The organism is Azospirillum melinis (genome assembly GCF_013340935.1).
In the GTDB taxonomy this organism is placed as follows: Bacteria; Pseudomonadota; Alphaproteobacteria; order Azospirillales; family Azospirillaceae; genus Azospirillum; species Azospirillum melinis.
Genome location: NZ_WHOS01000023.1, coordinates 1 through 57480, shown reverse-complemented (window position 1 = coordinate 57480; position 57480 = coordinate 1). Strand labels below are relative to the sequence as shown.

General features: G+C 65.2%; 50 protein-coding genes (1 of these 50 only partly in view). 24 read left to right on the top strand and 26 right to left on the bottom strand.

Annotation, left to right across the window (positions count from 1 at the left end):
* From recD2 to GBZ48_RS18310, 3 genes are all read right to left on the bottom strand, one after another.
* Positions 1–1421, bottom strand: partial view of an SF1B family DNA helicase RecD2 gene (gene recD2, locus GBZ48_RS18320; protein WP_174472307.1) — the 5' portion only. It extends 763 nt beyond the left edge of the window; the window shows 1421 of its 2184 coding nt (coding positions 1–1421); its start codon is at positions 1419–1421; its stop codon lies beyond the left edge, outside the window.
* Positions 1422–1717: 296 nt separating this feature from the next.
* Positions 1718–3331 (bottom strand): hypothetical protein, encoded by a 1614-nt coding sequence (locus tag GBZ48_RS18315; RefSeq protein ID WP_174472306.1) that lies wholly within the window; start codon positions 3329–3331, stop codon positions 1718–1720.
* 1 nt (position 3332) lies between these two features.
* Positions 3333–3683, bottom strand: coding sequence for a hypothetical protein (locus GBZ48_RS18310; RefSeq protein WP_174472305.1), 351 nt, complete (start codon positions 3681–3683; stop codon positions 3333–3335).
* Positions 3684–3876: 193 nt separating this feature from the next.
* On the opposite strand from GBZ48_RS18310, the gene GBZ48_RS18305 reads away from it, so the two are divergent.
* Both GBZ48_RS18305 and GBZ48_RS18295 read left to right on the top strand, forming a co-directional pair.
* On the top strand, positions 3877–4833 hold the full coding sequence (locus tag GBZ48_RS18305) for a toll/interleukin-1 receptor domain-containing protein (protein WP_174472304.1): 957 nt from the start codon (positions 3877–3879) through the stop codon (positions 4831–4833).
* A 132-nt stretch (positions 4834–4965) separates the two neighbouring features.
* Complete coding sequence (locus GBZ48_RS18295; protein WP_343049587.1) at positions 4966–5364, top strand: calcium-binding protein; 399 nt, start codon at positions 4966–4968, stop codon at positions 5362–5364.
* A gap of 196 nt (positions 5365–5560) precedes the next feature.
* Here the strand turns inward: GBZ48_RS18295 and GBZ48_RS36755 are convergent, their stop codons facing one another.
* The 5 genes from GBZ48_RS36755 to GBZ48_RS18270 form a co-directional block, all read right to left on the bottom strand.
* Positions 5561–7435 (bottom strand): replication initiation protein, encoded by a 1875-nt coding sequence (locus tag GBZ48_RS36755; protein ID WP_174472302.1) that lies wholly within the window; start codon positions 7433–7435, stop codon positions 5561–5563.
* Positions 7436–7845: 410 nt separating this feature from the next.
* Positions 7846–8763 carry an SRPBCC family protein gene (locus GBZ48_RS18285; RefSeq protein ID WP_174472301.1) on the bottom strand — a complete coding sequence of 306 codons (918 nt, stop codon included), beginning with the start codon at positions 8761–8763 and terminating at the stop codon, positions 7846–7848.
* On the bottom strand, positions 8760–9101 hold the full coding sequence (locus GBZ48_RS18280) for an ArsR/SmtB family transcription factor (protein WP_174472300.1): 342 nt from the start codon (positions 9099–9101) through the stop codon (positions 8760–8762). Before GBZ48_RS18280 ends, GBZ48_RS18285 begins: the two co-directional genes overlap by 4 nt.
* A gap of 337 nt (positions 9102–9438) precedes the next feature.
* Positions 9439–9837, bottom strand: a complete 399-nt coding sequence (locus GBZ48_RS18275; RefSeq protein ID WP_109049153.1) for a YidH family protein — start codon at positions 9835–9837, stop codon at positions 9439–9441.
* A gap of 173 nt (positions 9838–10010) precedes the next feature.
* Positions 10011–10451 carry a response regulator gene (locus GBZ48_RS18270; RefSeq protein WP_174472299.1) on the bottom strand — a complete coding sequence of 147 codons (441 nt, stop codon included), beginning with the start codon at positions 10449–10451 and terminating at the stop codon, positions 10011–10013.
* Between the two features lie 578 nt (positions 10452–11029).
* Between GBZ48_RS18270 and GBZ48_RS18265 the strand changes: the two genes are divergently transcribed.
* From GBZ48_RS18265 to GBZ48_RS18255, 3 genes are read left to right on the top strand one after another with little or no spacing between them, the layout of a single operon-like run.
* Positions 11030–11743 (top strand): ImuA family protein, encoded by a 714-nt coding sequence (locus GBZ48_RS18265; RefSeq protein ID WP_246307277.1) that lies wholly within the window; start codon positions 11030–11032, stop codon positions 11741–11743.
* Positions 11631–13205: a Y-family DNA polymerase gene (locus GBZ48_RS18260; protein WP_174472297.1), complete on the top strand. Its 1575-nt coding sequence runs from the start codon at positions 11631–11633 to the stop codon at positions 13203–13205. Before GBZ48_RS18265 ends, GBZ48_RS18260 begins: the two co-directional genes overlap by 113 nt.
* On the top strand, positions 13202–16462 hold the full coding sequence (locus GBZ48_RS18255) for an error-prone DNA polymerase (RefSeq protein WP_174472296.1): 3261 nt from the start codon (positions 13202–13204) through the stop codon (positions 16460–16462). The genes GBZ48_RS18260 and GBZ48_RS18255 overlap by 4 nt, the downstream gene beginning before the upstream one ends.
* Positions 16463–16645: 183 nt before the next feature.
* Here the strand turns inward: GBZ48_RS18255 and GBZ48_RS18250 are convergent, their stop codons facing one another.
* The 9 genes from GBZ48_RS18250 to GBZ48_RS18210 form a co-directional block, all read right to left on the bottom strand.
* On the bottom strand, positions 16646–17614 hold the full coding sequence (locus GBZ48_RS18250; protein WP_174472295.1) for a zinc metalloprotease HtpX: 969 nt from the start codon (positions 17612–17614) through the stop codon (positions 16646–16648).
* 257 nt (positions 17615–17871) lie between these two features.
* Positions 17872–18369 (bottom strand): YciE/YciF ferroxidase family protein, encoded by a 498-nt coding sequence (locus GBZ48_RS18245; RefSeq protein ID WP_111068341.1) that lies wholly within the window; start codon positions 18367–18369, stop codon positions 17872–17874.
* A gap of 269 nt (positions 18370–18638) precedes the next feature.
* On the bottom strand, positions 18639–19673 hold the full coding sequence (locus GBZ48_RS18240; RefSeq protein WP_174472294.1) for an aldo/keto reductase: 1035 nt from the start codon (positions 19671–19673) through the stop codon (positions 18639–18641).
* A gap of 228 nt (positions 19674–19901) precedes the next feature.
* The gene (locus GBZ48_RS18235; RefSeq protein WP_174472293.1) at positions 19902–21212 is read right to left on the bottom strand and encodes an AAA family ATPase; all 1311 of its coding nucleotides are present in this window, start codon (positions 21210–21212) and stop codon (positions 19902–19904) included.
* Positions 21213–21311: 99 nt separating this feature from the next.
* Complete coding sequence (gene hxsA, locus GBZ48_RS18230) at positions 21312–21974, bottom strand: His-Xaa-Ser repeat protein HxsA (RefSeq protein WP_174472292.1); 663 nt, start codon at positions 21972–21974, stop codon at positions 21312–21314.
* Complete coding sequence (hxsC, locus tag GBZ48_RS18225; protein ID WP_174472291.1) at positions 21971–23158, bottom strand: His-Xaa-Ser system radical SAM maturase HxsC; 1188 nt, start codon at positions 23156–23158, stop codon at positions 21971–21973. Before hxsC ends, hxsA begins: the two co-directional genes overlap by 4 nt.
* Positions 23158–24600, bottom strand: a complete 1443-nt coding sequence (gene hxsB / locus GBZ48_RS18220) for a His-Xaa-Ser system radical SAM maturase HxsB (RefSeq protein ID WP_174472290.1) — start codon at positions 24598–24600, stop codon at positions 23158–23160. Before hxsB ends, hxsC begins: the two co-directional genes overlap by 1 nt.
* A gap of 75 nt (positions 24601–24675) precedes the next feature.
* Complete coding sequence (gene hxsD, locus GBZ48_RS18215) at positions 24676–24966, bottom strand: His-Xaa-Ser system protein HxsD (protein WP_174472289.1); 291 nt, start codon at positions 24964–24966, stop codon at positions 24676–24678.
* A gap of 213 nt (positions 24967–25179) precedes the next feature.
* Entirely contained in the window at positions 25180–25749 is a 570-nt protein-coding gene (locus GBZ48_RS18210) for a hypothetical protein (protein WP_174472288.1), read from the bottom strand.
* 165 nt (positions 25750–25914) lie between these two features.
* On the opposite strand from GBZ48_RS18210, the gene GBZ48_RS18205 reads away from it, so the two are divergent.
* The 4 genes from GBZ48_RS18205 to GBZ48_RS18190 all read left to right on the top strand — a co-directional run bounded on the left by GBZ48_RS18205 (position 25915) and on the right by GBZ48_RS18190 (position 29297).
* Positions 25915–26379, top strand: a complete 465-nt coding sequence (locus GBZ48_RS18205) for a hypothetical protein (protein ID WP_174472287.1) — start codon at positions 25915–25917, stop codon at positions 26377–26379.
* Between the two features lie 99 nt (positions 26380–26478).
* On the top strand, positions 26479–27333 hold the full coding sequence (locus GBZ48_RS18200; RefSeq protein ID WP_174472286.1) for a hypothetical protein: 855 nt from the start codon (positions 26479–26481) through the stop codon (positions 27331–27333).
* Positions 27334–27702: 369 nt separating this feature from the next.
* A complete protein-coding gene (locus GBZ48_RS18195) occupies positions 27703–28443 on the top strand; it encodes a hypothetical protein (RefSeq protein WP_174472285.1) in 741 nt (246 codons plus the stop codon).
* Positions 28444–28619: 176 nt separating this feature from the next.
* On the top strand, positions 28620–29297 hold the full coding sequence (locus tag GBZ48_RS18190) for a hypothetical protein (protein WP_174472284.1): 678 nt from the start codon (positions 28620–28622) through the stop codon (positions 29295–29297).
* Here GBZ48_RS18190 and GBZ48_RS18185 read toward each other — a convergent pair.
* The 4 genes from GBZ48_RS18185 to GBZ48_RS18170 form a co-directional block, all read right to left on the bottom strand.
* Positions 29209–31026: a class I SAM-dependent methyltransferase gene (locus GBZ48_RS18185; protein ID WP_174472283.1), complete on the bottom strand. Its 1818-nt coding sequence runs from the start codon at positions 31024–31026 to the stop codon at positions 29209–29211. The two genes, GBZ48_RS18190 and GBZ48_RS18185, sit on opposite strands and share 89 nt — an antisense overlap.
* 106 nt (positions 31027–31132) lie before the next feature.
* Complete coding sequence (locus GBZ48_RS18180) at positions 31133–32236, bottom strand: hypothetical protein (RefSeq protein ID WP_174472282.1); 1104 nt, start codon at positions 32234–32236, stop codon at positions 31133–31135.
* A 97-nt stretch (positions 32237–32333) separates the two neighbouring features.
* Positions 32334–33263 carry an HNH endonuclease gene (locus GBZ48_RS18175; RefSeq protein WP_174472281.1) on the bottom strand — a complete coding sequence of 310 codons (930 nt, stop codon included), beginning with the start codon at positions 33261–33263 and terminating at the stop codon, positions 32334–32336.
* Positions 33264–33463: 200 nt separating this feature from the next.
* The gene (locus GBZ48_RS18170) at positions 33464–34321 is read right to left on the bottom strand and encodes a LysR family transcriptional regulator (RefSeq protein ID WP_174472280.1); all 858 of its coding nucleotides are present in this window, start codon (positions 34319–34321) and stop codon (positions 33464–33466) included.
* Positions 34322–34415: 94 nt separating this feature from the next.
* On the opposite strand from GBZ48_RS18170, the gene GBZ48_RS18165 reads away from it, so the two are divergent.
* Together GBZ48_RS18165 and GBZ48_RS18160 are read left to right on the top strand one after the other, a co-directional pair.
* Positions 34416–34796, top strand: coding sequence for a tautomerase family protein (locus tag GBZ48_RS18165; RefSeq protein WP_109052056.1), 381 nt, complete (start codon positions 34416–34418; stop codon positions 34794–34796).
* Positions 34797–35075: 279 nt separating this feature from the next.
* The gene (locus GBZ48_RS18160; protein WP_174472279.1) at positions 35076–35945 is read left to right on the top strand and encodes an alpha/beta fold hydrolase; all 870 of its coding nucleotides are present in this window, start codon (positions 35076–35078) and stop codon (positions 35943–35945) included.
* Positions 35946–36215: 270 nt separating this feature from the next.
* Here the strand turns inward: GBZ48_RS18160 and GBZ48_RS18155 are convergent, their stop codons facing one another.
* On the bottom strand, positions 36216–36431 hold the full coding sequence (locus tag GBZ48_RS18155) for a hypothetical protein (protein ID WP_174472278.1): 216 nt from the start codon (positions 36429–36431) through the stop codon (positions 36216–36218).
* Positions 36432–36583: 152 nt separating this feature from the next.
* On the opposite strand from GBZ48_RS18155, the gene GBZ48_RS18150 reads away from it, so the two are divergent.
* Positions 36584–37051 (top strand): thermonuclease family protein, encoded by a 468-nt coding sequence (locus GBZ48_RS18150; RefSeq protein WP_343049582.1) that lies wholly within the window; start codon positions 36584–36586, stop codon positions 37049–37051.
* Between the two features lie 13 nt (positions 37052–37064).
* Here GBZ48_RS18150 and GBZ48_RS18145 read toward each other — a convergent pair whose 3' ends face one another.
* Entirely contained in the window at positions 37065–37538 is a 474-nt protein-coding gene (locus GBZ48_RS18145; RefSeq protein ID WP_174472276.1) for an Lrp/AsnC family transcriptional regulator, read from the bottom strand.
* 294 nt (positions 37539–37832) lie between these two features.
* Here GBZ48_RS18145 and GBZ48_RS36750 point away from each other — a divergent pair, with 294 nt between their 5' ends.
* The 6 genes from GBZ48_RS36750 to GBZ48_RS18115 all read left to right on the top strand — a co-directional run bounded on the left by GBZ48_RS36750 (position 37833) and on the right by GBZ48_RS18115 (position 44446).
* On the top strand, positions 37833–38765 hold the full coding sequence (locus GBZ48_RS36750) for a GHMP family kinase ATP-binding protein (protein WP_174472275.1): 933 nt from the start codon (positions 37833–37835) through the stop codon (positions 38763–38765).
* A 7-nt stretch (positions 38766–38772) separates the two neighbouring features.
* Entirely contained in the window at positions 38773–39840 is a 1068-nt protein-coding gene (locus GBZ48_RS18135) for a cysteine synthase family protein (protein WP_174472274.1), read from the top strand.
* Entirely contained in the window at positions 39840–41066 is a 1227-nt protein-coding gene (locus GBZ48_RS18130; RefSeq protein WP_174472273.1) for an ATP-grasp domain-containing protein, read from the top strand. The genes GBZ48_RS18135 and GBZ48_RS18130 overlap by 1 nt, the downstream gene beginning before the upstream one ends.
* A 27-nt stretch (positions 41067–41093) precedes the next feature.
* Positions 41094–42023, top strand: coding sequence for a DMT family transporter (locus GBZ48_RS18125; RefSeq protein WP_174472272.1), 930 nt, complete (start codon positions 41094–41096; stop codon positions 42021–42023).
* A 66-nt stretch (positions 42024–42089) separates the two neighbouring features.
* Positions 42090–43631, top strand: a complete 1542-nt coding sequence (argH, locus tag GBZ48_RS18120) for an argininosuccinate lyase (protein ID WP_174472271.1) — start codon at positions 42090–42092, stop codon at positions 43629–43631.
* Between the two features lie 20 nt (positions 43632–43651).
* On the top strand, positions 43652–44446 hold the full coding sequence (locus GBZ48_RS18115; RefSeq protein WP_174472270.1) for a JAB domain-containing protein: 795 nt from the start codon (positions 43652–43654) through the stop codon (positions 44444–44446).
* A 105-nt stretch (positions 44447–44551) separates the two neighbouring features.
* Here GBZ48_RS18115 and GBZ48_RS18110 read toward each other — a convergent pair whose 3' ends face one another.
* The 3 genes from GBZ48_RS18110 to GBZ48_RS18100 all read right to left on the bottom strand — a co-directional run bounded on the left by GBZ48_RS18110 (position 44552) and on the right by GBZ48_RS18100 (position 49652).
* The gene (locus tag GBZ48_RS18110; protein ID WP_174472269.1) at positions 44552–46792 is read right to left on the bottom strand and encodes a hypothetical protein; all 2241 of its coding nucleotides are present in this window, start codon (positions 46790–46792) and stop codon (positions 44552–44554) included.
* Positions 46793–48573: 1781 nt separating this feature from the next.
* Positions 48574–48822, bottom strand: a complete 249-nt coding sequence (locus GBZ48_RS18105) for a hypothetical protein (protein WP_174472268.1) — start codon at positions 48820–48822, stop codon at positions 48574–48576.
* A complete protein-coding gene (locus GBZ48_RS18100) occupies positions 48819–49652 on the bottom strand; it encodes a DNA/RNA non-specific endonuclease (protein WP_174472267.1) in 834 nt (277 codons plus the stop codon). The genes GBZ48_RS18105 and GBZ48_RS18100 overlap by 4 nt, the downstream gene beginning before the upstream one ends.
* A 455-nt stretch (positions 49653–50107) precedes the next feature.
* On the opposite strand from GBZ48_RS18100, the gene GBZ48_RS18095 reads away from it, so the two are divergent.
* The 6 genes from GBZ48_RS18095 (at position 50108) to GBZ48_RS18070 (ending at position 57354) form a co-directional block, all read left to right on the top strand.
* On the top strand, positions 50108–51916 hold the full coding sequence (locus GBZ48_RS18095; RefSeq protein ID WP_174472266.1) for a KAP family P-loop NTPase fold protein: 1809 nt from the start codon (positions 50108–50110) through the stop codon (positions 51914–51916).
* The gene (locus tag GBZ48_RS18090) at positions 51916–52683 is read left to right on the top strand and encodes a hypothetical protein (RefSeq protein ID WP_209798467.1); all 768 of its coding nucleotides are present in this window, start codon (positions 51916–51918) and stop codon (positions 52681–52683) included. The genes GBZ48_RS18095 and GBZ48_RS18090 overlap by 1 nt, the downstream gene beginning before the upstream one ends.
* Complete coding sequence (gene qatC, locus GBZ48_RS36935; RefSeq protein WP_209798466.1) at positions 52680–54011, top strand: Qat anti-phage system QueC-like protein QatC; 1332 nt, start codon at positions 52680–52682, stop codon at positions 54009–54011. The genes GBZ48_RS18090 and qatC overlap by 4 nt, the downstream gene beginning before the upstream one ends.
* Complete coding sequence (qatD, locus tag GBZ48_RS18080; protein ID WP_174472264.1) at positions 54008–54775, top strand: Qat anti-phage system TatD family nuclease QatD; 768 nt, start codon at positions 54008–54010, stop codon at positions 54773–54775. The genes qatC and qatD overlap by 4 nt, the downstream gene beginning before the upstream one ends.
* Positions 54776–54836: 61 nt before the next feature.
* Positions 54837–56300, top strand: coding sequence for a DUF6035 family protein (locus GBZ48_RS18075; RefSeq protein ID WP_174472263.1), 1464 nt, complete (start codon positions 54837–54839; stop codon positions 56298–56300).
* Positions 56301–56334: 34 nt separating this feature from the next.
* Positions 56335–57354, top strand: coding sequence for a phospholipase D family protein (locus tag GBZ48_RS18070; protein WP_174472262.1), 1020 nt, complete (start codon positions 56335–56337; stop codon positions 57352–57354).
* The last annotated feature ends 126 nt before the right edge of the window (positions 57355–57480 follow it).

Below are 57480 nucleotides of genomic sequence, written 5' to 3'. Positions count from 1 at the left end.
GCGATCACGTCGGCCAGCACCTGCCCCGGTCCCACCGACGGCAACTGGTCGACATCGCCGACCAGGATCAGGGCCGATCTGTCAGGGGTCGCCTTCAGCAGCGCGTTCATCAGCGGCACGTCCACCATGGACGTCTCGTCGACGACGAGCAGATCGCATTCCAACCGGTTCTCCTCGCTGTGCTTGAAGCCTCCGGCAGCCGGGTCGAAGGCGAGCATCCGGTGGATGGTCCTGGCCTCCAGCCCGGTGCTCTCGGAGAGCCGCTTGGCCGCCCGGCCGGTCGGGGCGCACAGCAGGATCCGGATGTGCTTGGCGGCCAGGATCTTCAGGATGGAGTTGACCAGGGTCGTCTTACCGACACCCGGGCCGCCGGTGATGACCATGACCTTGGAGGCCAGGGCAAGGCGGACAGCCTCCCGCTGGCTCGGCGCCAGCGTCAATCCCGTCTTTCCCTCCACCCACTCCAGCGCCTTCTCCATGTCGACGGCGGGCCAGGGCAGCGTCCCGGCCGCAAGCCCCCGCAGACGGGCGGCGATGGCCTGCTCGGCCCGGTACAGCCCGGCCAGGAAGACGCACTCCCTGCCCTCCAGCTGGTCGGCTATGACGGCGCCGTCACGAAGCTCGTCCGCCAGCGCCTCGGCCACCAAGTCGGTGCCGACCTCCAGGAGTTCGCTGGCCAGCTTCTCCAGCTCCTCCACCGGCAGGCCGCAGTGCCCCTCGTCCATAGCTTCGGCCAGCGCATAGCCGATGCCTGCCCGGACGCGGACCATGGCCGTCTTCTCGATGCCCAGCTTGGCGGCGATGGCATCAGCGGTCTTGAAGCCTATGCCGCGGATGTCCCTGGCCAGCCGGTATGGGTTCTCAGTGATGAGTTGGATGGCCTCCTGCCCGTAGGTCTTGTAGATCCTGACGGCCCTGGAGGTCCCGACGCCGTTGGCGTGCAGGAACAGCATGATCTCCCCGATCGCCCGCTGGTCGGCCCATCCTTTGACGATGCGGTCGGCCCGCCTGGGCCCGATGCCCGTGACCTCGCGCAGGCGACCGGGTTCGGCCTCGATGACGTCGAACACGGCCTCGCCGAACGCCTTCACCAGCTTCTTGGCGTAGACCGGGCCGATGCCCTTGATCATGCCGGAGCCCAGGTACTTCTCGATGCCCTCCAGCGTCGTCGGCTGCGTCGCCTTCAGGAAGGCGGCCTTGAACTGGAGGCCATGGGTGCGATCGTTGACCCAGCTGCCGCTCGCCTGGATCCATTCCCCGGCCGAGATCATCGCCGCGTGGCCGACCACAACAACAAGATCCCGATGCCCCCGGACCTTCACCCGGAGCACGCAAAAGCCGGTCTCGGCGCTGTGAAAGGTCACGCGCTCCACCAGCCCTGCCAGGGACTCCGTCGATGACGCGATGGCTTGCCCGCTCATGCCGGGATTGTGCTGGATTCCCGACTGCCGGGCCAGTCGCACTTGCGAAGACGGTCCGCTGCCGAGGTTGGGAGCTTGGGCGTCCACGTCGCCGATCCCATCGGTGCCGTCCCCACACCCTGATCCGTGCGCTGGTCACGACCCGCCTCGGCAAGCAGGACATCGACAGCTTGGTCAGGACGGCCACTGGACTTGCTGGCGTTTGGGGTCGGGTCGCTTGCTTGGCTCGGCTTGTGCTTCTGGCGCCAGCGACGGACCCGATCCGGCAGACGCCAAGCTGTGTCTAGTCTAGGCCTCTAAGCAGCCCTTTGATCACCGCCTTGCATGACGAGGTAACGGCGACGCGAGATGCCGTTGGCTTCCGACCCCCGCCAGTGCGGCCGAACAAACTCCAGCTTGCCCATCCGGTACCGCCAGAACGCCCTGACCTGGTGGCGAGGCATCGTTCCGCTCTGGACTGGGCCACCTCCCGTGCGCGCGCCCGATCCGCTGGACGGAGGTTCGTCGATGAGCAATCGGATCTCCCGAACGGTTCCGAGGGGAGCGAGGCGGCGTTCCGCGCGCACCCGGTTCGAGCGCACGCGCTCCGGATGCTCCCTGACGCGGGTCTCCGTCATCCGTGGCTGGGTCAGAAAGGTGAGGACCGCCAGGATGAACCTGCCGAAGAGGTGCTGGTCGATGGAAGCGGGATCCACGCCAGCCGGAAGGTAAGCCTCCGGGAAGCTGACGATCGGTTCATCCGGGTTGGAGATTCGCAGAAGGAAACAGAACCCCTTCAACCTAGTGATGTCTTCCCATTCAAGGCGCTCCAGCAGGCGTGCTGGGAAGATGATGCCGCGAGCATCCCCCCGGACGTTCTCATCGAGAGCTTCGATGAACATGCCCCAGCGCTGGCCTGGGAGGCCGCACTCGACACCCTGCCACTCCAACCAGGCTCTCGGGAAAGGTAGGGCAAGCTGTCGGCGCGCCTCCTCCATCCCAGTGCGCTCCTCAGCCGCAACGATGGCGGCACTCTCTGCCACCGAGGCTCCGAGGACGAAGGGCTCTGCGGCCTTCAGCATATCCCGACGCCCAGCGGTGACCTCCAACGCGCGGAGGCGCTCTTCAGCGCTGTTGAACAAGCTGCGGCCAGACCAGATCAGCCCCTCGTTCAGATCGAATGAATCCATGAGCTCGTCGTAGAGGAGCCCCGAGCGCACGGCCCGCGGCAACATCGGAACCCCATTCCGATCGAGATCCGTCCATGGTGACGCCATCCTGTATTCCCGCAGACGCGTTAGCCCACCACGCCTATCCAGTTTCGCATCAACGATCTCCGTAAGCCTCGGCGCACCCAGAACGGCCAGGAGAGACAGGATCCCGGCGCCAAGTTCCGGCACAGCTGCCTTCTCTTCGGGTGACAACTTGGTCGAGTCCAGCACCGGATCGACAACGACCCCATACCTCACACCCAACTGTCGGACGATACGGATTATGAAGCGCTCAGCTTCGAAAGCCGTTTCACGCTCGCCGAAACGACATGCTGTAAAGCTGACGTTCGAACCGCTTCCGACCTCCTTCGTGATCAGCCACCCCTCACGCAGAAGCCGTCCACCTGGCTGGCTGACGGTTTCCCCTGCCTCGGAAGCATCGCAACCATTTGGCATGTCGAATTCGAGCCACAAAGCCCCGTCGATCAGCGCCGCGAGGTCGATGGCGTCGAAGACGATCTGGCGAGGCTGCTCGCCCAGCTGGAGAATGCAGTTTGCAGCCGTGAGGACGGACGGCGCCACGGAGAGCGACTTGAACAATGCAGAGTGAGCGGCATCAGAAAGCAACATGAGGCTGCGGTTATAGGAACCCGGTGCCAGTGGATCGATGCCGTTGGCGAGTAGCTCGACCAGGAGGGGCGCATTATGACGGCGGGCCATATCAATCCCTCCTCGGTTCCAGATCGGCTGCCTGTGCCTCCGCCTCGGGTGATCCCATCCGCGGGTTCGCGTGGGTCTCCGACATATAGCGGGCGAGCTTCTCGAAATGTTCGGCGGGCATGATGGCGATGGCCTCGGCCAGAGCATCGGTGAGGCGGCTCAACTTCGCAGTCAGGAAAGCCACCTCCTGCTTTGCGGCGCTGAGTTCGCCTTCGACTTCTCTCAGTCGGTCGTTGAGCGCTTCGGACGCCGCCTTACGGCGCGCGTTGTGCAGCCTCCACCGCTCCTTGTCGCTTGCATGGGTCTTCGGGCGCCCGCGACCGGCCCGAGGCTTTTCGTCCTGGCAATCCATGCTACGCCCCGCGCGCTATTTACGTGTTACACGAAAATAACGCGCGTTCAGCGTCACGTCAACCGGCATGCGTGAACGGGCAATGTGCAACGGGGCGAACCCTGGCCTGCCTCCGCTCGGCTACCTGGAATCGGATCCAGTGCGCGACCGCATCATTCCTGGTACTTTGCGGCACGACCGAACAGGAACTGACATGGCGAAGCTGTTCATCTCCTACTCGCACAAGGACGAGGCGCTCCGGCAGGAGCTCGAGGTCCAGCTTTCGATGCTCCGGCGCCAGGGGCTCATCGAGGTCTGGAACGACCGGAGGATCCTCGCGGGTGACGCCGTGGATGGCACGATCAGCAGGCATCTGGAGGAGGCGGACGTCGTCCTCCTGTTGGTCAGCGCGGATTTCCTCGCCTCGAACTACTGCTACGAGCGGGAAATGACCCGCGCCATGGAGCGCCAAGCAGCCGGTGAGGCCAGGGTCATCCCGGTCATCCTCCGGCCCTGCGACTGGATGCACCCTCCGCTGAGCAGCCTGATGGCGACGCCCACGGACGGAAAGCCGGTCACCAAGTGGCCGGACAAGGACGACGCCATGGTGGACGTCGCCCGCGCCATCAGGTCGGCCGTGGAGGCAATGGCGCCTTCACCGGTAAGGCGAACCCCGTCCGCGAGACCCCCGGCGCCGTCAGGGCCGGTGCCGGAGCGCCCCAGGTCCAGCAATCTCCGGATCCGGCAGGAGTTCTCGGATCATGACCGGCACGTCTTCCTGGAGGATGCGTACGGCTTCATCGCAAACTACTTCGAGGGCTCGCTGGAGGAACTCGAGCGACGGAATCCCGGGATTCAAACGTCGTTCCGGCGCATCGACGCCGACCACTTCTCGGCAACCATCTTCCGCCACGGCAGCCGAATGTCGGGATGCCGGATCTGGCTGGGGGGCTTCGGTAGCAGCCGCAACACGCTTTTCTATTCGGCTAAAGAAAACGGAGCCGACAATTCCTGGAACGAGAGCATCTCCGTCGATGCTGATAGCCAGAGCCTCTACCTGAGGTCGACGGGCATGGCCTCCTATGCTGGCGCCGACCGTGAGGGGAAACTGACGGCCGAAGGCGGAGCAGAACTCTTCTGGACGATGCTGATCCAGCCGTTGCAGGGCTAGGCAGCCCACGGGCTGCGGCGACAAGAAGCCAGTGCCCAAGAGCCTGATGAGAGGTCATGGGGGCGGGAAAGCATCTGGGGCGGCACTGGCCTGAGCACAGGTGTGCATCCTTGATTCTGCCGGGGCGCCGACATCCTGTTCGTCGGGCAGGACTCCGACTACGCCTACGGCAAACTGGCGGCGGACGCGGTGTACGGGAACCTCGGGAACGACGCGCTCTACGGCGGCCAGGGAGCGGACGACCTCCTCGGCAACTTCGACGACGACGTGCTGAACGGGGACACGGGCGACGACAGCCTGTCGGGCGGCGCTGGTCCTGACCTGTTCGTGTTCCGCCCCGGCGCCGGGAACGACTGGATCTACGACTTCAACCCGTCCCAGGGCGACCTGCTGGACACTGGCGACCGCGGGGCATGGTGCGAAGCGGGTACGAACGGCATCCTCGTCTACCTGTCCGGCGGGACCGACGCGATCAACATGTGGGGCCTTTGCGTCAGCGACTTCAGCACCATCTGGCTCAAGCCCCTGTGACCCGGCCGGGTCGGCTCCATCAGGCTGGCCCGATCGCCGGTGGACCACGCAGACCGCCTGCCGGTGCTCAGAAGACGGCCCCCAGCAGTTGAAGGTCTGAGGCGGCTCTGCCGGGAGCGGGCTACCAGGAGGTTCATCGTCCATCTGCCGTGGCGTCGGACCAGGATGCCCGTAGCGCCCCTCGGTCCAAGGACCATCACCTGGAGGACGGCATCCCACCATTAGCCTGCCCAAGGGTCGACGGCCTGCCTGACGGATGCGCCCGCCGAGCCATGGACCCGATGCACCGATCGCCGCGGCCACCCTGCGTGGCCACGATCTCCGAGCCCGCGGCCCGGCCACAGCCTATGGCCTCGCTCCCCTGAGAACTTTGGGACCATGTCTCCGGACGGACCCCGCCCGCCGACAGGCATGCGCCGGGGTGTCGGGTCGGCCCGGACCGGTGCTTACCGCCCACATCAGCCGCGCCGAGCAACCGTCCACTGCCTTCCTGCGTCGGGAGAATCAGCCGACGTGACCCGATCACCGGCTGCATGGCCGCCGCCACCGTCTCCAGGTCACCTCCGGCTGCCCTCATCGACTTGTCTGCGGCATTTTCTGGGCCTGCCGCTGGGATGACCTTTTTATCTAAAGGAGCGAGTGTCGAGACCTCGACAGCAGGCTCCGCGTCAGCCAGAGCGACCGCCTGTACGACCTCGTCCCACCGGCGTTCGGCCGTCCGCCCGCACAAGCCCGCCTCCAGGGCGACGGCCGCACGCGAAGGTTCCGTGCCCACCGCCACCAGGCGACGGTACGCTGCCACCAGCTTCTCCACCGACGCCTCGCGCCGCCGCGCCGCCGCGTATCGGCCACCGACCGCCTTCGCCTCAGCCTCCGTCAGCCCCTTGGTCTGCGCGGCGCAGACGCCCCAATTCTGCTTCATCTTCCATCGTCCTCCATCGAAATGCTCCCAAGCGTACGTGGCCACCTTCATCGCCGTCGCCCTGGCCTGCTTCTCCGAGGCGCCGCATGCGTCCACAATCTCGTAGGCGTGGCCGACCACCTCCTGCTCGAACTCGCCGCGGCTGCCCACCCCCTCGCCGTCCGGATGGTGGCTGGCGACCGCGCCGAAGGCAAAGGCCCGAAGCCGCCGGAACAAGCTGTTCGATCCCCCGGCCTCCGCCGCATCATCCTTCCCAGCCGCCTCGGCGACAGTCACGTCTCTGGCGTCCGGCAGCCCGGCACTGACGGCGGCCAGGGACCCGTACGGCTCCTCGCCCCAGACCGCCCGGCTCCAGCGAGGCGAAAGCGGATTCTTCATTTTCAGAGCGTTGGACCGCCCACCCTGATCGGCACCGGCGGTCGCCAGCGCCATGGTCAACCGCTGCAAGGCTGACCGGAATGCCGCCTGTGGCCCGGCCCGTCCGCGGCCGGTGAAGCAGACGCTGTTCTCGAGCAACCAGATTAGGTGCGGCGCCTGGACGGCACCGGTGACCTCATGGATGTGGGCCACCACGATGTTCGGCGTCGGCACGCCACAGGTCAGGACGGCTTGGCGGAGTTGGTCCCAGGATGCGAAATCGCGATCGAGCTCCACCCGGAGCACGCCGCGCATGTCCGAATTGGCATGCACATAAGCATCGTCCAGCGCCAACACCTTGGTCCCGCCCGCCGTCACCGCACCCTTGTCGTTGCCCGTCAGCAGGCGCCGGGCCTTGTGCAATTTGGTCACGAACAACCGCAGGATTGGGTGCTCGGTGCTGATCAGCCCCTGATGGATGAATGCCGACCGCCAGTAGCCTCGGCCACCACGCCCGGGCTTGCCGCTGACATAGCCGCCGAACCAGCGGAAGCCGATCCGGAACCGGGCATCGACGCGAACTGCGGTGTCGCGTGCGCGCTCGACGAACTGCCGCCGGTCCGCGATCGCCGCCGGGTCCGCCTGCTCAAGCCAGCTGTCGCCCCGGCCCGCCCGGCCCCGACGGGCCAAACGTCCGGCGGCATTGAGCTCACGGTGGACGTCGTAGCGCTCCAGGAAGCGTTCGGCCCATGGCGCCGATGCCGGAGAGGAGAGCAGCAGAACATCTGCCACCGCGCGCCGCTTAAATGAAGCCGCCCGGCGTGAAGATGTTTGCGGAGACGAGGCAAATTTGTTGACAGGGTTGGCTTCGAGTGGCCCGCGGCTGGATCGGGGATCCGGCCGCCGGGCCATCGGCTACCGCCTACCCAGGCGGTAGCCCGTTTGTCTTTCGCCTCGGCGAGACATCTGGGCCTACCTATGGAAGAGACCGCCTGGGCATCATCGCCCAAGCCAACTCCGTCCCTCCATGATGCGCACGGGCTCCTGATTCCCGTCAAGCGCATCACCGGTTCGCGCCGCCGGTTGTTTTTCAGGTTGATGGCGACCGCGCCCCTTGGCCGCCGATTGTCCGGAGCGCGCCGCCTTTCCAGGTCCGCCCGTCTCTACAAGACCGGGTCGAGGCGGTTGGAAGTCGCAGCGCTTCAGCGAGATGCGACGAAGCGTTCCAGCTTGCCAAGAGTTTGCTGTCCCAGTTCCTCGGCACCGAAACCCTTCGCGTCCTGGAACTCGGCAACCGTGGTGAACACCATCCCCAGTGTTACCTTCGTTGCCCCATCCAGATCCTCGAACAAGGCCCAGGCGTCGGCATGCTTCGGCCCATTCTCGCCCCAAAGAAGTGTGTAGCCGATTCTCTCCTCAGGCCGGACCTCACCGTAACGATGGTGGTTCGGGAAGACCGTTCCATCCGGCGCAATCATGTCGAAGACCCACTCTCCGCCCGTCCGCAGATCAATCCGCGTCGTCCGGCAGGAGAAGCCGTCCGGCCCCCACCACTGCGGCAGAGTCTCGGGGTTCATCCACGCCCCCCAGACCAGGGTCCGAGGTGCCTGTATCACGCGCTCGAGCACCATGGTCCGCTCGGCCACGCCCGCGAGATTGTCCAGCCCCGCGCCAAAGCCTTGCCGGTACCCGGCCTCCATGTTCTCGGCCAGCGAGGAAAGCTGCACCGTCACGGCCAACCGGCTGCGCTTGTCCGTGCCGGAGAAGTCCGCCGTCACCAACGCAGCCGACTGCGTCACGCCCTCGGACGAAATCACCTCGTAGTTCACGCTGCGCAGCGCAGGCTGCAATTCCAGCCAGCCAACCTCGCATCGGATGTCCGGCTGCCCCGCCACCTTGCAGAGCGAGACTTCACGTCCTCCCACCCTGCTGTCGGCCTCAAGAAACTCCACGGTGACCGAAGGCGTGGGGGCGGCCCATACCATCCGAGCGGCCGGGGCCGTCCACGCATGCCACAGCACCGATAGGGGCGCGGCCACATCCCGCTCGAAGGTCAGCATCGCAAAGCGATCCTTCCTGTTTTCCGGCGCCGTACTGGTCGTATCCCCGTTCGACATCATTCTTTGCGCTCCTTCATGGCGTTCATCACAAATGCATCCAGCCGGTCGAGGCGGGCCTCCCATATGGCCCGGTGTTCGTCCAGCCATGTCCGCACCGGATCCAGGGCCTCCGGCACGATGGCGCAGGTCCGCGTCCGCCCATCCTTGGAGGTGGAAATCAACCCGGCCTCCTCCAGCACCGAAAGGTGCCGCATCACCGTGGGCAGACTCAGCCCGGTGGGACCGGCCAAATCCGTTACGCGCGCGGGTTCTCCGGCGAGCCGGGTCAGGATCGACCGGCGCGTCGGATCCGAGAGCGCGTGGAAGAGCAGCGAGAGATCAGGTTCATACTTAGTCATATTGCTAAGTATCGTTGGAGCGTCGCAGGTGCAAGCGAAAACTTCGTCAGATGGCTAAGTTTTACCCAACTGAACCGCGCCTCCTGGAGCACCGGCTTCCGCTCCAGCGCGAAGCAGGGACCATCGTCCTGTCAGCACACCTTGACGCGGACACAAGATTAGGAAGCCGCTTGAGGCGATGGAGGCCAACCGTAGAATGGGCGGATGGCTTCCAGCACGCGCGGGCGAGAACCCGGTCGACGTTGCCCGGCTGCCCCGATGCATTGAAGCTCATGTCAATGCGCCGGTCCGGCCCTGCCTTCCTGAAGCCGGATATTGGCCGGGAACTGCATGCTGCTCAATTCCCACCGGTCCTTCCGAACCAGATCCCGACGAGCGCGCTGAAGGCAACAAGCATCAGAAACCCATTCACTCCGATGAGCAGCGCTGGCGGAATGCGGGGCGTGTCAGGGTGCGGTGGCGGTGGCCCTGCGAACAGTTGGCGCCATACGGCCGCACCGAAACAGAACGCGCTGAAGGCGACGAGGATGGAGCCGGTTCCCCAGATCATCCATTCAGGAACGACTCCTTCCAGCAGCTTCTTGGCTCCGACGCCGCTGGCCAAGCCTGCCAGACCCGTGCGGACCCACGCAGCGTAGGTCCGCTCCGCCGCGAAGACGGTTCGGTCGGCAGCCAACTGGGTTCGGCGATCGGCACTGTCCACCGAAGGCGCGGGCGAGTTCAGGTCTGTCTGCACTCATGCTCTCCTGAGCCGGACCGGGACCTATAGAACGCTTGGGCCGTGTGCCCGGTTCAACCAACGGCGGGATTTGATCCGCACCGGCCCCCTGTAGACGTGCTCGATCCCAAGCAGACGAGATCCGGCCCTGGTTCGACCGGCGTCCAATCAGCGATACACCTGAGACTTGACTACCGACCGGCAGGCGACAGCGCGTGGCCTGCCAGCATCCTTGCCCTCGCAGCGGTCGCCGTGGCATCCGCCAGCGCACCGGACCCCATCGCCAGTTCCAACGCGCGCTCCAGGTCGGCGATCCGGAACGGCTTCTCCAGAAAGGCGATGGCACCGGCGCCCAGGGCGTCCTGGGCGGCCGCATGCCCGCTGCACACAATCACGGGAATGCCGTTTCGGCCGGTCAAATGCCGCACAGCGGTCAGGCCGTTGGAGCCATGGGCCAGCCAGACGTCGATCACCGCCACATCAACAGCTTTACCGGCGGTGAGGTCGATCGCAGCCTCGGCGGTGTCCACGACACCGACGACGCGATGACCCAGTTCATCCAGAATATCGGCCAACATCGCGGCGATGCGGGGATCGTCCTCGGCAACCAGGATGTCCAGACAATCGGCCATTCCTCCCTCCCGTCTATGCGATCCCGTCATACATGGCGGCTCGATGACAGAATTGCCTCCGCTCCGTAGGAGACGACGACACACTGTGTCATTTCAGCCTCCCTACTCCACCATGGCAGTTGCACCTTCTTCGCGCGAACGCGCGTCATAGTATGTAGATCTGACAAAGCACTGGCCATCAGGGACAGGATCCGAGTCGTTCAGCATCCAGCAACCGGTCCGGGATGAACTATCCGGCCTCTCCCCTTTACTTCACTGCGTTCGGTCACTCTCCTGCCTTCGCCGTGGATGCCCCGCCCTTAACGACCTACTCAAGATCCGGCTGTTTGCGCCGGATTTCCGCTTGTGACACTGAGTCCATGATCACGTCAGCGACGTGGAGAAACGTGACGCCACTGCCCTGACCTTGGCCGGAATAGGCTTGGTCTTGACTTATGTCCGGCTTCTGAGGAACAAAAAGGGAACATAATCCTTCCCGGCCTGTCTCAAGAGACATGTATCCTGACCAGTCCCCTCGACCTGCCCTTCAGGACCTACGCAACCGCATCCGTCAGCTGGAACGCGGCGAGCAGCGCGTCATGCGCGTGCTGCCGTTCGGGCTCGCTGCGGTCGACGATCGGCTGCCAAGCGGCGGACTGGCGTTGGGGGCCGTGCACGAGGTGGCCGAGGGCGGCGACCTGGGAGTGATCCACGCTGCGGCGGCCACCTTGTTCGTCGCGGGCATCCTGTCCAGGATGACGGGGCCGGTGCTCTGGTGCCTGCGGGCGTCGGACTTGTTCGCCCCGGCGCTCTCCCAGGTCGGCCTGAACCCAAACCGGGTTATCTACGCCGAGGCGCCGGACGAGAAGACGCTGCCTCTGCTGATCGAGGAAGGCCTGCGCCACCGCGGGCTGGCAGCCGTGGTCGGCGAGCTCGCCAAGTTGCCGATGGTTGCTTCCAGGCGCATGCAGATCGCCGCCGAGCACTCCGGCGTCACCGCCATCATCCTGCGCCGGTGGCGCAGCCCGGCCGCGGCCGCCGCCGAGGTCGGCCAGCCCACGGCCGCCGTCACACGTTGGCGGGTCTCGGCCCGGCCGTCCAGCCCGCTGCCAGCGTCGGGGATCGGCCGAAGGCGATGGCGGGTGGAACTGGTGCGGTGTCGTGGCGGTGGGACCGGTGAGTGGGACATGGAGGGCTGCGATGAGGAGGGTCGTCTCGGTCTACTTGCCAACCTGGCCGACGGATCGTCTTCGCGCCAGGGCACGCTCGTCGAAGAACCGCCGCGGCAGGCCGGGCTCCGGATCGGCGCCTGACGCCGACGAGCCGACCGACAAACCCTTCGTCGTCGCGTCGACCGGCGCTCAGCGTGTCATCACGGCCGTAGACATGGCCGCCCACAGGATCGGCCTGCGACGGGGCATCCCGCTCGCCCATGGGCGAGCAATGGTGCCGGACCTGACGGTTGCCGATGCGGATCTCGATGCCGACGCCGAAGGGCTGCACCGGCTGGCTCTGTGGGCGCTCCGCTACAGCCCGATGGTGGCCGTGGACCCACCAGATGGCCTGTGGATCGACATTACCGGTGCCAGCCATCTGATGGGCGGCGAACGCCAGCTGCTTGACGACCTGGTCGGGCGCCTTGCTGGAATAGGCGTTGCCGCGCGGGCTGCGGCCGCCGGTACGCCGGGCGCCGCCAACGCCATCGCGCGCTTCGGCCACCGGCCCGTCGTTGTCGTCGATGACGCGATGGAGCTCGTCTCCACGCTGCCGCTCGCCGCCCTGCGGCTGCCGCCAGAGATGACGACGGAACTCCGACGCCTGGGCTTCGAGACCATCGGTGACCTGAAGGCAACACCTCGCGCGCCGCTGGCCCATCGGTTCGGCTCGCTGCTTGGCCGACGGCTGGACCAAGTCTTCGGCCGCATCGCTGAACCGATTGTGCCTGTCGTCCCGACCGAAGCCGTCCAGGCGCGCCGTAGCCTGGTCGAGCCCGTCAGCACGGCTGAGGCTCTCCAGGCCGTTATCAGGGCACTGGTGACGGACCTCTGCGGACAGCTGGAACAACGTGGGCTGGGCGCCAGAACGCTGGACCTGCTCTGGCATCGGGTCGATGGAACGATGCAGGCCATCCGGGTCGGGACGGCCAAGCCGGTCCGTAGCGCGGCGCACCTCATCCGTCTGTTGGTCGAGCGTGTCGATAAGGTCGACCCTGGGTTCGGCATTGAGGCCGCCATCTTGACGGCCACGCTTGCCGAGCCCCTGACGGCCGAGGAGGTCGGCCGCCTGGTCGGCGCTGGAACCGACCTTGCCGCCCACGATGACGCGGCCACTATCGCCGGACTGGTCGATGTCCTGGGCAACCGGATCGGCCATGACCGGCTCTATCGGTGCGCACCCTTGGAAAGCGATGTCCCCGAGAGGTCGGTCACGCGCATCCCGGCCCTGGCGCCACCGGTCCCAGCCGGTTGGCCATCCCAGTGGCCGCGGCCGGGAAGGCTGCTGACGCCGCCGGAACCCATCGAGACGCTGGCCCTGATGCCTGACCACCCGCCGATGGCTTTCACATGGCGGGGAGTTCGGCGGCTCGTGAAGCGCGCCGATGGTCCGGAGCGCATCCATGGCGAATGGTGGCGGCGCGACCGCGAGATGGCGGCGGCGCGCGACTACTACGCCGTCGAAGACCATGCAGGCGAGCGCTTCTGGCTCTACAGGTCTTGGGAGGGCTCGCCGGAGACCGGCCCGGTGCGCTGGTTCATCCATGGGCTATTTGGATGACGGCGGGGGACAAGGAGCCGATCACTGCGAGCGTGGCCTACGCAGAGCTCCAGGTGACCACCCACTTCAGCTTCCTGCGCGGCGCCTCATCCCCGGAGGAGTTGTTCGCGCAGGCCTCGGCTTTGGGCATCCCGGCATTGGGTATCGTCGACCGGCACTCGCTGGCGGGCATTGTGCGCGGCTACGAGGCGTCCCGGCAGACCGGCGTGCGGCTGGTGGTCGGCTGCCGGGTCGATCTGACCGACAGCACGGCCCTGCTGCTGTTCCCAATGAACAGGGCGGGCTACGGGCGGCTTTGCCGCCTGCTGACCATCGGCAAGGCCCGGGCTGGCAAAGGAGGCTGCGAGCTCACCTGGGAGGACTTGGCAGACTGGGCTGAGGGACTGCTCGCCATCCTGGTGCCGGGAGAAGTGGATGAGCACTGTGCTCGGCAGCTGGAGCGCCTGCACCGGATCTATCCCGGCCGCTGCTATGTGGCGTTGACGCTCCGGCGACGTCCGGGCGATGCCATGCGCCTGCATCGGCTGACGGCAATGGCGGCCGCGCTACGCGTGCCGACGGTGGCGACCAACGACGTCCTGTATCATGCGCCGGAGCGCCGGATCATGCAGGATGTCGTCACATGCATCCGCGAGGGCTGCACCATCGACAGCGTGGGCTTCCGGCGGGAGCGCTTCGCCGACCGCCATCTCAAGCCTCCGGCGGAGATGACGCGCTTGTTCGCGAAGTACCCGGAGGCGGTGGCCCGCACGCTGGAGATCGTCGACCGCTGCCACTTCTGCCTGTCCGAACTCCAGTACCAATATCCTGAGGAGGTGGTAATTCCAGGCCTGACGGCGCAGCAGTCGTTGGAGCAGTTGACCTGGTCGGCCGTTGCCGACCGCTATCCCGATGGCGTGCCGGAGAAGGTTCAGGCGGTGCTCAAGCATGAGTTGAGGCTCATCGACCAGTTGGGCTACGCGCCCTACTTCCTGACCGTCCACAGCATCGTTCGCTTCGCCTGTTCCCGCGGGATCCTATGCCAGGGTCGGGGTTCGGCGGCGAACTCGGCAGTCTGTTATGTGCTCGGAATCACCAGCATTGATCCCGAGCGCCACAACCTGTTGTTCGAACGCTTCGTATCGGCCGAACGCAGAGAGCCGCCCGACATCGACGTCGACTTCGAGCATGACCGGCGCGAGATCGTGATCCAATGGATTTACGAGACCTATGGGCGCCATCGCGCGGCCTTGACCGCCGTGGTCAGCCGGTACCGAGCGCGCGGGGCAATCAGGGACGTCGGAAAGGTCATGGGGCTCACCGAGGACGTCACGGCCGCGCTGGCCGGACAAATATGGGCTTGGTCCGACGAGGGTGTCGATGAGCAGCATGCAGCCGAACTGAAGCTCAACCTGGGAGACCGGCGTCTCAGGCTGACGCTGGAGCTTGCCCGACAGCTGATGGGCACGCCGAGGCATCTATCTCAGCACCCGGGTGGTTTTGTGCTGACGCAAGACAGGCTCGACGAACTCGTCCCCATTGAACCCGCTGCTATGGAAGACCGACAGGTCATCGAGTGGGACAAGGACGACATCGACGTCCTCCGCATCATGAAGGTCGATGTCCTCGGCCTCGGCATGCTCGGCTGCATGCGCAGAGCCTTCGAATTCCTCAATGAACACAAAGGCATCTGCTTGAGCTTGGCGAGCATCCCGGCCGAGGACCCGGCGACCTATGCGATGATCCGGAGGGCGGACACCCTGGGGGTCTTTCAAATCGAATCCCGGGCGCAGATGGCCATGCTGCCGCGGATCAAGCCGCAGACCTTCTACGACCTGGTCATCGAGGTGGCCATCGTCCGCCCCGGCCCGATCCAGGGCGACATGGTGCATCCGTACCTGCGGCGCCGGGAGGGACTGGAGCCGGTGGAATACCCGAAGCCCGAGCTCGAAGCCGTGCTGGGGCCGACCCTGGGGGTGCCCCTGTTCCAGGAGCAAGCCATGAAGGTCTCGATTGTTTGCGCGGGCTTCACACCCGGCGAGGCCGACCAGTTGCGGAAGTCGATGGCCACCTTCAAGTTCACTGGCGGAGTCAGCCGATTCCGCGACAAGCTGGTCAACGGCATGGTGGCGCGCGGGTACAGCCAGGATTTCGCTGAGGGGACCTTCAAGCAGTTGGAAGGCTTCGGCAGCTACGGTTTCCCGGAAAGCCATGCGGCGTCCTTCGCCCTGATCGCCTACGCCAGCAGCTGGATGAAATGCCACCATCCCGAAGTGTTCTGTGCCGCCCTGCTGAATGCGCAGCCGATGGGCTTCTACGCACCCGCCCAGATCGTCCGGGATGCGCGGGAGCACGGCGTCGAGGTACGGCCGGTCGACGTCAACGCCTCGCGATGGGACTGCACCTTGGAGCCGATGGCGGACGGCAGGCTGGCTGTCCGGCTTGGCTTCCGGCTGGTCAAGGGGCTGGCCAACGCCGCCGCGGCCGGGATCGTTGCCGCCCGCGAGGACCGGCCTTATGGCGGCGTCGAAGACTTGTGGTGCCGGGCGGGCGTGCCGGTGGCGGCTCTTCGCCAGTTGGCGGCCGCGGATGGCTTCGCAGGCCTTGGCCTGAGGCGCCGGGAGGCAGTCTGGGCCATCCGGGCGCTCCGAGATGAGGCCCTGCCGCTTTTCGCCGCCGCCAGGGCCGAGCGGGAGGCTGATGAGCCGGAGGTCGCCCTCAGGCCCATGAGCGCGGGCAGCGAGGTGGTCGAGGACTACTCGACGACGGGCTTGAGCCTGCGCAGCCATCCGATGTCGTTCCTGCGCAGGGATCTCCGACGCCAGGGCATCATCCCCTGCACCGACCTCGCCCACACCCGAGACGGACTCAGGGTGACCGTATCCGGCTTGGTGCTGGTCAGGCAGCGGCCGGGAAGCGCCAATGGGGTGCTGTTCATCACGCTTGAGGACGAAACCGGCATCGCTAACGTCATCGTCTGGAAGAAGCTCTTCGAGCAGCAGCGCCGCGTCGTCCTGGGCGCCAGCATGATGGCGGTGAAGGGCCGCGTGCAGGTCGAGGGCGAGGTCATCCACCTGATCGCTGAGCGGTTGACCGACCAGACGGACCTACTGCGGTCGCTTGGTGGCCGAGGGGAGCCGATGCCGCTGCGGTCGTGCCGGTCCGATGAGGTCGGAACAGGGTTAGCCGGGCGGCAGATGCCGCAGGCAAAGGAGATGTACGACCCTGATCTGCGGCTCGGGGCCGGTATCAAGCCGCAGACGCGGGACTTTCGATAAGCAGCCTGAACCGAAATCCGCCGTGTCGAGGTCGGGCAAGCGCGCCGCTCGCGTTCAGTATGACGACGCCGGGAAGAGGGCTGAGTCCTTTCAGGGTTCAAGCGCTTCACAGCTGGGCCCGGCGCCATGGCCGCACAAGACCGCGCTGTTCGGTTTATGGCGCGGGGACAAAAGGGACGGCGGTCAATGCCAAAGCCCGGACGCACGCCAGCGTGGTCGATGGACGGGCGGCGCGAGGTGACTAGGAAGCGCGATCGACCGCGCCTCATAAGCCGGTCGCAGGGATGCGACCTGACGGAGCGCAAGAAGGCGCTCGATGCGCTCTTCGGTAGCCGGATGGGTGCGCAGCACGGACGGGTGGGGATTCCGCCGACCAGGGAACAGCACGCGCTCCCAGAAGCCGGGATCGTACCGCTGGAGCTTGGCCAGGGCGGAGGCCAGGCCCGCAGGGTCCCCGGTGATCGCGGCCGCGTCCAGGTCGGCGTCGAACTCCCGCGTTCGGGACAGGGTGAGTTGGATGAGCGTGTTGACGGTGGGTGCCCCGAGGAGCAGGGCAATCAACAGCCAGGGGAACCCGACCTGCTCCGCCAGCATCAACGGCAGGCTGAAGAACAGCAGGATGATGCCGGTAGTTGCCATGGCTCCCGTGACCCGGCTGATGATGTCGGCCAGCCCCATGATGAACAGGTCATGGTTCCGGACGTGGCTCACCTCATGGGCCAGGACGCCGACGAGTTCACGCAGGTTCATGACCCTCAAGAGGCCGTCCGTCAGGACGATGGCGCTACTGCTCGCGGAGCCTACGGCGAACGCATTCGGCATCGGCGTCGCCAGATAATGCAGTTCGGGGATGCTGGGCAGCCCGGCCTGCCGGGCCAATACCGCGAGGCTCTCCTGGACCTCTGGAATCTCGGTTCGACGAAGGCGGCGGGCACCGTAGAGCCTCAGGATGACCTGGGGCGAGATCGATGGGGTGAATGCCAGCGCCGCTCCTATGAGGATGATGACCCACAGGATCCCTGCCGGTCCAAAGAGCAACCAGCCGATGGCAGCGGCGAGAAGAGTCAGGCCTCCAACCAACAGGATGGACTGCACCACGTTGCGGAGCTTGTGTCGACGAAGCTCCTGTTCATTGAGGTGGAGCGCGTACATGGTTGCCCGTCTTCCGGGTTTGCTATGCATGCAGATTTTGGAAAGGCCTGCCATCCGATCAAGACAGCATGGCACCGTCGCGGCCTGTTCCACGAACGAGGCTTCGGCCCAAGTTACCCCTGGAGTCGTCACGTCGCTGGAAAATCGGAGGACATCGCCAGGAGGACGTCTGCGCGCCCCATTTAGCCGCCCTGTGCTGAGCAAGGCACCATGGTGGCAAGCGGCGGCCGCGCATCAGTACGACCGCCGCCGACCGGTCACGCCGCCTTGAAGGCACGCTGATTGACCTCGCCCTCGGCAAGCTGGGTCAGCTTCTCATCGGTTGCCTTCTCCTCGCTGAGTGTCTCATCGAGCAGCTTGGCGACGTCCGTCATCCCGCACGTCTCCGCCAGCGTCCTGAGGGAGCCGTAGCTGGCGATCTCGTAATGCTCGACCTTCTGGGCGGCCATGATCAGGGCGACATCGAGAACCTCCGGCGAGAGGCCCTGGTCCATGATCTCCTCGGCTTCCTCGATCAGCCCCTGGGTTGCCTCGCAGGTGTTGCCCGCGGGATCGGCCTGGAGGATCTGGAAGATCTGTTCCAGACGCTTTACCTGCCCATCCGTCTCCTGAAGGTGGGTCTGAAATGCCTGCTTCAGCTGAGGAGATGACGCCGCGTCCGCCATCGCGGGCAGCGCCTCGAGGATCTGGGTCTCGGAACTGTATGCGTCCTGAAGCTCCTCGATGAGGAGATCCTTCAATGCTTCTTTGGACATGGGGGTGCTCCTGACGACTGTTTTCGGTAAAGGCGGTTGGCGAGAGCGCCCCAACCTCAACAGGGATGCAGCGCTTTCCTTGCGGGCAGATCCTCAGATCGACCATCGGTACAGCAAGCGTCAGTTGATCGCCGTAATTGGACTGTGGGCTTCGGTGACCACCGGTGCGCTGCTGTTGGCGGTCGGAGAGCATCCGCACTGGACGCCCATCGCAGAGTCTGGCCTGTACGCCGCTCCGACGCAGAGCGCCTCAGGAGCCCTCCGGGACCTCAGACGGGCATCGGATTGAGCCGGGCGAAGCCCTCCTGCGTGCGGTACGGGTAATAGGGGTAGGCGGGCATCACGTCGCTGGCCGCGTCGAGACGAGCGATCTGACCGGGTTCGAGCGTCCAGCCGACGGCCCCCAGATTGTCGCGCAGCTGCGCCTCGTTGCGGGCGCCGATGATCACCGAGGAAACGGTCGGCCGCGCGAGCAGCCAAGCGATGGCGACTTGGGGAACGCTGCGCCCGGTCTCGGCCGCCACGGCGTCCAGCGCGTCGACGATCCGGTAGAGACGCTCCTCTTCGACAGGCGGCCCCCACTGTGCGGTATCGTGGAGGCGGCTGCCCTGGGGGATCGGCTGACCACGGCGGATCTTACCGGTCAGCCTGCCCCAGCCGAGCGGGCTCCAAACCAGCGCACCGACCTTCTGGTCGAGGCCAAGGGGCATCAACTCCCATTCGTAGTCACGCCCGGTCAGCGAATAGTAGACCTGATGCGCGACATGGCGCGGCCACCCTTGGCGGTCGGCGACGGCGAGCGACTTCATCAGCTGCCAGCCAGCGAAGTTCGAGGCACCGACATGGCGGACCTTCCCGGCGCGGACGAGCGTGTCCAGCGTGTGCAGCACCTCCTCCACCGGCGTGAAGGCATCGAAGGCGTGCAGCTGGAGCAGGTCGATGTAATCCGTCCCGAGCCGCCGGAGCGCTGCTTCCACGGCGCCAATCAGCCGATGACGGGAAAGACCGGCATCGTTCGGCCCGTCGCCCATGGGCAACCCGGTCTTGGTCGAGATCAGCACTTTGTCGCGCCGCCCACGGATGGCGGCGCCGAGCACCTCTTCCGAGCCGCCATCCGAATAGACATCGGCGGTGTCGAAGAGTGTGATACCGGCGTCGAGGCAGATGTCGATCAACCGCCGGGCGTCATCGACGTCGCTGTTCCCCCAAGCCGAAAACAGCGGCCCCTTGCCACCGAAGGTGCCGGTCCCAAAGCTGAGCGCGGGCACCTTGAGGCCCGAGGCACCCAGGGCCCAGTACTCCAAGTCTTTTCCTTTAATCCTGCTGGAAGCAATGTAGCCGATCCCTCGGACGTGAATTAGAGTGCCGACGCTCTCAGCTTTTGTGACCTGATGTCAAAAATATGTCACGCTTCGAGGTTAACTAAGCGGCGGAGATGATGGAGCGCCAAGTGGCGGCGTGATGTGAGGCCGACACGTAGAAGGCTCGCCGGATTTCGACAAGCCTTCTTTCAGGAGCTAAGCAGCAGGGTGTCAGGCTGCTGGTGGCAGCTGATAATTACAGCGATGATAGCGAACAATCCATCCTCTAGGCGTGAGGTTGATGGTCTTCCGACGGCGATCCACATCATCCGTTGCGCTGTGAATTAGCTGTGCCTGTTCAAGGTTACGAAGGTGTGGCTGCATTGCTGGACCGCTGTTAAAATCAAATTCGGCATAGTCTCCGGGAGAACATCCCTCCGGTTTCTCCGCAATTTGATCGAATAGCCTCCATGCCCTTGGTGTGACATCCATCGTGTTGATATGAAGGTCCTCGGCAATCTGCGAGAACCATGCGTCAATCAATCCGAACTTGTCCTCACTTGTCTGAGGAAGATTATCATTGAGTGCGCACCATAAGACAAAATCCTCGCAATATTTTAGTGAGATGCGGAGGTTATGATTGCCGATCTGATAAATCTTACGAAATCCATCTGCCTCGACCGGCGTATAAGCATCAGGGCGGATTTTGTAGAGTTCAAGCCTTGTCCTGATGACCTCAGTAACCGCGCTCGGCCCAAGAGGATAGAGTTCAACCGGATCGGCTAACTTTCCCTGAAGTCTTGGCGTTGATACAACGCTGCGCAATATACCGCGTGCACCACATAGGATCCACTTGACGCCTGGGAGCGACAGGACTCCATCGCGGAGCTCTTCAAGCGTAGCTCGGGCTTTTGTTGAAGTATCCAACAGCTCAAGGTTATCCAAAACGCATATGAAACTTCCGGAGCGTGCATTCGGGAATATGGCTTGAAGCATTTCTCTAAGATGCGCTTCTACGCCCCCGTTTGCGAAACCTTGACTGCTATTAGCACTTCGCGCGATATTGCCTGAAGCTCCTGTTCCAAGAATATTGAGGCCACCTCCGCCGCTGGTAAGGACTGGATCATTAAGCCATGTATCAAGATCGTCCAGATTTCTCAAGCCACTGTGATGCTGAGCAATTAGATCCCGGCGATTGGAAATTTCTCGGGCGAGGGTGTACAGGAATGTTGCCGAGAAGTCGGCTGCCGATTCTGTCGAGGAAATCTGAAACGGGCGATTGACCGGAATGTACAACGGCCGCTTCCGATCACGCAGATGATCTTGAAAAAGTGTATAGGATGCAATACCGACAAGGCTGGATTTACCCACGCCGTTGGCGCCCTCGATTGTCGTATGGTTTGCCGACGAGGTGAGGGACATCCGCAGTCTGGCGAGTTCTCTATCCCTACCGACGAGAAGGTGCGTGCCTTCGTCGTTCGGTGGGACAGGATCCGTGCTGAAGGGATTGTCACGAAATCCGAACATTTCCCAGACCGACATTCCAAATCCTCGCTATCATAGCAGTCATTTGATGCACGAGAAAAACTAGCACGTATTATTATTCAATGGTTGCGCTATTTTGCGAGAGGCTAGTTGATTTCACCCCGTGATGCCCAGCTTACCCAATGTCGCGTTATCCATCACCCCCGTGACCACCAGCCCCTCAGCCCGCTGGAATGCTCGCAACGCCTCCTTGGTTCCCGGTCCCATTTTCCCATCAATTTTGCCCTTGTAGTAGCCGAGCCTCATGAGTTCGACTTGGACCCGCATCGTCATCGCGATGGCGTCCTGCTGGCTTGCTCGAGGCGCTGCTGTGGTTCCTGAAGAAGCCGAACCGGACGCCGGTGCAGGCGGCTGGTAAGGAGCGGTCGTCGTCTTCGACGGGCTGGACCAGGACGGTGTCGTCACCGTCGAGGGCGCGTTGTAGACCGGCGCCGGGGGTGGAGGCGGCGGGGGCGAATAGACGGGTGCCGAATAGGACGGCGACGTGTAACCGCCCGCGCTCGAATAATGCGATCGATGGCTGCTGTGGCTCCGATGGCTGGAATGGCTGCGGTGACCGATGTAGATCTCCGGGCCTTCCATCCTGTTCGGCATCACGAAGGTCAGCGGCTGAAGCCGGGTGTTCGCCGGGTGCGCCTCGGGCAATAGGACCGGCAGCGGCCCGGCCTGCGCAGGCGACCAGATGCTCGACAAGGTGGCCGCCGTCGGGGCCGTCCAGCCCAGCACCTGCTTCAGGTAGTCGGTCCAGTTCTTCTTCATTCTGCTGCCTCATCGAACCTGAATGCCTTGATGCCTCGGCTTCGCCATGCCGGGCCATGCGACGCGAAGAACCCGCAGCAGCGCGGCCGCATCGAGCACCCCTCGCAAGCCGGGTCGTAGATGTTCTTCCAATCGGAGATGCTCTGACGCGCCAGCGGCCAAGCGGCCTCGGGCAGGACGCAGAGCGGGACGTTGTAGATCGACGTCGTGATGCCGCGGTCCTGGAGGTGCCAAGCCGCCTCGGCCAGCGCCGGACCATAGTCCACCGGGTCGACCCACAGCAGGTCCCGGTTCACCTTCGCGAAGCCCATCGGCTCCAACCCCATGAAGGCGACGTGGCTGACGAACGGCATGTTCCGCCAGATGAACTCGGCGAACCGTTGCATGCGCGGCAAGGTCTGCGCATGCACGACGAAGCGGATCTCAATCGCGTGTCCGCGTTCAGCCAGATTGTAGATGCCGTTGACCGTCGCGTCGAACGCGCCCGCGGCTTGGACGACATGATCGTGTCGGGAGGGCACGTCGGCATAGAGTGGGATCGCCCAGGTCGTGCACCCGGCTGCCTCATGGACGCTGTCGGCCAAGACCGGCTCGGCGAAGTTGCGCCCGTTGGTCAGGATGTGCAGGCCGGTTCGCGGCAGCGCCGCCTTACAGGCGCGGATGAGCTCCGGCAGCAGCGGGCCGAGCAGCGTCGGCTCACCGCCGGTGAAACCCAGCTGCGGCAGATCCCGGTCGATGAGCGGGATGAGCTCCAGGAGTTCACTGACCCGCCAGAGGTCGTCCTCGTCGCGCGGCGGCTGGCTGCACATCAGGCAGCGGCTGTTGCATTGCTCGGTCAGGAACAGGGAATTCGCGTTCGCCCCGCGTCGGTAGAGCACGCTCAGCTGCCCGCTATCGTGCCGCACCCGGATGACGTCGCCGGGATTTACGACGTCGGTGTTGCTCAGCCCGCAGATGACCGGCAGGGCATCGTCTGGGCGAATGTCGGTGGCACCCGGCCGCATCACCGCGGCGAAGCCTAGGTCGCGCAGAACGCCGGTGTCAACGTCGATACCGTCATCCAGCTGCACGGCGACCTGCTCATGAGGCACGTCTCCCCGCAACGCCTCAGCGAGGTCGAGGACCTTCAGCAACGGCCGGGAGAGGTCGCCCGAGATCACCGCCCGTGTGTGAAGGGGAAGCATCAGGCAGCTTCCGCGTCCGGCAGGCGTTGGACCGGCCGCTGGGTCACCCAGGAGGTGAAGGTCCTCATGACGTGCGGGTCGGCCTCGGCCAGATAGCGGAACAGGATCCGGAACAAGCCGGTGTGCTTGGTGCAGTGGGCATTCGTCGGCCGATGGCCGACGGGGTCACCCTCGCGCGCCAGGTTGAAGACCGGGTCGGCGCCGCAGTATGGCAGGAAGGCGCAATCGGAGCAGCCGGGCAGCGCCTCGGCGACGCCGGTGGCGAGCAGCAGCTGCATGCCCTCGGACTGCATCAGGTCGGCATGGCTGTCGTGGACAGTGCCGAGCCGCAGGCTATGGTCGCCCATCTCCGCCAGCATCCGCCCTTCATCGGAGGCGTAGACGCCGCCGTCATAATTGTAGACCCGGGCGCCCAGACCGGCGCCGGTCGGCGACCGTAGGTCGACGTAGCCGGTCGGAAACGGCGTCAGGATATGGCTGAGGAGGAAGCCCGTGTACGCCTCCTGGATCGCAACGCCCTTGCGGTTGAGCTCGAGGATGTAGGCAAGCGCTCGCTCATAGAAGGGCAGGAACTCCTCCATCCCGTAGCCGATCCGCTGCGCCGCCTTGGCCGCGAAACCGAACGGGCTCAGAGGCCGCAAGAAGATGGAAGGGAACCCAAGGCGGACATATTCATCCACGATGGCCTCGGGGTGCTTCAGGCTCTCACGTGTGAGCGTCGTCAGGGCCGAGAGGCTGCGCTCGCCCAGAACCGCCCGGACACGGCCGATACCCTCCACGGTGCGCCGGTGGGACTCCCGGCCAGGCTGGGGCCGGTTGGCATCGTGCAAGGTCTCGGGACCGTCCAGCGAGGTGGAAAGCTGGAAATCGTGGCGGCGGAGGAACTCCAGCACCTCGCCGTCGGCCTGATGCAGGGTCGACGTCATCGAGAAGGTGATGGCGCGACCCTTGACCCGATTGCGCTCCTCGATCGCTTCCACGATCTGCCGGATGCGCGGGAACGCAAGAAGGGGTTCGCCACCTTGGAACTCGACCGTCAGGGACGGCGACGGCGTCTGGAACATCAGGTCGATGGCCGCGGCGACCGTCTCGGTCGACATGTCGAAGCGTGCCTGGTCGGCTGTCTGCCTGGAGACCTGGCAATAACGGCAGCTGTGGTCGCACCGGAGGGTCACCACGAACACGTGAAGGGCCGGTCCGCCCTTCAGGAAGGACTTCCGGGTTCGGTACTTCGCGGCGACCATCCTGAGGGTGGTCGAGGGATCGCCCTCGACCAGGAAATGCTTCCCCTGAAGATCCGCGTAGGCATCGGTGGCCGGACTCAGCGTACCGGCCTCGAAAGCCCTGAAGTCGGTCTCGTCCAGAAACTCGAACTCGCCGACCTCGGACGTAACCAGCACCTTTCCGTCGACGCCAGGGATGCGCGCGAACCGGAAGGGCATCGGTTGGTAGCCCGGTTCCTTCGGACGAAAGTCAGCCAGCGGTGCAAAGGGGAGACGCCCTGCCAACCCGGCCCCCTATCGCTTCACGGGCGCGGGTGCGTTGGCCTCGGCCAGGGCCGCGGAGACGATGGCTTCACGGACGGCTCGTGTCTTCTCCTCGATGCTGGCGCGTAGGCCGAAGTCGATCAGCGCGTTCCCGAACTCGCCCCTGATGGCATCCGGGTCAGCCGATGGGGCCTTGAGCCTGAAGCCAACCAAGATGCGCGCGCCCTCCTCTGACTCGAGCCAGCAGTGGCACCGGTCGGTGAAGGCGTAGCAGGTGCGGAGCACGACTTCACTGGGGAAGATCGCCGTGTCTACCGACACCGTAAAATCGAACGGGAACGCCGCACCTCGCGGGACATCCGATGGTTGGGTGGCGGCTGAGGCTGGCATGGCTGAGAACCGTAGCTGGCGTACTATCCATTAGAGGTAGTCCAGCCTGTCAAAGCACAGACCCAGTTTCAACCTATTTTTGAGAGACAGCCTGCGTCCATGTAACTCATGCGAGCATACGGTAGTATGCACAGAACTCAACCTTCAACCGGCTGGAGGGGAGCGCACCTCTGCCAGAAGCTCGTCGAAGAACTCGGCATGTGGCTCCGGCAAGGTGCCCGCGACCCAGTAGGCGAAGGCATCGCAGTACCATTCCTCGGCAATGGCATTGTGGTTGGACAGGAGCTTTCGCGATACCGGATCGGCGAGCCACCCGAGATGGTTCATCCGGCGCAGAAAATCAGCGTGTCCAGCCTCGATACGTCGGCGCGTCGCGCCGGGGCTGGCTTCCCGGGCTTCCAGAAGTTCGAGGACGAAATGGGCGTATTCATGCAGGATAACGAAGGCGACCTCCCACTCGGGGGCGGTCTCTCGCTGCGCCAGTTCGGCAAGCCAAGCCAAGTTCAGCCGGACGTTGGCCGTGCCCTTGCTGTGCAGACCGATCGCAGCACCCGGCCGATGAAGCTCCTCAATGAAGTAGCTGACGCTGCACGGCGGCAGGCCGCCCAGGCCCTTGGCGTCCAACAGGCGATTGGCCAGCGCCGCCGCGGACGCGACGAACTCGTCGGCCACCTGCGACTGCTCGATGAACTGCGCCGACGGCAAGAACCGCATGTTACCCTCCGCTTTCTGTAGAAGCAGATGGGGATGGGCCATGGCTGGCACCATCTCGGAGTCGAGCGACGGGCCGAGAGGCGATCACGAAGCTGTACTCCGCATTCCCGGCGACCGACAATCGGGAACGCATCGTAGCCGTGATTGGGAGGCAGCTTGACTGGCATGATGGACCTCCTGCGCCAAGACGCCGCTGAGATGGCGGACATCTTGCGGTCGGCGCGGTGCGTCGAGCGGCACTTGGCAATCTCGCATCACCGGCTTGCGGAAATCCTTACGGCACTGGTCACCGGCGGTGAACTGACCTCCAGCAACTCCCGGGGGCACGACGTTTTGTCTCCGACCTTCGGCCGGATCGAAGTCAAGTCTCGCATCCTCGGGACCGATGGCCCCTTCCCGCGCGTGACCCTCAAGGCCGCCAACATCGAGAAATCGGACTTCTTCATCGGGGTGCGCTGGACCCGCGATATGCGGTTACACGAAGCTCTCGGTCTTCCGAAATCCGCAGTGGTGCCCCTCTACACAGCGAAGCGCCAGAGCACTGGCTCCGCTCATCTGTCATGGGCCGATTGGACCGCTGCCCCTGGCGCCAGGAGCTTCCTCAATGACATGCGGGCGCTTCTCGAATAGCCCAGGGCGGAGATGAACCGGAGGTGGATGCTGTTGCAACGCTCACGCTTGCGTGTAAACCTATATGCGAGTTCCACGGACGCGGGTTAGGAGACAACAATGGCGCGTCGGTTCGGTGTGGTTCTGGCGCTGGCATGTTTCGTCTCGCCTTCGGTGGCCTTTGCTGCCGGATGTAATGACTACAAGGATAAGATGCTGGTGTCCCAGCCGTTCACCGAGGCCGCGACCCTGCTACCGAAAATCGAACCGAAGAGCGAATTCGAGACGACGGCCGCTTATAACGCAAGGGTCGCCGAGGCCGCCAAGAAGGCGCCGCGAACTTTGCTGATCGAGCGGGAACCGAACATCCAATACCTGAAGTATGACGCAGATAAAGGCGTACTGGTCGTCAGCACCTACGCCTTCAGCAACGAGGCATTTGCGTGGTGGTCGGCGTTAAGTGGCTATAAAGACCCTGCCGGGAAAGAAGTGAGTTACGGTGGCGCAATCGCCGCCGTCGTGACACAGAAGCAGCGCGTGGTAGGCGAGTACGAGGCCACGTCGAAGATGGGGGCGAAGGTTTCCGTCGCGAACATCGACTCGGAAACCACCGCGATCTTCGACCGTGTCCGTGCCTGCAAGTCATACGGATGCGATTCGCTGTTTCCGAAGAACAAGGAACCGAATCCCTACAAGATGGGCGACAGCATGAAGTCGGTGGAACATGAGGGGATCATCGGCCGTATTCCCATGACCCCGGATACCGCCAAGGCGTTCAAGGCCAACGCCAAACTCGTCTTCGTAGTCCACCCACGTCCACCGTATCTGATCTCCGGCACGCACCGACCCTTTAAGACCACCGTCGACAACCCCCGTGACATTACGGACCGGTACGAAGTAATGACCGGCGACATCGAGTGCGGTCTCGTCGCTGATCGCTCGGGCAAGGTCTACGGGGCATACTCGACCAAGTGAACGACCGCGCCCATGCCCGTGAGCGGTGTATTTCCTGCAACAGCGATCTCTTGGCGCTTCAACTTTTGCATCAGGAACATGGTCCGGCAACCGTACACAAGACACGAGAACGAGTCAGTGGGAGACGCGGCAACTACATCCAACGCCTATCGAGATGCGCACTCGCCCACAGACCTCCCGGATTCAGACAACCGCAGGTTCGTCACCTATGCGATCCGCTGCCCGAATACCGGTGCTGCCTTCTACGTTGGCCAGACAGAGGATTTCGCTAAACGACAGCAAACTCACCTCAAAGGACTCCGAGTCCGGCCACGTGGAACGGGCGTGCGAAGCTGGCTTCATACTGTGGTTTCGGCCGGAGACATGCCGGTGTTTGAGGCGCTGGACGAGGTGGGTAGTTTGGAGGCGTCCATCGCATCCGAGAACCGGTGGATTGGGATCTTGGCAGCGCGCGGCGAGCCACTGCTCAACAAACATCGCTGGCATCGCGAAATCATTACACAGGCGATGGCCGGGGCGGAGGCGACCATGGGCGATGGGGCGAATGGGGGCGGGGTTCTGGACGCAGCGGAAGAGGCCGACCGCTGGACGGTCTACGGCATCGTCGACCCCGCCGACCACCGGGTCTTCTACGTCGGTACAGTGCGTGGCGCTCGCGCATACAAGGCCGGTGAGCACCCGAAGGTGGACGAGCGCATCCGGCACATTCGCAGTGGCGGGGGGATGCCAATGTTCGTCGTTTTCGAAGTGACGGCTGGAACTGACGCTGCGGAGCGCGCGCAGATTTTCTGGGTTGAGGTTCTCAAAGGCCGCGGAAACAAGCTGCTGAGCGAAGGCGGCTACCGGCCACTCCCCAAGACAACGAAACCGAAACTATCTCCAGAGGAGCGGCGTGAGGCGGCCCGCCAGCGCGCCATCGAGCACAACCTGCCCGAAAACACTGGGCAAGCCTGGACGGAGGAGGAAGACAGCGAGTTGACATGCCTGTACCGGGACGAGGGGAAAGGCGGGGTGGAACTGGCCGATCACTTCGGGCGGACACGTGGTGCGGTCGGATCTCGTCTGGTGAGGCTTGGGCTACTGGAGGACCGATGCGACTTGCGAGACTGAGAGGAGCACGCCCGAACCCATCCAGAAGAGAGCATCGGGTGGTCCGGCAATGCCTCCTAGTTGGCAGCAATATCAAGAAGCCCAAGATCATTTGCCACGAGCTCACGGCCTGACCATCCTGGTCCCTTGCCTGCGGCCGAGCAACGCTTTCCCATCTGCTGAGGATGGAGATGGCGATGAACGGCCTGAACGAGATCATGGATTGGGTGGCGAGCCGGTCGAGAGGGCATGCGACAGGCGCCTTGGCCTTCAGCGCCATCGAGGCCATCGGTGAGGTTGGCCTGCTCTCGCTGCATCCCCGACACGCCGACCCGCTCGTGCAAGACACCGTCTACCATCTGGCCGCAAGCGGCCATCTCCCTGACGAGCGGAGGGCATCCAGGGTCGTGGCAGCGGTCGTGAGGTGGATGGAAGGGAGTAGGCGGTTTCCCTGGGGCGACGACCCGGCCCGATACCTCGATGACTGGAGGGCTTCCTCTGCGCTCCGGGCGCTGGCCGCAGAGTTGCCGGGCACAGGGCTGATGGCCGAGGAGGTGTACGGCGTCTTGGAAAGCGGTACATGCTGGCTGGCTTATCAGGCCGTGAAGTCGGATACGACGCTCTGGTCCACGCTCTCGCCGGATGCGGTGGACGCGATTTCCTTCGATGCCGCCTGGTACCTCGCCTCCGCCGGGAGCGGCAGCGGCATGTCTCCGAGGCAGCGCCTGAACGCCTTGATGCTGCTTTCGAGCCTCAATCCGAAGATTCTCCCCCTCGCGGACTCCGTCAGGCAGGAGACGACGCTGGCGGCTCCTCAGCGACCTGCCGAGGAGCCAGCTGCCCATTCCACTCAGGCAGTTGCTGTGTCGCTTTGAGCATCAACCGCTTGGCGGCCACCGCCTCCAGGACCGGTTTCAAGCCGACCAAGCCATCAAGTACCGCATCCACCGGCAGTGACGCCGCCGCCTCGCGGCCGAACCGGCGCGCCAGGACATCGCCGCCTCGCAGATACGCCCGCTCCCACCAGTCCGTAATCCGGTCGCCGCAGCGGTCCAGCAGATCGGCCGAGACGAGGCGGTCTGCTTTCCGGTGCCGGTTCACGCGCGCATCGGCAGGCATCAGGTTCCAGAGGTCGGCATTCGGCCATGCGGAGAACGGCAGGCAGTGGTCGATGTCCAGGCCTTCCTGCCGCAGCTTCCGACCCGTCCAGACGCAGAAGACCGGCTGCCCCGCATCGAACATGGCGGCGGTGAGGCGCCGAACCTCGGCCGTGCCGCGCTGGGGATCAAGCCAAGCGAGGGCCTCGGCGATATGGCCTTCGGGGACGGAGCGACCTTGGCGGGCCAGATACTGCTGCATCAGCCGCGTCCACTCCATGGTGAGCGCGGGCTCGATCCAAGTGTTCAGGCGCGTCAAGGCGTGCCAGACGTTCAGCGGAATCCGGAAGTCGCCAACCGACCACAGATAGAGCGCGTCCAACACCAGCCGCTCGCCGGTGCGCGGACCGCGCCGGGTCACGGCATCGAACACCTGCCGGTCGCTGCCCGGGTACGTGATGTAGTGCGCGGGCATGTCGGTGATCGTCCTCGCCGCGTCCCGGATGGCTCCGGCCAGCGCCTGGCCAGCATCGCCCAGGAACTCTGCGCCGACCCGCAGTTCGGGTGGCGCGGTACCAGCAAGGCGTCGGAATGGTTCCTTGACGAAGCCCAGCCCACCCCCGCTCCGGCTGGTCGGCGTTTGCGGCAGGTCGGCCGCGACCAGCGGCAGGAACATCCTGATCCAGTAGAGGGCGATCAGCCCGAGCGGGAGAACCACACCGTCATCGCCGTCGGCCATGGCAAGGCCGGGGGAGGCATCCGCGGCCCGCGCGACGACGCGCAGCAGGGCCAGCTTATAGCTGCTGGATTTCGCGTCATTGAGGACGATATGCCGGATCAGCGGCAACGCGCCGGTGCCATCGTCCGCTAACTGGACAACGACGGTCTCCCAGCTGACGTCCGACCGGCCGAGGCGGTCTCGCGTCTTGATGAACCGGCTGATCATGGCGCCATGCTCGGCCGCGAGGCGCTCGATCTCGGCGTGGCTGACGGGGAGCATCGGCCGTTCCGGATCGCTCGGCCCATGACGCAGGCTGATAATCATGCGGCCGCCCGGTTTCAGCAGCGTCGCCAATTTCCGGAAGGCACGTCGCCGGTCGGCCGGTGACACGTGCATCCACACGGCGGCCAGCAGGATCAGGTCGAACACAATGCCGGTGCGGTGGACCCGCTCCAGTCCGGGCAGTCGGTCATCCATCCACCGGATTCCGGCAGACGGATGCTTCCGGGCAGCTTCCTCACGCATTCCAGCCGCCGGTTCGACGGCGACGACGGAATGACCACGACCTGCCAACCAAGCCGCGTCGCGGCCGGACCCAGCCCCGACATCCAGCACCGCTGACGGCTGGTACGGAATCAGGTCGAGGACGTCGGCGTAGAGCTCCTCGAAGGCGACGGTCTCGTACTGGGCGACGAACTCCTGGGCGCGCCGTGAGTATGCCGCCACGGTGTCCCCGTCCGGCGTCGTATCGAGATGCTCCGGTGCTGTCGGATGAAGATCGGTCATGACCAAACACTGCCGTGCTGGCAGGGAAGATAGGAGCCGCCTCGACACCATTGCCGAGACGCGGGACCATCCAGCTCGCCTCGGCCGACGGAAAGCAGTTGCCGAATCATGCCGCCTTGGCCCTCGCCGAAGACAGCCTCGAGCGGAACCCCCGCCATAGGCGCATCGCCGATCTCACCTTGATGAAGAGGCCGATCAGGAACGACATCGCGCCGAGGATGGCGGCGATCAGGGCCAATATCAGCTTTGCGGTGAACTTCACTATATGAGCCATCGCCGAAAACACACGCTTCCCGGCAAGGCGGAATGCACCGCTTACCGGCTTTCCCAGGGCTTTTGCCGCACGCTCTGCATCTTGCAGTTCCTTGACGTTGTCGACATGGCGCAGGATGGCAAGCGTCTTGGAAGGCGATGTCACCTTGCTGACCTGGGTTACCGACGCAAGTACGCCCTGGACCTCCCTCGTGTCGACACGGGCGGCGTGGCTGCGGGCGGCTCTCGCCAGATCGTCGACCCGGTACCAGGGGATCCCAGCCACCGATTGCCGAAACGCCGAGGTGTTGACCGCGCGGGCGACGATCCAGGAAAGCTCATCCTGGAACCGGGCGGTCAGCTTGCCGGTCTTCCTTGCCAGCTTGGCCAGGGAGATGCCCGTCTTGATTGGCAGGGCACCTCCCGCCGTCACCGCGGTCGCCGCTGACATCGACACCCCAGCTATCGACAGCCCCAGCACTAAATCATCGACCGGCTCGTTCCGCACAATGCGCGAGGCCTGCTCTGTCAGGTCGCGAATGTCGCCGACCACCGTGAAATCCGAGGCGATCGCGGCAGCCATTCCGACAGTCCCCTCCCCTTCGCCGGTCACGAACCCCATCGCGGCCCGCCGGATGTTCCTTTCCGCAGCCCGCAGGCCCGAGTTCTCGTCCGCGAAACGGGTGCGCAGCGCGGGGTCGACCGGCACCTGGAGGAGTTCGGCGACGTCGAGATAGTCTTCAGCCTCCTCGGGTGCGTCACGGTCCAACGCCGACACGATCTGCTGCTCGAGGCGCTCCTTGGGAGCGACCTGCTTCAGCATGGTGATGAGAGCGTCCCTTACATCGGCATCGGTCGGAACGGTATCGGTCAGCGAGACGGTAAACGGCGTCACGACTATGGCGACCGAAAGCCCGGCGACCATCATTCGACGCGCCAGCCGGGCCGTGGCCGCCAAGCCCATTTGCGAGCGGCCATCTGGGTTGGCGGGAACTGAGGATGGAAACCGATTCACTGGACGATCGCCGTGGAACGCTGGCGGGCAGATGTCATGGTTAGGCTGCCTTCCTGAACCGCTCGAAGCGGACCGCAAGCCGGTCAGGGTCGGGCTTCATTAGGTCCTCGCGCGGCATCCGGATCAGCTGTCCTTTCAGTGCCTTCAGGCCGAGCTCCAGCATCGGTCCGTCATGCTGCTCGAGCAGGCGTTCGGAGATGTGGATGCGATGGTCGGGGTCAATACTGATTAAATCCGCGTCGTATGCAGCGTGATGCAGCCTGCTCATGCAGATGCCATTGCGGATGTCGGGCTGCCCACGCTCGACGTCGCCGTCGGGGATGATGTGGGCAGCATCCACCAATCGCACCTCAGGCAACCCGGTCAGCGCACACCGGCCGCCATAGGCCGCCACCACGCGCTCCCGGAACGCCGACTGGTGCAGCCGCTGCTTGACTTGCCTCAGAGCATACCGGCGCTCGTCCGGATTTGGCGGCGTCCAGAGGGTGACGGTGTCTGCGAGAGGCTTCGGGGCGAGCTTCACCGACAGGGCCTTCGGATCCCACTCCACGACGTAAGCCGGGAAGATCGGCTCGTATATCGCTGGGGCGACGCCAAAGAAGTAGATGATCGGCAGTTGCCTGTCCCTGGCGTCGCGAAGAAGCCTGTTTTGCCTGCTGTCGGGATCGGTGCCGTTGAAGGCATAGGACAACCCATCCGCCGCCATCGCCAGCTTGGCTTCGGATTCAAGCTGGTCATGGTACCAGGCCCGCCGCCCGGCGCGCGGGACCACCGTTGTAACGCTCAGCACGCCTGTCATCGAAGCCGGTTTGAAGATTCCCTCGGCCTTCGTAGCGAAATGAATTCGCGCACCCTCGTGGACGAAGCCCTCGTTGACCACGCTCCATGGCAACGAACCGCCATGCAGCTGCACCAACAGCCTCAGGCGCTCGAAGGCGGCGAGCCGGATAGAGGCGTCGGGATCGTTCATCGGTCCATGGGCGTCATTTCAGACGTCGAAGGGTAGCAGCTTCCTCGCCGCCGTACAGGCGGATTGTACTCTCTCGAGAGGGCTCCCGCATCGGATGTGAACCGCTCCCACATCAGCGATGTATCGCAGCCCATGGCTGACCGTATGACCGAACGCTTGGCTGGCCTTTTCAACGGAACGTGCGCTGCTGAAGGAGCCCATTAGCCTCGAACAGCGCTCTTGAAGGCTGCCGACAGGGCAGCGAGCGCGGCACGCGGTTGTCCATCTCTGACCCTGGTGTGCAGGATCACGGGCAGGCGCGGCAAGGCCGGAAGCCCCAGCCGCGGGCCGACGTCGACGGCGCCGAACGGTACCATGCGCGGCGACAATGCCGCGATGCCGAGACCGGCCATCACGGCTGCCGCCACAGCGGTCACGCCGCCGCCGACGAAAATCTCCGTCCACGGCATGCCTGCGGCGTCGAGGAGCTCCCCCGCCAACGCCCGCACTCCACAAGGTTCGGCCATGGTGGCGATCGGCAGCGGTTCGTCCGCTCGATGCTGCCAGCTTGGTGCCGCGAACCAGCCGAACTGCTCCTCGGTAATGAGCTCCCCGTCGTTGCGCTCCGCATGCAAGCGGACGATCACCGTGTCGAGCTCCCGTCGGTCGAAGCTCTGGAGCAGGTCACCCGATGATCCAATCCGGATCTCGATCACCAACTGCGGATCCTGTGCGTTCATCCGGGCGATCAGCGCGGGGAGCTCCGGTCCCGCCACATGGTCGCTGATGCCGATGGCGATGCGCTGGCGCCCCCGCGTCAGCGAGGCAAGCGCACGATCATTCGCCTCCAACAAGTCGCGGGCATGATCCAAGAAGGCGGCGCCGCGTGCCGACAGCTGAACATAACGCGGCGTCCGCTCGAACAGGCGGCAGCCGAGCCGCTCTTCGAGGCGCTTCAGCTTCAAGCTAACCGCGGCCTGCGTCGTCCCGGTGGCCTCTGCCGCGCGAGTGAAGCTCTCCAGTTCGGCGATGCGTACGAAAGCCCGCACCGCATCAAGGTCGAGAGGCGGCCCAATCATTTCAAAACGTTATCTCAGATATTGAAACTCATAGCATATGAAAATGACTGACCCATGGCTATTGTCAAGGCGGACATAGCGGAAAGGACTTACAATGCCACTCGTTCACATCTCACTGTGCGCCGGAAAATCGGAAGCGTATCGGCAGGCAATCTTCGATGGTTTGTACCGCGCCATGCACGAGACCTTCAACGTGCCAGAAGACGATCAGTTCATGACCATCACTGAGCATAATGCTACGAACTTCCGTTACAGCGCATCTTATCTTGGGGTCAACCGAGGCGACGATCTCGTTTATATCCAGATCACCGCGAACAACACTCGGACCGTGGAGCAGAAGAAGGCGCTGTTCCAGCGGATTATGGAACTGCTCGGCGAGGACCCCGGCATCCGGCCACAGGATGTCTTCGTGAACATCGTCGAAGTGGCAAAGGAGAATTGGTCGCTCGGGAACGGCGTCGCGCAATATGCTTGAAGCAGCGAACCTATTCCCATCACAAGGCTGATAAAATCGAGCGCTTCGAAGACGGCCGCATCCCTGCCGGTAGCGGTGGCTAATCCTGCCCGAGGTGGCCAAACGTCGGGCGGCTGCCGTAGGCGGTGAGAAGTGCCATCGGTCGAGGCCATCAAGCCCAGGTTGGCCTCCACACTCGAGGCTGCTCGCGAGCCAGTCCCGAGCCGGAACGGGCCAGCTTGGTGCTTGTTCTGGGAAACGGCATCCTTTTCCCCACACCGTTTTCCGCCGGAGACGTCGATGTTCGAAGGCTTCCGTCTTGAGATGGTGGATCTGCCGGAGGCTACCTTACGTGTGCGCCATGGCGGGAATGGCCCGCCGGTATTGCTTCTCCATGGGCATCCCCGTACCCACGCCACCTGGCACCGCGTCGCCCCGCTGCTCGCTGCGCATCACACCGTCGTCTGCCCGGACCTTCGCGGCTTCGGGCAGTCGTCGAAACCCGCCGATACGCCGGATCATGAAGGGTCGTCCAAGCGAGCCAAGGCCCGTGACTGCGTCGCACTGATGCACCGCCTCTGCTTCGACCGCTTCGCCATCGTCGGGCATGACCGGGGTTCCTACACGGCCTTCCGCACGGCGATGGACCATCCCCAGGCGATCACGCATTTGGCGGTGCTGGACGGCGTTCCCATCGCAGAGGCCCTGGGACGTTGCAATGCCCGCTTCGCCCAGGCCTGGTGGCATTGGTTCTTCTACGGCCAGCCGGATAAGCCGGAGCGGGCGATCCTGACCGATCCGGACGCTTGGTACGGCGGCTCGTCTGACATGATGGGTGCCGAGGCCTATGTCGACTACCGGGCGGCAATCCACGACCCGGACACGATCCACGGCATGATGGAGGACTACCGCGCTGGCCTCGGCATAGACCGGGACCATGACGAGGCGGACCGGCGGGCGGGGCGGACCCTCGCCTGCCCGACGCTCGCCCTATGGTCGCTGCGCGATGACCTCGAAGCGCTCTATGGCGATGTCCTCTCGGTCTGGCGGCCGTGGGCGCCAGATCTGCGTGGTCGAGGCCTGGACTGCGGGCACCATATGGCCGAGGAGGCGCCGGAGGAGCTTGCTCGGGAGCTCTTGGCGTTCCTGACGACTGAGAGTGAAAGATGAGAGACAGGCCCAAGCAGCAGACGAATACGCCTCGAAGAACCACGAATAGGGCACTCCGGCACGCTTGACGTCGGATAAAGCGCCTGGGAGTCCGATGGAACGTGCCGAAGCGGTCGAAACTGCGTGGCTTTGGCGCACATTACCGGCACAAACGGCGAAAATCCGCGTCCATGAGCGCATTTAGGCCGAATGCATACAGGTATATTCGCTCAACCTATCAAGCAGACCCACCGTGCTGCCTGCCGAGGGGGCTTTGACACGATAGCTGGTTTAAGTGTCTGCCCGGTCGTCCTTCGCCTCATGGTGCCGCGCCGGTGGCTCGGCGGGAAGGGTGCGCCAAGAGGCGATGGCCCTGACTGCCTGCAAGGCGCTGGCATTGTCGGCGATGTGGACATGACGGCGCAGTTCTGCCACGGCGGGCCATTCGCCCTGCTCGTAGAAAGCCTGCTGCACGGCTTCCGCCATCTCCTTGCTCACGACGAACACCAGCAGACCTCGCTATATTAAACGCCTGGAAAATGGACAGATCCCGGCAGCCAAGCAAGCGACCTTTCGGCGGGCGCTTGGTGGGAAGGGGAAAAATTCCCGCATGACGAGAGCATGGCCGTTCGGTAGCATAAGGCCATCGCCGTTCCCTCATGAGTAGGCGCATGCCCCAGCCAGCCGCAGCGCTACGCGGATTTCACCGAATTGCTCTGGCGGCCCTGCTGATGCCTTTTGTCGGTCATACAGCGATGGCCGCGGAGGTCTCCGTGATCGCCGGAGATCGGATCGAAGTGCAGGGGCGAGAAATCCATCTCTGGGGCGTCCGGGCACCAGAGGCCGATGCCCTATGCTATGGAAATGGCCAAGGGGAGCCGTGCGCTAGGGTGTCCCGCCGTCTGCTCGAGGCGCTGATCGGCAAGGACGAGGTCATCTGCATCGTCAAGGACGGCAGCCCGGACAAGTTGGTCAGCGCCCAATGCTCGGTCGACGGCGCCGACCTCGGCCACCTGATGATCACCTCGGGATGGGCGACGGACGACCGGGCCGAGAGCGCGGGGTTCTACGAACTCCAGGAACAGGCCGCTCGGACCGAACGGGTGGGGATGTGGAAGTACCGGTGAGGCCAGCGCCCGATCAGACGTCGATCGGGATCCTGGTCTCGTACTTGACCCGGCTGATGACCGTGAGAGTGATGAACCGCTTGATCAATGGGTTGGTGTAGAGCGTCGCCCGGGCGAATTTCTCGAACTCGCTCATGTTCCTGACGCAGACCATCAGGACATAGTCGGTCGATCCGGTGACCAAGTAGCACTGCATCACGCAATCCTGGGTGTGGATGGTCTTCTCGAACGCATCCATCAGCACCCGGTCGTCGCCCTTGAGCTCGACGGTCACGATCAGCTGGATGTGGCTGCCGAGCTTGCTGGGGTCGACGATCGAGACATCTTTGGCGATGACCCCGGCCTCGCGTAACCGGCGGACCCGACGCAGACAGGTCGGCGGAGACACGGCAACCGCGTCGGCGAGTTCCAGGTTGGTGATCTGGCTGTCCCCTTGAAGCAGATTGATGATCTTCCGGTCGATCTGGTCGAGTTCGATGTTAGGCATGGGGCAACTGCTCGTTTAAGGCGATTTCACACTTATGAGTGTCGCGCACTGCGTCGTCAATTTTTCCATCGTGACAAACCAAGTGGCAGAATTAGAAATTTCATACCGCCCAGATGGCGCTACAGTCTGCTCATCACGACGCAATGAACTGCGCTGCGGCGCAAACATCTTCCCAATAGTAGCTAATTATCCCCGTTAGGCCGGGGACACTCACCTAAACACCAACAATAGAAACTGACCCATTCAGCGAAGAGGTTTCGAATGCCCGGAGATGTGATCTCTCGGTTTGCCTCCGTGCGCCTTGGCACCAGGGGAAATCAGCGAAAAGAGCACGGTTTCGGCCAAGTCAACGGCCATCACGGCGAGATCCTCCAGGGAATCTTCCCGGACGACGCAGGACGTCTGCACCGCGGTCTCGTCACGCTCCCGTGCAACATCGTTTCATCCACCGCCGTCTTCCGCCCGGCGCCGGGAAATCTGGTCACCGTCCCGGACGACAAGCTGAAGGCGGCCGAGGCCGCGCGGCTGACGCTGGACAGCCTGGGCCTGCATGACCAGGGCGGCCACCTGACGGTGGAGAGCACTATCCCGGTCGGCCTCGGCATGGGGTCCTCGACCGCTGACGTCGTGGCCGCGATCCGCGCCGTCGCCCACGCCCACGGCGCGGCCCTCGCCGCCGACGAGGTCGCCCGGCTGGCGGTTCGAGCGGAGACGGCGAGTGACAGCATCATGCACGGCGACCTCGCCATCCTCTTCGCCCAGCGCGAGGGCATTGTGCTGGAGCATCTCGGCCCTGCCCTGCCGCCACTGGAGGTCCTCAGCGTCAACACGGCTCCCGGCACCGGCGTGGACACCGTGAAGCAACCTCCAGCCGACTACGACGACTGGGAGGTCCAGGCCTTCCGGCCACTGCGCGGAATGCTACGGCGGGCGATCCGCACCGGCGACGCGGCTCTGCTCGGCCGGGTCGCCACAGCCAGCGCCCGCATCTCCCAGCGCCACCTGCCCAAGCCCGCCTTCGAGGAGATCAACGCCATCGCGGCCTCCGCCGGGGCGCTGGGCATCCAGGTCGCCCACAGCGGCACCGTCGTCGGCCTGCTCTTCGACCCCCGCAACCCGGCCACGGCCCGGCGGGTTGCCGAGGCGACCTCCCGCCTCGACACCATCGGCCTGCCCCCCGCCCTCCATTTCCGCACCGATGCCGTCGAGGTCCGCCATGTCGCTTGAGATGACGATGTCCCAGCCCCTGTCCCGCGAGTCCCGTGGCTTTCCCGACTATGAACTCCCCCGATTGGTGCGGCTGACGGACAACCTGCATGGCGCCGCCTTCTTCCTGATGAAGCTGCTCCCGGCCCGGCACATGCTGGACCGTGCGGCAGCCGACGGCCGCCTGAAGCCCGGCGGCACCATCTGCGAGACGACGTCGGGGACTTTCGGACTGGCGCTCGCCATGCTGGCAGCGGTGCGCGGCTACAAGCTCATCCTGGTCAGCGACCCGGCCATCGACGAGCACCTGCACAAGCGCCTGCTCGAACTGGGTGTCACCCTGGAGATCGTCGAGAAGCCCTACGAAATCGGCGGCTTCCAGACCGCTCGCCTCGACCGGCTGCGCGCCGCGCTGGAGGCCAACCCGGGCAGCTTCTGCCCCTCGCAATACGGCAACGCCGACAACCCGCGTGCCTACGCCGAGGTGGCCGAGCAGATCGCCGAACGCCTCGGTCATGTCGACTGCCTCGTCGGCACCGTCGGTTCCGGCGGCTCGATGTCGGGCATCGCCCGCTTCCTGCGCCACCTCAACCCAGACCTTCACGTCATCGGCGTCGATACCCCCAACAGCGTCGTCTTCGGCCAGCCCGACGGCAAGCGTCTGCTGCGCGGCCTCGGCAACAGCCTGGTGCCGCCGAACGTCGACCACCGCCAGTTCGACGAGATCCACTGGGTGGGTGCCGCCGAGGCGTTCCTGGCCACCCGCCGCCTGCATCAGCACCACGCGCTCTATCAGGGCGGCACCAGCGGGGCGGCCTACCTGGTGGCCGACTGGTGGGCGCGCACCCATCCCGACCGCAAGGTGGTGACGCTGTTCCCGGACGAAGGCCACCGCTACGTCGCCACCATCTACAACGACGACTGGCTCGCAGCGCTGCCGGGCTGGACCGGCGTGCTGCCCGAGGCCCCGCAGCCGGTGGCGCATCCCAGCGACGTCCGGCCCAGCTGGAGCAGCTACCGCTGGGACCGCCAGACGCTGGACGAGGTGCTGGCGGCGGCCAACCCGGCGGCGCGCGACCTTGCGGAGGCCGCATAATGCCGCGCCTCCTGCTGTTCATCGAGAGCAACACGTCCGGCACCGGCCGCCTGTTCGCCCAAACCGCCCGTGCCCTCGGCTTCGAGCCGGTGCTGATCAGCCACCAGCCCGGCCGCTATCCCTATGTCGCCGAGGACGCCGTCCGAAGCATCGAGGCCAATACCGCCGACCTGACCGTCCTGCGCTCGCTGGTGCGCCAGCTGGCGCACAGCGAGGGGCTGGCCGGGATCACCTCCAGTTCGGAGTATTTCATCGCCACCGCCGCCCGCCTGGCCGCCGAACTCGGCCTGCCGGGGCCGGATGCCGACGCAGTGGCCGCCTGCCGCAACAAGGCGACCCAGCGCCGCCGCCTGGACGAAGCCGGTATCGACCGCGTGCGCCATGCCGAGGTCACCGACGCCGCCGATGCCGTCCAGGCCGCCATCGGCATCGGATTGCCGGTCGTCCTGAAACCGGTGGCCGGATCGGGCAGTGTCGGCGTCCGGCTCTGCGCAACGATGGCCGAGGTGGCCGCTCACGCCAGATCGCTGCTCGCCGACCCGACCTGTGGCGCACTGCTGGTCGAGGAGGTCGTCCGGGGCGACGAGTATTCGGTGGAAATCTTCCACGACACGGTCATCGGCGTGACCCGCAAGCACCTAGGTGCCCTGCCGCACTTCGTTGAGATGGGCCACGATTTCCCGGCCCCTCTCGCCTCGACAGTGGCAGATCGGATCGCGGGCTTCGCGCTGGCCGCAACGCGAGCACTCGGCCTCACCTGGGGGCCGCTGCATGTCGAGCTTCGCCTTGGCGAGGACGGCCCGCATTTGATGGAGGTCAACCCGCGGCTGGCCGGAGGATTCATCCCGGAGCTCGTCCGCCAGGCCACCGGCATCGACCTCATCCGGGCGACCGTCGAACTGGCCGTCGGCCGGACGCCGGTGGTGACGCCGATCCGGCAGGAGCACGCGGCGATCCGCTTCCTCACGCCCCCCGACGACGGACTGTGGTTCGCCACCGAGGGTCTGGAGGCGGCACGGGGTGCGCCCTTCCTGCGCGACCTGCGGCTTTACCGCGCATCCCCGCTGCTAATAGCCCGCCGCGGCGATTTCCAGGACCGTCTCGGCCACGCGCTCACCAGCGCCCCCACCCTGGAGGCAGCCGTGGCCGCCGCCGAACTGGCGCGCTGCGCCATCCGCTTCCGTGTCGCGGCCGACGGCACCGGAACCCTTGCCACCGTCGCCTGACCGGAACAGCAGCAGGAGCCCCCTTCCATGTCCTCAACCTCTATTGCGGCCGCCGGACCGTCGCGAGCCGGGGCGAACCCGGCGCTGCTCTCCCTGCTGGCGGGCGCGCTCGCCATTGCGCTCGCCCCCATCCTGGTGCGGGTCAGCGAACTCGAACCGATCGCCACCGCCTTCTACCGGCTGGTCATCGCGCTGCCCTTCTTCTGGCTCGGCATGCTTGCCGAACGGAAGGCGCCTCAGGCTGCCAGCGCGCGCGTCACCGCCGCCGACATGGCGCTGATGGGGATGGCCGGGCTGATGCTGGCGGGGGATTTGGCACTTTGGCATCTCAGCATCACGATGACCTCGGTGGCCAAGGCGACGCTGTTCAACAACTGCGCACCGGTCTTCGTCGCCCTGCTCGGCTGGCTGCTGTTCGGCGAGCGGATCGGCCTCGGCCTGATCGTCGCCCTGGCGGTGTCGCTGTCGGGCATGGCGCTGCTGATCGGCGACGGGCTGTTCGCGTCGGTGGGAAGCGGGGCGGAGGGGCAATGGCAGGGTGACGCCATCGCAGTCAGCACCGCCGCCTTCTACGCCGTCTACCTGATGGCGGTGAAACGCCTGCGGGCCAGCCACTCGACCAGCGTCATCATGGCGGGATCGAGCGCTGCGGCCGCCCTGGTGCTGGCGGTGGCCGCCTGGATTGAGGGCGGCCCGCTGCTGCCCGCAACCGCTTGGGGCTGGGCCGTGGTGCTGGCGCTGGGCGTCGCCTGCCATGTCATCGGCCAAGGCCTCATCACCCATGCGCTGGCACACCTTCCGGTCACCTTTTCGTCCATCGGCCTGCTCATCCAGCCAGTCGCGGCGGCGGCGCTGGCCTGGATGCTATTCGGCGAGGCCCTGGGGCCGCTCCAGTGGCTCGGCGGTGCGCTGGCGCTGGTCGGCATCACGCTGGCCCGCCGGACCTCCAGCCGCTGACCCGGCGACCAGCCACGTTCCGACCAGCCATACACTAGAAACCCCTTCTCACCGGGAGCCACCCTCATGGTGATCAGCAACGCCCAGATCCTGGCCCACCTCGGCGACACCGGCCGGGTGGCCGGGACGCTCAACCCGACGGCCCAGTCCATCCTGTTCGGCGACGTCGCCGACGACGCCATCGACCGCGACCTGCCCTGGATCACCCAGGTCGACCGGGCGCACCTGGTGATGATGGCTGAGACCGGCCTGCTGCCGGTGGCGCAGGTCTCCCCCCTGCTCCGGCGCATCGACGAGATGGAAGGGTCGGGTTTCGCCGTCCTGCGCGGCCGGTCGGCCCCGCGCGGCGTCTACCTGCTCTACGAGACCTATCTCATCGCCGACCTCGGCGAGGAGATCGGCGGCGTCCTCCAGACGGCGCGCTCGCGCAACGATCTGGGCGCCACCGTGCTGCGCCTGCGGTTGCGCAACGTCGTCGCCGACCTGCTGACCGGCCTGACCCGTCTCCAGGCCACGCTCCTGCGCCGGGCAGAGGCCTGCACCGACGCCGTGTTCCCAATCTACACCCACTACCAGCCAGCCCAGCCGGTGACGCTGGCCCATTATTACGCCGGGGTCGCCGCAGCGCTGGACCGCGACGCCGAATCCTTGCACGCCGTGCTGGCCGATCTCGACCGCTGCCCGCTCGGCGCCGGTGCTGTGGGAGGCACGGGGCTTCCCATCGACACTCGACGGACGGCCGCCCTCCTCGGCTTCTCGGGCCCCTGGACGCACTCTATCGACGCCGTGGCCTCGCGCGACGCCGTCCTGCGCCTGCTGGCGGCGCTGGGCATCCTCGGCGTAACGCTCAGCCGCCTTGCTCATGACCTCCAGCTGTGGACCACCGGCGAGTTCGGCTTCCTGACGGTGGCCGACGATCTGGTCGGCACCAGTTCGATGATGCCGCAAAAGCGCAACGTCTACATGCTGGAGCACGTCAAGGGTCTGGCGGCAGCGCCGATGGGAGCGCTGACGTCGGCAGCGATGGCGATGCACGCTACCCCCTTCTCCAACTCCATCGCCGTCGGCACCGAGGGCGTCAAGCCGGTATGGTCGGCGGCCTCGGGAATGCTGGATGCGCTGACGCTGGTCCGGCTGATCGTGGCCGGGGCGGAGCCGAATCAGGGAGCCATGCGCCTCAGGGCGGTGTCCGGCCAGACCAACGCCACCGCGCTGGCCGACTGGCTGGTCCGAGAGCATGGCATACCCTTCCGCCGCGCCCACCATGAGGTCGGGGACATCATCCGCTCGATGATGGTCCAGGGGGTGGTCGATCTGGAGACCGCCGCGCGCGAGGCCCGGCCCGAGTGGTTCCGCGGCACCCGGTCGCCCGTGCTGCGGCCGGTCGACATCGCCGCTGCACAGGAGCATGGCGGCGGCCCCGGGCGCGAATCCACCGCCAGCGAGATCGAACGGGTGCGGGACTCGCTTCGCAGCCGCCGTGGCGCGCTGGTGGAGCAGCGGCGGCGCTGGCGTCAGGCACGCCGGTCGCTGCGTGGAGCGGTCGACGGCGTCCTCGGCATCGCCGTCCTCGACCGGACGGGCCGCGGCCGCTCCGGCCAAGCGTAAGCGGGAATGAGAGGTCGACCATGCCAAGCACGGCCAAGGCCTCGCCCCGGGCGAAGACCGGGAGACTGGCAGCCGCCGACATTCCCCGGCCGTTCCCAGTGATGAGGGACCCGAAGATCGGCGGCAGCCTGGAGGGGATGCCGGACGAAACCCTGCTGTCCTCTTTGCTCGCGATGGCAGCCCCGGAAGCCGATGGCGATCTCCTGGCCCTGCGCCTGTTGGCCGGACATGGTTCGCTGGAGACGGCGATTGCGGCGGCATCAGCGGGAAAGCTGCCTGGCGGCATGCCGTGGGACGATCATGCTGCCCTCCGCTTCCGGGCCGTCATCGAACTGGCGGCACGGTTGGTGCGCCCTACGCTGGAGCAACGCCCGCTCCTGTCCTCTCACGAGGATCTGGTCACCTACGCTCGCCTTCGTGCCGCCTGCTCGGCGGTCCAGACGCTGCGCCTGCTGTTCCTCGACCGCCAGCGCCAGTTGATTGCCGATGAACTCCACCGGACCGGGTCAGTTGGTGACGTCGCCTTGTATGTCCGGGAAATCATGGGCCGTGCGCTCACCATGGACGCCAGTGGTTTGGTGATCGTCCACAGCTGCCCCAGCGATGAACCACCGAGCCCGGCCAGCGTCAGGGTTTCCTGCGCGGACATCCAGAAAGCCGGGAGCTTGCTCGGGGTTGAATTGGTCGAGTACCTGCTCATCGGCAGGCGCTCCTATGTCACCCTGCTGGGCGAGCCTGTCGTGAAGCGGCTGGCCCGCCTCGTCGCGGCGGAACGGGACGGTGCCACGGCGTCGCCCGAAGGCGCCCTTGGCTAGGCATCGGTGGCGGACGTTGGGACATCCACCGCGACGCCTCCTGCCCCGACCGCCTGGAAGCAGGTCCAGATGCATTCACTTCGCGGCTCAGTACCTTCCGTCCCTTCAATGCATCGCCGCCCTCAGCTTGGCGAAGCTCTCGGCGTTGTTCCCATCGGCACCCAGGGCCTGCCTGTCGATGGCGATGCGAGCCGCCTGGGACAAACGCCATCCCAGCGGCGGGTCCTTGGCGGCGATCTCTCCCGACTGCTCCTTGGCCTGGTTGAAGATGCGAAACTCGATGAAGACGCCGAGTGGTTCCGATTGCGCCTCATTTGTCCTGAGGCGCACCTTGGTCTCCACGAGGGTGCGCTCGAGCGCCTTCACCGCGTATCGGCCGCGCGCCCCCCGGGTCTCCGCGAATGCTAGCAGCGGGTCCTTCGTCTCATGGAGATAGTTCTCCGGCGCATCGCGGTTGTCGCCCTTCTTTATGCGCCGCCACCGCTCCTCCTCGGAGTCCACGCCTTGGTAGCCGGAATCGTTGCTGATCTGAACGACGATCGGCCGGTAGCGGTGGTCGAACTCCTTCACGCCGGAGCGTAGAGTCCGAAGGATGTCGAAGGCGGTGGTCGCCCCGAAGTTCTCGAAGTACCCGCCATCGACAATGCGGTCCCACGGTTCGCCTTTGGCACCAGGCAGCACACCGGCGGGCTCGACATAGGGAAACCGGGTGCTCATGTCGACCGCCGTGCTAAGCCGGACATCCCGCGGCAAGAGTCCCATCATGTCCAGGGAGTCCGGGAGTTCGTGCCCTTCGAATTGCGCTTGCGAGGCGATGATCCGGCTCCCGGTCGCCACCGAGGTGCCGTTCAGAAACAGCAGCGGCATCCAGTTGGCCGACGTGAGCAGCGCCTCCGGCCTCCCGCGGATCTCCGTGAAGGCGTCGGTAAGCCGGACTGGTGCCTTGGAGCCCATCACCCGGACCCAGGCATCCTCCCAGGCCCGTTCGATCGCCGCGGCGCGGTCCGGCAGCACGGGGAACGGCAGGAATCGCTGGACGAGGTCCGGGTAGAGCAGACCGGCGAGCGTCGGGCCAAGGAAGTCCTGCTGGAGGATCAATTGCGCGCACCGTGCGAACCCACTCTCCTGACGGTCGGGGCCTTGGCACATGGGGCTGCCATCCGGCGAAGCGGCGACCAGTGCCTGGAACACGGCCGCCCCCAGGGAGCCGCCGGAAACACCGCTGATGGCGAAGACCTGCCGCGCGAACGCCGGGTTCTCGTCCTGCATCATCCCCAGAACCGTCGCCGTCAAGTAGGCCGCGCGGCTGGCGCCACCGGCGGTCGCCACGATGAGGACGGGGCTGCGTTGCCCTTCCGCAGGAATAGGCCTGCCCTGAGCCCACTGGGCCTCAAACGCGAACTGGATGTTCCTGCGGGGGGCAGGCTCGCGATCGAGGAGGCGGACCTCGTGGTTGTTGTTCCACAGGCTGAAGAGCACGACAAGCAAGGCGATGACGGTCAGAATCGGCAGGTCCCTGTTCCTGGAAAGGGAAACCAGTGGCGTGCCGAAAGGTATGAGCGTCGCAGCCGCAACGATCAGGATGAACCCCGGGCCGACCGCGCGCGCCATCCCCACCGGCCACAAGGTGGCCGCCGTGAAAGCTAGGATCGCCGCTGCGATGGTCAGCCCGAGATAGAGCCTCGCGTTGGACGGCAGCGCCAGGAAGCCACCGTAGTCCCGGGTGGCGTCCGGCTCGACGGCGAACAAGCGTTCCACCAGCCGCATTCCTGGCCGCCGCTTCGGCAGCACTTCGCGGCGCACCCGGATGGCCCAATGGAACGCGGCGGCACCGATGGCGAAAACAGCCATGAGGGCCCAGAGACGGATCCTGGTTTTCGGCGTAACAGCTTCGCCATCGAGCCAGAGGACAATGGCGTAAGCAATCGCCAAAAGGACGAAGGCGGAGACACCCAGCAGTCGAGGCACCGCCTTTTCCAATGCGTGAAGCCGACAGGCGCCAGTGATTTGCTCCGCGGAATCGTCCGTGTGCACGGGCTTGGCCCGGGCGTCGATCTGGAGCGCCACGCGTGCCCAGAACCAGGCGAAGGTCGCCCAGATGAGCACGGCGACGAACAGCATCGCGCTATCGAGCCAATCGCCCTCGGCCGTGGCCAGGAGCACCTCGCGTCCCTGCCCGGACGCGATAAGCGCCAGGATTCCCACGATCACAGTGAGCAGGCTGAAGCGGACTGGCTTCAACGTCCACCAAAGGTCCTGCACCGCGTCCCAACGGCGCGCCATCCACCACAGGAACCCCCGCGGCGGCCCCCCGGACGTGCCTCGCATCCTCTGAATGCCCGCCATGATCCCCTCCTCCGTCCCCAGTCCAGGTTGCGGTTGCCCACCTCGCCGGAGCGCGTTCCAAGCCGCCGAATGGCTTCATGGCCGAGTGGACGGCGACGATTCGTCACCGGGCGCATCGACGGACCCGTCACAGAGGGCACGTAATGGTGTTCAGCGCCGTCCCGTCACCGCCGCCCGGACTGCCAGGCGGGGCCCATGGTTCCTTGCGGGAAGGCCTCGTCGGCACCATCCGGGACTTCGGCGGCGGCCTTCGGCAAATCAGCCATGCCGAACCTGCCTTCGGCACCGCAGAGCAAGCCCCTTGATGGGGTGCCCCAAGCGCCAAGTCCGGGACTAGGAGAGGAGGCTCCCCGGGTACCTCCCCCCGCATTACCTGCATGCGGAGGCTGATGCCCGCGCAGCGCGTCATCATGGAAGCCGGTCCCAGACTTCGCCATGCCGTCATATCCGCCTACATTAGACGGAAAGAATGGAACAGATAATCGAAAAATATGAACACAAATTCTCGTATCAGTAGGCTGATTCGAGACACACGCTTGGTTTCGGCGTGAGCAATCACGCCTACGCGCGCCATTCGTCATGGGTACCACCTGCACGCAGGGTGGTCGTAGCCGTGCCCGATGGAGCCGGGGACGTTCGGAAACTCCTGGCGGAGCGCCTATGCCGGTCGTGGAGCTTTCGGCCCGGCCATGGCGGCCGTCGGGATCGACGCCGATCCCGTGGTCAGGTTCTTGGGTGACCCGGAAAAGCAAACGACACAAGGAACAGATCCTCGGTCTGCAATGCGTGCCGGACCACCATGATAAGCCTTGGGGCGACGTTCTCCGGAGCATTGAACGAAGGACTGCGTCCGACCGCCAGGAGGCGCGCAACCTCCTGGTCCATTTTGCGATCGTGGTTTCCCTCCGTGCCATTTCAGGCGACTTGGTACAGAGAATGAGGAATTTCGGCATGCAAGTAGAAATCGACAGAAGTGAGTTGCTGAAGGACATGTTCGATAGCACCGTGACTCAAGGCGCGGAACGCGGGCACTCCGAGCACGCCATCGAAATGCTGCGGGAAGAACTCGACTTCGCTGGCGTCGCCTTGAGTGATGAGGACCAGGATTTCGTCGAGCAGCTTTCCGCCAGTGACGCGGACACGCTCCGACGCCAGGTCAGAAACGGTGAGGACTGGCCTGTTTTGGTGTCGACCGCCGCCAACGCATCCAGCCGACCTGAACAATGGGAGGGCTGCGTGGAGCATAGGATGCTGAGGGAGACACACTTTGCCGGTGCGATACGCGGCGCGAGCTTTCCCTCACACCCTACAGCCCATGCCTCCTCATCAAGCCTTCGATGCGGTTCAGGTGCGTCAGGATGCTGGCCTTCGTCCGCGCTACATCCCCGACCTCGGTGTGGTGTGCCGGGGTTGGTGCGGAACAGCTTCGGCAGGTCGGTGGGCCGAGCGCTTTCGTAGGCGGCCGGAGCCAGTTTGCCGAGATCCTTGGCGTAGAGCTCGCGGACGAACTGCTCGATCCGCACGCGCAGCCGGTCGACGGCGAAGAGCCGGTTTGGTCTCGTTGCCGTCGGCCAGCCCCTTTGAGCTTCCTGAGCGTCACCTGCGCGGTGATGGGCGGCCCGGCGAGGTGCCGGAATTCAGGGGCAAGATCGAGCGGCACTTCCGGACCATGAATGACGCCGTTGCTCACCCTGTCCCCGGCGCATCCAATCCGCAGATCAAGACCCGCAGCGATGCCGAGGCCGCCGGTACTCCCCGCATGCCCTTTCCCGGTTCACCGATCACTGAAACGGATTATCAACCGTATCCGTCGGCTTCGGCGGAGGAAGCTGGTCGGGAAGATCGGCCTCAGCCTCCAGGGATTGCACGACGGCGGCCAGCAGGTCGCGGAGCCTGCGGGCATGCTCCAGTCCCTGCTTGTCGCGCGTGAGATCGATCGACCCATAGAGCGCCACCCGGTCGGTGCCGTTCTCGACCTCGATGTCCCCGATCTTCATGGTTCCGGCGTCATCGGCATACGGCTTGATCATTGCACCAACCCCTTCAGGAACTTCAGGACGTCGCGTTCAGAGAAACCGGGCTCATCCTTCTTCCGTCCCCGCCCCGGCGCCTGGGGTTCCGGAAGAGCCAACACCGTCGACCTGGCCGCGGCCGGGATGCCCGGGAAGACCGAGATGCCGGTGACCTCTTCCAGCTGTGCAATGGGGATGCGCTGGTAATCGTTCCCTGGCGCGTTGGGCACGAGATAGGCGGCAGCCTCCCGGCGGCGCGGATCGTAGATGGCCTTGAAGACGTGCGTCGGCACGAGAACCCGGCCGCCGATGCGTTGGAGGTTGGTACCCTGGAACACCGGACCGGTCACGACGTAGACCTCGCCGCGGGTGTTGGCGAGATGCCGGGTTGCCCCTTCAATTGCGCTCCAGATCCCACGGTTGCTCTCGCCGACCTGGGGGATCATGTTGGCAAGGGTGAAGCTCTCCTGCTGGGCCTTCGGGGTCGGCATGTCGCCGTTCGGCGCCATGTGCCCCCTATCATAGCCGGAGCGCTTGAAGTCGGCCAATTCGGAGCGCTCGTCCGGCGGCAGCCTGGGTTCGGCATGGAATGCGCTGGCTTCCGGACGCTGGAGGCCCTTGGCGGCCGCGACGCTGTCCCGGGTCAGGTGCTCGACCGCATAGAGCGGGGTGCGCGTCACGCCGGAATGCAGAACGGCGAACGCCGAGTAGCAGAGCTCCCGCGTCTTGGCAGCCAGCTTCGGGTTGATCAGGTCCGGCGCCACAGCCCCGGCGTAATGGTCAGGGCAAGCAGTCGAGGCGGCAACGGCAACCACCGGAAAGCCGAGCAGCAGAAGAGCCGGAAGCATGTGGGCGGCCGCCCATTGGGCAACGGCACGTGGTCCGCGAGGCATGTTTTCTCCAGTCCCAGGGCAGGCCAAAGCTACGACAGCTTGCGGACGGATGTCACCATCGTGGAGCACGACGACGGGCACGCAAGGCGCATCGCCCGATGGTCCTCGCCGATCTCCTCACAGAAGGTCACCCAGGGCGCAACAAATATGTCGGAGGCGGACCTTAGCTATCCAAGGTGACCGCCTCCTGCTCGTGAACGCCTCGTTGGACGAGGTCGTTGGGTGGTTCGATTGATACCTATGAAGCACACTGCCCACCGTCAAGCAGGCCGGTATCTCAGAGGCTTTGCAACCTAGCTGGCAAACTCTGGTCTTTTTGCATTTGATCGACCTTTGGTAGAGATTTCGCTATCCTTTAGATCGGCTGTGTGCCGGTGTTGCCATCGGAAAGCGAGTGGAGATGGGCAGGGATGTGGGCAGACGTTGACGCGAGGCAGGACTTTTTAAATTTCTCTGAGGTCGCGGACTTGGTGGTGGACGTAGTCGGATCCCCGACCATGCGGCCGGTGTCAGTCGGCGTGTTCGGCACCTGGGGCACCGGTAAGTCCACGCTGCTGAACCTGATCGACACCGGGCTCTCCACCGAGGACCGGAAAGGGCAGTTCATCGTCGTCCGCTTCGACGCTTGGCTCTACCAGGGATTCGACGATGCCCGCGCGGCGCTGATGGAGGTCATCGCCACCACGCTCCTGAAAGCGGCCAAGGACGACGAGGGCCTGGTCGTTAAAGCAAGGAGCCTTCTTGGGCGCGTGAACAAGATGCGCGCATTCGGGCTGGCTGCCGAGGCCGTTGCGCTCGCCCACGGCGTGCCGACTATGGGCTGGCTGAGCAAGGGATTCGACGCCGTCGACAACCTTATCTCGGGGGAAGGTGACGCGGAGGACATCGAAGCGGCGCAGGAGGCCGGAAAGAAGGCCAAGGAGCGCGGCAAGGGCCTGCTGGAGCCTGAGAAAAAGAGGACACCACCCAAGGAGATCGCCGCCTTCCACAGGGAGTTCGAGGAGGTCCTTCGCGGCATCGGGAAGACCTTGGTGGTTTTCGTCGACAACCTTGACCGCTGCCTACCGCCGCAGACCATCCACACGCTGGAGGCCCTGCGCCTATTCCTGTTCATGGACCACACCGCCTTCGTCGTCGCCGCCGACGAGGACATGGTCCGACACTCGGTTTCCACGTTCTTCAACGATCCCGGCGACCGGCACGTTACTGACTACCTTGACAAGCTGATCCAGGTGCCGGTGCGCGTCCCGGCGCTCGGCGTGCAGGAGATCCGTGCCTATCTGTTTCTGCTGTTCGCGTCGGCGGATCCCGGCGTGCCTCCCGAACAGCTCGAGGCCCTGCGTATCCGGCTTGAGGACAACCTGCGCAGAGCCTGGGAGGATGAGCCGATCAGTACGGAGGACGCGCTTGCCCTGCTCGGCCAAGCCTCAGCCGACCTCGCGCGCGGCTTCGGCATCGCCGATCGCATGGCGCCGATGCTGGTAAACTCGGACCAAGTCCGCGGCAACCCGCGCATCGTCAAGCGCATGCTGAACGTTGTGCGCATGCGCGCGAAGATCGCTGAACGTCGCAAGATGCCGGTCGACGAGGCGCTCGTCGCCAAGCTGGCGCTGTTCGAGCGCTGCACCGACTCCACCGCCGCGACCTACTTGTACAGAGAGATCAACGCCGCTCCCGACGGCAAGCCCGAGGTGCTAGCGAAGCTGGCGCTACACCTCGACGACGAGCGAGCGTTCGACGAGGCCTGCCCGAAGGAGTGGAAGCCGAACGCGAAAATCCTGAGCTTCGTCCGCGAATGGCTGGCGCTCGACCCGCCCCTGGCGGGCATCAACCTGCGGCCGCTCGTCTACCTGAGCCGCGAGACCATCCCGCTGCGCAGCCTGAAAGGTGGGCTGTCGGCCACGGCCACCGAGGGACTGAGGGTGCTGCTCCGCACCACAAAGATGTCGTCCAAGTCGGCGATCGCCGCCGCCAATTCCATCGCCGAGTCCGAGCGTGCCGCCGTGATGAAGGCAATGATCGAGACCTTCCGCCCCCACGGAGACTGGCTCAACTCGCCGACGGGGTTCCATGGAGCCCTCATTCTGGCAGATCGGTCGACCGAGGCTGCCGCGGATCTCGTCGCCTTCATCAAACTCACCAACCCGCAGGGGCCGCCGCCCTGGCTCGGCCAATACGTTCGCGAAAAGTCGTGGTTCAAGGCCGGGGAGGTGAAGTGATGGGAACGTCGTCATCAAGCAGCGGGCCGGGGGGCAATTCGCCCCTAGTGCCGCCCTGGGCCGACAGCGAGCCGAATGCACCACTTCCCGAGTCGGAGGGGCAGCGATTCCGGGAGTTCCGCACCCACCTGGGCAAGTTCGTTTCTGGCGGTGGTAGCGATGGTGAACGACTTCGGACGGCGTTGGGCAGCTACGCCCGTAAGGCCACCGGCGGCGGGAGCGTCGGCTCTCGCCGATTCGGTGCGATGGCCAGCGCCGGTGGCGCCCTGTTCGATGCGATGGCCGCGCTCCGGGACGGCCAGGATCCGGGCATTCCTGACATCGACCTCGGCATGTTGGAAGGGCGCCCAACCCAGGTCGCCATTGATCTGCTGGTGAATGCACTGGTCCCACTTAACGGCGACGCCGACCGCATCAGGGTCGCGCTAAACGACGCCCTGTCCGAAGCCCTGGAAGGACAGGCAGACTTCGACTTCAACAACATCACCGATGACATCATCGCGGATATGATGATCGCCTACTTGGCCGAGTGCATCTACGAGCAGGTAGTCCTAGACTCCAACGATGCCTTCGCGAAGGCGACGGACCCCGCTCAGTACGACAGGGCCGAGAAGGCAATGCGGGGCCTCATCCGTGCTGCCGCCGACAAGCACATGGCGCCACTGCTCACCGGTAACGTCCGTACGCTGAACGGCCGAATGGTGCGGGGCGCCCAGTTGCGCGCCATCAAGGACATCTGGGCCGAATGGGAGGCGTACGAGAAGTGACCGACTTCATCTTTCACCATGATGGCCAGCGCCTCCCCCAAGGTGGCCCCGGGACTATCCCGGTGCTCATGTACGGCGCGGCGCCACTCCGCCGCCGGACCGGCTCCATCGGCGGTCCTGTCCGCTCGACCGTACGCCGCCTCGGCGTTCCTGTCCCGGAGCGCGCCCACGATCTCTTGACCGTCGCCATGGCGGTGACCGCCGCGGATACCTTCGCTAGCCGTGAGACACCCGATGGTCAGAAGGAGGCTGCTGATGGCTGGACCCGGAATCTCCGCCTGCGAATCCCGCTCGCCAACCCGACTCCCTGGCATCCGCTACGGCCGCTTCTCGAGGAAGCGCTCCATTTCCTTAGCGGCGACCTGTGGACCTTGGAATTCCTTCCCGATGGACCGCAACGCCCCGCGCCCCAGCGCCGAGGCGCTCGTATCCGCCTCCATGGGCACGACGGCGTTTGTCTATTCTCCGGCGGACTCGACAGCGCTATTGGTGTCCTCGACCTGCTCGCCGACGGGCGCAAGCCGATCCTGGTCAGTCACTCATACCGCGGCGACGCCGAAAAGCAGGAATCGGTCTGGGGGAGCCTGCCCATCAAGGTATCCCGGTTCGCCGCGAACGCATACCCAGAGTCCAGGCTCGGCTACCCGAACGACGTGCAGATGCGCACGCGGAGCTTCAACTTCCTCGCCTTCGGAGCGCTGGTGGCTGCTACCCTCGCCCAACGTGAGCTCGTGCCGGAGCCGGTCGACCTCATCGTGCCGGAGAACGGCCTCATCGCGCTGAACCCGCCGCTAACAGCCCGGCGCATCGGCGCGTTGAGCACCCGTACCACGCACCCCCACTTTCTTGGCTTGGTGCAGCGCCTGTTTGACGAGCTCGGCCTGCCGGTCCGGATCACCAACCCCTACGCCAAGAAAACAAAGGGTGAGATGCTCCGAGGATGCGCCGACCAGGCGACGTTGGTGCGGATCGCGCGGGAGACCGTCTCCTGCGGCAAGTGGAAGCGGACGGGCAAACAGTGCGGCAAGTGTGTCCCCTGCCTCATTCGGCGCGCCTCCTTCCATGCCGCCGGGATGCGAGACCCGACACCCTACGAGCCGACCAACCGGGATCTCGCGGCTGTCCTGCCTCGAGAGGAGGCGGCCGACGATTTGATGGCGCTGGTGCTGGCCGCTGGGCGGCTTCCGACGACCGACGTCGCACGCTGGGTGGGGCGCACCGGCCCGCTGCCGACGGACATGGCCGAACGGCAGGCGCTGCTGGACGTCGCCCAGCGCGGCATGGCAGAGGTTGAGGACTATCTGAACAGCCTCGGCCTGATCCCGTGAGTGCCCCCGCAGTCGACCTCCACTGCCACCTCGACCTTTACCCGGACCCCGCTGGCGTCGCCCGCCGCTGCGCGGAGTCTGGAGCCTACATCCTCTCGGTGACGACGACGCCCAAGGCGTGGCGCGGCACGATGGCGCTCGCTAAGGGCCATGACCGCATCCGGACGGCGCTTGGCTTGCACCCGCAGATCGCCCACGAGCGCATCGGAGAGTTGCCGCTGTTTGACGCCCTGCTGCCCGAGACTCGTTATGTGGGCGAGATTGGTTTGGACGGCAGTCCAGAGTGCAAACCGCACTGGCGGGAGCAGATCAGCGTCCTCGACCACGTCCTGGCCGCCTCGGCCCGTGCGGGCGGGCGTATCTTGTCTCTCCACAGCCGCCGCGCCGCCACCGAGGTCCTGGACGTGCTGGCCCGCTACCCCGACGCCGGTGTCCCAGTGCTGCACTGGTTCTCTGGCACCAAGGCCGAGCTCCAGCGCGCCGTCGCCATGGGTTGCTGGTTCTCGGTCGGCCCGGCCATGGTAACGGGCAAGCGCGGACGCGACCTGCTTGCGGCCATGCCCCGAGACCGCGTGCTGACTGAAACGGACGGGCCGTTCGCCGCGATAGATGGCAGACCACTTGCCCCTGGCGAGGTTGCCCCCGCCTGCACGGCGCTGGCGACCAGTTGGAGCGTCGGTGTCGACGAGGCCGCCGCCATCATCCTCGGCGCGTTCCGCAGACTGGCCTCGTCGCCGGTCGGAGGTCCAATAGCCAAGGTATGAGTGATGGCGGGGCTACCCTCGGTGCCAGCTGATGTTGCCAAACGCTTCCCCAGGTAAAACCATGGCCCAACATCACTTCACCCGCCTCATCCACGAGATCCTCCACGTCCCGACCGGCGAGCGCAGGCGGACCGACGACGGCTGGCTGGACGCCATGCCCGACGACGAGTTCGTCCGCGCCCGGCGCCGCGCCACCACGGCCCGGAACTCCGGCGCCTCCGAATGGGCTTGTGCGGCATGCGGGCACCCGGCCTACCCGTCCCGGCACCACCTGACGGGGCTGCGCCACTTCCGCCATTTCTCCGGGGCGCCAGCCAACTGCCCGTGGCACCAGGACGACGGCTTCGACCTCGCCGAACTCGACACGCTGCGCTTCGGCGGGAAAGGTGAGGGCGCCCGCCACCGGGAGGTGAAGCGCTTCCTCTTACACATGACCTCCGTCGACCCCCGGTTCTCCCCGCCCGACGTGGCGAACTACGATCCCTACAAGGAGCATTGGGTGACGGCCGCCAACGGGGAACGCCGCAGACCGGACGTCTACCGGCGTCTGCACGGAGTCCCCGTCGTCTTCGAGATCCAGTTGGCCCGGACCTACCTGCGGACCATCCAGGGGCGGGAAACCTTCTACCAGGACCAGGGCATCCGGCTCGCCTGGGTGTTCTGGGAGTTCGAGAAGGTCCGCGATCATCTGAGCGCGCAGGACATCTACCACTTCAACCGCTCCAACGCCCTGTCGCTCGACCCGGAGGCGGTCGAGCAGTCGCTCAGCACCGGCAGGCTGCAATTCCGGCTCTGGTGGTGGGAGCACGTCCTCAATTCCTGGGGGAAGCCTGGGCGGGCGTGGCGGGAGCGGTTCGTCGACGTGGACGAGCTAATCTGGGACCCAGAGAGCGGGCTGCCCTACCTGGAAGACCCCGAGGCCCGACGTCTGGCCGCCGCGGAGGAGCGCAAGGCGGCCGAGGCCCGGCGCGTCGCCGCGCTGGCCGATGGCGTCGCGAACATCTGGGGCGTCGAGGCGGACCGCCGCCGCTGGAGCCTGCCGAACCGCGGGTTCGACCACGAGATGTACGATCGCTTCGCCGGGCCTGCCTGGGCGGCACTGGCCAGCGCCGTCGGCTGCACGGTCTCCTGGGACGCGGCGACCCGGAACCTGGGTTGCTCCAGCGTCCTGCCGCTGCTCTACGCCCTCCGCGACGGCCGAGGCTATGGCGGAATGAATTTGGCCGCGGTGGTGATGAACCTGTTGGAGGACCCGCGCTGGGCCACCCACGCGGTGGTCGCGGTGGCCCGCGCCTACGGCCGCCGGGATGCCCTGGACGGACGACCAAACGCCGTTAGCAAGGTCCGCCGCAACATGCGAGAGGCGTTCCGGGGGGCGCCCGGCAGCGCGCCGGTGCGCCAGTTGGACGAGGTGCTGGCCACACTGTTCCCTGAGGCCGCGGCGGCCATCAAGCAGCCCTGGCCTTCCCAGGCCGCACTGGAACGCCTTCGCGCGCATAACGCGCATCCCACGGGCTCAGCCTGAACGAGTTCACCACTCTCACGAGCGAGAAGAAGGAATGCTGCGTTTTTTGACCGAGGAACAGGTTCCAGGCGCTGTCGAAGATCTGCTCAACGATGCTGACGAAGCATGCTTTGCTGTCGCTTTCTGGGGCAAGGGCGCGATGAAAGCGCTTGGCATCAAGGCGGGGATGAAGGAGCACCTTAAGGTTATCTGCAACATGGACAGCGGCGCGTGCAATCCCGATGAGGTCAGGGCGCTCATGTGCCGCGCAGAGGTAAAGATTCACCCGCGGCTCCACGCGAAGATCTACTGGACGCCCGGCGGCGCCGTTGTGGGGTCCTCTAACGCCTCCACCAATGGCTTGGTCGTGGAAGGGGCAGGTCTCAAAGGATGGCTTGAAGGAAACCTGCTTACGGACGACGACGGCGTTCTCAGCGACATCAAGGCGCACCTCAAAGCCATGTGGAAAGAAGCCAAGACGATAACCTCCGACGACCTCGCGATTGCCCAAGAGCGGTGGGACGCGCGCGTCAAGTTGCGCCCTCCGCTCCAGGCGGTGTCGCGCCGGAGCTTGCTGGCAGCCTATCGGGAAGTGCCCAGCGACCCGCGCTGGAACAAGGTCAAGCTGGTGGTTTACCGCCATGGTCTAGATGCCCAGTCTCGGCAAACCCTAAACGCCTTCAAGAAGGCTCCTCCGAAGAAAACAGTTGAAACGATCGATGACAGACGCATTCAAGGCGCCTGGGGTTACCAGGGATGGGAAGGGGAATTTGATGATGAAGATTGGATCGTTGATGTAAACGCACGCAATCCAGACAAGCCGCGAGTTGTCGGCTGCGCGGAAATCGGGAGCAGGCTAATCAAAATCCAGCAGGCGAACGGCGATGTCCTGCACATAGCGTTCCGCTCTCCAAAGATCTCGCTGCCAGGGCTTGGAGCCTTCAAACTAACCGCTATCGAAAAGGACGAGGTGTGCAGTCATGTTCATCACTTCCTCAACGGCGATGAAGCGGAAGCTTACCCTGATGGGCGCGTCCTTTGTCTGCCGGAGGCCATGCAAATCATCGACGCCTAGCCCGAATAATTCATCAGGGCTGGCGCAAGGGGCGGCGGGCGCAAGGCTAATCCACTGAATTCGTGTATGATTCTGGTGCTGAAGCAGTCTCACCACGGATCACCGGAGTTCACGCCCGCCATGACC

What these genes read in the sequence shown, in the direction of transcription:
- GBZ48_RS18135 (WP_174472274.1), top strand. Translation starts at nt 38,773, where the DNA reads ATGTCCCAGCCCCTGTCCCGCGAGTCCCGTGGCTTTCCCGACTATGAA.
- GBZ48_RS18280 (WP_174472300.1), bottom strand. Translation starts at nt 9,101, where the DNA reads ATGACTAAGTATGAACCTGATCTCTCGCTGCTCTTCCACGCGCTCTCG.
- GBZ48_RS18285 (WP_174472301.1), bottom strand. Translation starts at nt 8,763, where the DNA reads ATGATGTCGAACGGGGATACGACCAGTACGGCGCCGGAAAACAGGAAG.
- GBZ48_RS18145 (WP_174472276.1), bottom strand. Translation starts at nt 37,538, where the DNA reads ATGCCTAACATCGAACTCGACCAGATCGACCGGAAGATCATCAATCTG.
- hxsB (WP_174472290.1), bottom strand. Translation starts at nt 24,600, where the DNA reads ATGCCCTTCCGGTTCGCGCGCATCCCTGGCGTCGACGGAAAGGTGCTG.
- GBZ48_RS18100 (WP_174472267.1), bottom strand. Translation starts at nt 49,652, where the DNA reads ATGCTTCCGGCTCTTCTGCTGCTCGGCTTTCCGGTGGTTGCCGTTGCC.
- GBZ48_RS18190 (WP_174472284.1), top strand. Translation starts at nt 28,620, where the DNA reads ATGAACGGCCTGAACGAGATCATGGATTGGGTGGCGAGCCGGTCGAGA.
- GBZ48_RS18175 (WP_174472281.1), bottom strand. Translation starts at nt 33,263, where the DNA reads ATGAACGATCCCGACGCCTCTATCCGGCTCGCCGCCTTCGAGCGCCTG.
- GBZ48_RS18115 (WP_174472270.1), top strand. Translation starts at nt 43,652, where the DNA reads ATGCCAAGCACGGCCAAGGCCTCGCCCCGGGCGAAGACCGGGAGACTG.
- GBZ48_RS18255 (WP_174472296.1), top strand. Translation starts at nt 13,202, where the DNA reads ATGACGGCGGGGGACAAGGAGCCGATCACTGCGAGCGTGGCCTACGCA.
- GBZ48_RS18310 (WP_174472305.1), bottom strand. Translation starts at nt 3,683, where the DNA reads ATGGATTGCCAGGACGAAAAGCCTCGGGCCGGTCGCGGGCGCCCGAAG.
- GBZ48_RS18265 (WP_246307277.1), top strand. Translation starts at nt 11,030, where the DNA reads ATGCGCGTGCTGCCGTTCGGGCTCGCTGCGGTCGACGATCGGCTGCCA.
- GBZ48_RS18125 (WP_174472272.1), top strand. Translation starts at nt 41,094, where the DNA reads ATGTCCTCAACCTCTATTGCGGCCGCCGGACCGTCGCGAGCCGGGGCG.
- GBZ48_RS18165 (WP_109052056.1), top strand. Translation starts at nt 34,416, where the DNA reads ATGCCACTCGTTCACATCTCACTGTGCGCCGGAAAATCGGAAGCGTAT.
- GBZ48_RS18235 (WP_174472293.1), bottom strand. Translation starts at nt 21,212, where the DNA reads ATGTCGGTCTGGGAAATGTTCGGATTTCGTGACAATCCCTTCAGCACG.
- GBZ48_RS18090 (WP_209798467.1), top strand. Translation starts at nt 51,916, where the DNA reads ATGGGAACGTCGTCATCAAGCAGCGGGCCGGGGGGCAATTCGCCCCTA.
- GBZ48_RS18170 (WP_174472280.1), bottom strand. Translation starts at nt 34,321, where the DNA reads ATGATTGGGCCGCCTCTCGACCTTGATGCGGTGCGGGCTTTCGTACGC.
- GBZ48_RS18260 (WP_174472297.1), top strand. Translation starts at nt 11,631, where the DNA reads ATGAGGAGGGTCGTCTCGGTCTACTTGCCAACCTGGCCGACGGATCGT.
- hxsA (WP_174472292.1), bottom strand. Translation starts at nt 21,974, where the DNA reads ATGAAGAAGAACTGGACCGACTACCTGAAGCAGGTGCTGGGCTGGACG.
- GBZ48_RS18075 (WP_174472263.1), top strand. Translation starts at nt 54,837, where the DNA reads ATGGCCCAACATCACTTCACCCGCCTCATCCACGAGATCCTCCACGTC.
- GBZ48_RS18110 (WP_174472269.1), bottom strand. Translation starts at nt 46,792, where the DNA reads ATGGCGGGCATTCAGAGGATGCGAGGCACGTCCGGGGGGCCGCCGCGG.
- GBZ48_RS18210 (WP_174472288.1), bottom strand. Translation starts at nt 25,749, where the DNA reads ATGCGGTTCTTGCCGTCGGCGCAGTTCATCGAGCAGTCGCAGGTGGCC.
- GBZ48_RS18315 (WP_174472306.1), bottom strand. Translation starts at nt 3,331, where the DNA reads ATGGCCCGCCGTCATAATGCGCCCCTCCTGGTCGAGCTACTCGCCAAC.
- GBZ48_RS18245 (WP_111068341.1), bottom strand. Translation starts at nt 18,369, where the DNA reads ATGTCCAAAGAAGCATTGAAGGATCTCCTCATCGAGGAGCTTCAGGAC.
- GBZ48_RS18250 (WP_174472295.1), bottom strand. Translation starts at nt 17,614, where the DNA reads ATGTACGCGCTCCACCTCAATGAACAGGAGCTTCGTCGACACAAGCTC.
- GBZ48_RS18185 (WP_174472283.1), bottom strand. Translation starts at nt 31,026, where the DNA reads ATGACCGATCTTCATCCGACAGCACCGGAGCATCTCGATACGACGCCG.
- GBZ48_RS18095 (WP_174472266.1), top strand. Translation starts at nt 50,108, where the DNA reads ATGTGGGCAGACGTTGACGCGAGGCAGGACTTTTTAAATTTCTCTGAG.
- GBZ48_RS18205 (WP_174472287.1), top strand. Translation starts at nt 25,915, where the DNA reads ATGATGGACCTCCTGCGCCAAGACGCCGCTGAGATGGCGGACATCTTG.
- GBZ48_RS18270 (WP_174472299.1), bottom strand. Translation starts at nt 10,451, where the DNA reads ATGGCCGATTGTCTGGACATCCTGGTTGCCGAGGACGATCCCCGCATC.
- hxsC (WP_174472291.1), bottom strand. Translation starts at nt 23,158, where the DNA reads ATGCTTCCCCTTCACACACGGGCGGTGATCTCGGGCGACCTCTCCCGG.
- GBZ48_RS18130 (WP_174472273.1), top strand. Translation starts at nt 39,840, where the DNA reads ATGCCGCGCCTCCTGCTGTTCATCGAGAGCAACACGTCCGGCACCGGC.
- GBZ48_RS18160 (WP_174472279.1), top strand. Translation starts at nt 35,076, where the DNA reads ATGTTCGAAGGCTTCCGTCTTGAGATGGTGGATCTGCCGGAGGCTACC.
- GBZ48_RS18305 (WP_174472304.1), top strand. Translation starts at nt 3,877, where the DNA reads ATGGCGAAGCTGTTCATCTCCTACTCGCACAAGGACGAGGCGCTCCGG.
- GBZ48_RS18200 (WP_174472286.1), top strand. Translation starts at nt 26,479, where the DNA reads ATGGCGCGTCGGTTCGGTGTGGTTCTGGCGCTGGCATGTTTCGTCTCG.
- GBZ48_RS18105 (WP_174472268.1), bottom strand. Translation starts at nt 48,822, where the DNA reads ATGATCAAGCCGTATGCCGATGACGCCGGAACCATGAAGATCGGGGAC.
- GBZ48_RS18070 (WP_174472262.1), top strand. Translation starts at nt 56,335, where the DNA reads ATGCTGCGTTTTTTGACCGAGGAACAGGTTCCAGGCGCTGTCGAAGAT.
- argH (WP_174472271.1), top strand. Translation starts at nt 42,090, where the DNA reads ATGGTGATCAGCAACGCCCAGATCCTGGCCCACCTCGGCGACACCGGC.
- GBZ48_RS18150 (WP_343049582.1), top strand. Translation starts at nt 36,584, where the DNA reads ATGAGTAGGCGCATGCCCCAGCCAGCCGCAGCGCTACGCGGATTTCAC.